The following is a 55,422-nucleotide window of genomic DNA, read 5'->3' as shown; positions in this document are numbered from 1 at the left end:
CCTGCGACCAATCGATTAACAGTCGATCGCTCTACCGCTGAGCTACCGAGGAATGCGGCCCTGACGGGTGCCCAGAGAACTTACCCCTCAGCCCTTCCCGCCCGCAAGGGGGGCGAGCTGTTGCTCCATCGATTGACCGCTGCGCCAGGGGCCAATGCTGCCTCGTTCCATCAGAGCGGCGCCATCGCACCAGCGCAGCTCCTCCAGGCGGTGGGTGATCCAGAGAGCCGTGATCGGCTGCTCCTGGCGATCGCATAGGGAGCGGATCAGCTGGAGGACCTCCGCCTGGCTGGTTTCATCCAGCAAGGCAGTCGGTTCATCCAGCAGCAGCAGCTGGGCTTCGCTGGCCAGGGCCGCGGCGATCGCGAGGCGTTGCTTCTGGCCGCCGCTGAGGCTGTGAATCGGTCGTTGCCGGAAACCGGCTAACCCCACCTGATTCAGGGCCTGCTCTACCCGGGAGAGGCGCTCGGCTGCAGCAACTGTGTCGGGGAGGGCCAGTTCGATCTCGCTGCCGCAACTGGGCAGCAGCAGCTGGTGATCAGGGTTCTGAAACACCAAGGCCGGCTTGAGAGGGCGCTGCAGGCGACCCCGGGCTGGGGTCAGCAGCCCGGCGATCAATCGCAGCAGGGTGCTTTTGCCGCTTCCGTTTCCGCCCACGAGCATCCACAGCCCTGGCCGGGGGATGGTGAGGCAGCAGTGATTGAGGGCACTGTGGCCATTGGGCCAGGCGAAGCCCAGCTGATCCACCACCAGGCTGGGGGCCTGATCAGCCATCGAAGCTGAAGCCCGGACGCTTGCTGCCGCCGCCCATCGCGGACTTCTCGTAGGTCTGCACGGCCACCACTTCGCTGGTGAGCAGACAGACGCGCTTGGTTTCCTCCTTCTCGCAGCTCAGCTCCAGCAGGCGGGGGTGGCCGCTTTCCATGGCCTGCTTCACCTGTTGATAAAGGGCCTCAGCGTCGGCCTGCTCCTTGCGCTGCACGGCAACGGGCATGGGGCTCAGCTTGATGGAGAGCTCAACGACGAACACAGCAGGGATTTCGGCCAGGCCCCACTTTGGCGAATCAAGACCGCTTCGATGGCTTGCTAGGAGCTTTTACCTATCAGGTTTGGGTGATCCGCCACAGACGCCCGGTTCCCCGTACAGTGCGCGTGTAACGCTTCATGAAGCCGCTCTCATGACGATCGCTGTAGGGCGCGCGCCGCAGCGGGGATGGTTTGACGTCCTCGATGACTGGCTCAAGCGCGACCGCTTCGTTTTTGTCGGGTGGTCGGGTCTGCTCCTGTTCCCCACCGCCTACCTGGCGCTGGGTGGCTGGCTGACCGGCACCACCTTTGTCACCTCCTGGTACACCCACGGCATTGCCAGCTCCTATCTGGAGGGCTGCAACTTCCTCACCGCTGCGGTGAGCAGCCCGGCTGATGCCATGGGCCATTCCCTTCTTCTGCTCTGGGGCCCTGAAGCCCAGGGCGACTTCGTGCGCTGGTGCCAGCTCGGCGGTCTGTGGACCTTCGTGGCCCTGCACGGTGCCTTCTCCCTGATCGGCTTCATGCTGCGTCAGTTCGAGATCGCCCGTCTGGTGGGCATCCGCCCCTACAACGCCATCGCCTTCTCCGGCCCGATTGCGGTGTTCGTCAGCGTCTTCCTGATGTACCCCCTCGGCCAAAGCAGCTGGTTCTTTGCACCCAGCTTTGGCGTGGCAGCGATCTTCCGCTTCCTCCTCTTCCTGCAGGGCTTCCACAACTGGACCCTGAACCCCTTCCACATGATGGGCGTGGCCGGCATCCTCGGCGGCGCGCTGCTGTGTGCCATTCACGGCGCCACCGTGGAGAACACCCTGTTCGAAGACTCCGATCAGGCGAACACCTTCAAGGCGTTCGAGCCCACCCAGGAAGAAGAGACCTATTCGATGGTGACCGCCAACCGCTTCTGGAGCCAGATCTTCGGGATCGCGTTCTCCAACAAGCGTTGGCTGCACTTCTTCATGCTGTTCGTGCCGGTGATGGGTCTGTGGACCAGCAGCATCGGCATCATCGGCCTGGCCCTCAACCTGCGTGCCTACGACTTCGTGTCGCAGGAAATCCGCGCTGCTGAGGATCCTGAATTCGAGACCTTCTACACGAAGAACATTCTTCTGAACGAAGGTCTGCGTGCCTGGATGGCACCGGCTGACCAGCCGCACGAAAACTTCGTCTTCCCTGAAGAGGTTCTGCCCCGCGGCAACGCTCTCTGATCGCACGCTCCATCAGACAGCAAAGGGGGTCCCGCAAGGGGCCCCTTTTTCATGCAGATTGAACCCTCTGTTTGCGCTTGTGCCGGATTGCTCGCTGATCATCAGCCCGGGGAGACAGCCGGGCCTCGGAACCAGCACTGGCCCCGCACGGTCTGGTTCCTGGCCGCGGGTTTCTGGCTCTTCGGGATGCTCGTGCAGATCTGGAGGCTGGAGAGCCTCACAGCCACCTACGACCAAGCCCTGTTCCTGCAGGAACTGTGGTCGACAGCCCAGGGTCGGCCTTTTGAAAGCAGTTTGTCGTCGGTTCTTTCCGGTGCGGTGGCGGTGCATGGAGATCTCCCTCGCATCGACTATCTGCATCTCGGTCAGCACGCCAATGCCCTGACCCTTCTGGCAGCTCCATTGGTGGTTTGGATCGGCCCGTGGGCCCTGCCCTTGCTGCAGGTCACGTTGCTCACGGCTGCTGGGCTGGTGTTTTGGCGAGTGGCCAGCCGCTATCTCAATCAGGCACTCGCCCTACGCCTCACCTGCGCCTACTACCTCAGTGGTGCGGTGATCGGGCCGATGCTCGAGAACTTTCACGACCTGATCTGGCTGCCACTGCTTGGTTTTCTGGTGATTGAAGGCCTGCTGGAACGGCGCTGGTGGCAGGTGGCCTGTGCGGCGCTGCCGTTGTTGTTGGTTCGAGAAGACAGCGGTTTGGTGCTGTTTTCCCTGGGGCTCTGGGCAGTTGTGCGTCGCCCGGGTGCGCGCTGGGTTGGTGCGGCATTGATGCTGCTCTCCCTGGTCTGGGTTGTGGTGATGACCACTGCCATCCAGCCCTCGTTTGATTCCTCGCTCTCGGATCGCTTTCTCCAGGAGAAGTTTGGCCACCTGGTCGATGACGTGTCGGGCGGCACTGTGCAGGTTGTGCTGGCCATGCTTCGGAGGCCCGGGGCTCTCCTGGCTGCTTTGGTCAGCCCACCAGGCACAACCCTGGGTTTCTTGCTCGCCCTCAGCCTGCCGCTGCTCTTGGTGCCCTTGGTTTCGATCGATGTGGCGCTGCTGGTCTCGGCGCCATTGCTCGTGGCATTGCTGTCACAGGGGCGCACCGCGCTTGCTGTGAACCTCCGCTATGTGCTGGCCCTAGTGCCCGGTCTTTACATGGGATCGCTGCTTTGGTGGAAAGCGCACCCCGGCTTCTGGCAGCAGCGCTGGGTGCGGCCGGCATGGACGGGGGCCCTCAGCCTGGCGCTAACGCTGGCCCTGGTTGGCAACCCACATCGCAGCCTCTCGGCGATTGTGCCCGACAGCTTTGTTCCTTGGGTGCATGTGTCACCCGCACAGATGCTCAGTCGCCGGGCTGCAGCGCTCAAGGCCGTGGCGCTGGTGCCCCCCCAGGCCAGCGTGGCTGCCGATACACCGCTATTGCCTTTGCTCGCTAGGCGTGAGGTGGCCATCCGCCTTCCGAATGGTGTGCAGTACCGCGATCGCGATGGAGCAACCTTTTCGGTGGATTGGGTGGTGGCTTACCCGGGGTATTACACGCCGATGGTTCCGGTGTTCAGGGAAGAAGCCGAGATGCAGCGGTTGCTGCTGGATCAGTTGGCCTCGCTGCAGGCCAGTGGTGAGTATCGCCAGGTGCATCAAGATCGTGGCCTGGTGGTGCTGCGCCGGGCTCAAGCTCAGCCCTGATCCTCTGGCTTGGAGGCATCGCCGCGCTGCTTCATCTGGGCAAGGGCACGTGCGAATTGCTCGCGCACGCAGGCCTCCCCCCCCTGGGGGCTGGGCTCATCGCTGGGGGAGACGGTCACGCTTTGGTGGCGCAGCACGATGCCCCGTTGATCGCACCGATGAACCCGGTAGCTGCCATCGGCCAGCAGCTCTTGAATCTTGGCCTGACTGCGGCGTACCCAGGCGCCATTGCGGCGGAAGGCTGGGGCGTAGTCGGCATTGAACCCAGGCTGGCTCACCACCCAGTCGGCCGGGCGGGTTTGCTGCTGTTCATCGGTGTAGGCATGGCTTTCGGGAAAGCGCAGCAGCACGCGCCGTTCCGCCAGCAGCGGCACAAGCTGGGTTTCCGCAGCCACGCTGGCTTGCGCTGGAATGGTGTGCAACAACGCTCGCGTTTCGAAGCCGCGCTGGACCTGCCGCCATGGCGACACGTAAACCCATGGCTGAACGCTGTCGGGAATCAGCGCTGAAAGGCTTCGGTGTGGATTGCCGGTGACGGTGAATAGCACCGAGAGCACGAGGGCGGTGCGCCAGAGCCGCTTGAGCCAGCGCTCGTGAAACAGGTTTGGATGGCGTTTCCACCAGAGGATTCCACCGGCGAACACCCCTGGAACCAAATACAGAACAAACCGCAGCGTCACCGCTAGGGCATTGCCCCCCTGGGAGCTGAGGGCCACAAACAGGGGGCCTGCCATCAACAGCCACCCATCCACGCCTGCGGCGGGAAGAAAGGCCAGAGGCAGCCACAACGTGATCAGAAACTTGAGCGTGGGCCCCAGCGGCTGCACCAGTTCTTGAAGCAGCAGCAGCGGCTGGCTGGCCATGGCCTTCAGCACATCAAGGGTGGTTCCTCGACCGTTTTGCATCGCCAGGAACTGGCCAAAGCGCTCCTCCATGAAGCGGTCTTTCACCTCGCTGCCGAAGAGCGGCATCCAGAGGTTTGTGATCATCACCACCATCAAGACCGAGTAGAGGCAGAGGCCCAGGCCCGCCCAGCGCCAACTCCCCTTACAGCGCACCAGCATCCAGAGGCCAAAGCTGAAGCTCAGTAGCCCCACGTCCTCGCGTACAAACGGAAGCAGCAGGGCACAAAGGGCATACAGCCAGATCCGGTTGCGCCGGATGCCGAGCAGCAGCCCAAAGCTCAGCAGCGGAATCGCGCAGAGATCGTGAAAGTTCTCCAGTGCAGGCCCGATCACGATGCCAGCGGCGAAATAGCTGCAGGTGATCCAGGCGGCGAGGCGAGGCGGTAGGTCTGCCCGCGCTAGTTGGTGCAACACCAAGCCACCTGCTGCGAGCAAACCCACCTGAATCAACGGCAGGCTCCAGACCCCCAGCAGCAGCACCAACGGCAGCCACAGCATCAACAGAGGGGTGAAATGTTGGCCCAGATGGAAGTAGCCCAGCTTCGGGAGGGCGCTGCCTTCGACCAACACCGGCGTGGAGAGCTGCGACGCCAAGGTGCTCTCGAAGGGACGCCCGAGGTGACCATTCCAGATCTCCTGTAGGAACAGGCCTTGGTCGTAGGTGGCGTTGAGACTCCAGATTCGCCAGACCTGCAGGCTCAGGCAGATCGCCGCAAACAGGCCGGCAGCTAACCACACCCCCCGGGCAGGATCCAGGCGATCGTTTCGGATCGGCATCCGAGAAAGGGTGAGAAGCCGGCTAACGGATTTGAACCGATGGCCTTCGCTTTACAAAAGCGCTGCTCTACCACTGAGCTAAGCCGGCATCGGAGGTTTCCCTCCGGCAGCGAGCTTATCGTTCGACCTGGGCCCAGAGCAGCAGCTGGGTGCGGCTTTGGCAGCCGGTTTTCGCCAGCAGCCGAGAGATGTGGTTCTCCACCGTGCGTGGGCTCAGCACCAGGGCTGATGCGATCGAACGGTTGTTCAGGCCTTGCAGCAGGTGATGCAGCACCTGATGTTCCGCAGGGGTAACCGTTGGCGATGAGGGGGAGGGCATGGCGGCGTCGTGCGCAATGCCCTGAGCATTCCCCTCAGGCCTGGCTGGCGGTCCAAACCGGATCGGTTTCTGCCTTCTCGTCGTGTGGCTCCTCGACAGGCAGCGGCTTGGTGCGCCGGATGGGGAGGTTGGCCACCAAGGCGGTGACGCGGTCTTCGGTTTCCAGGCTCACGTCGCCTTCCTCGATGTCGATCTCCACGTAGCGGCTCACCACTTCGAGGATTTCCCGGCGCATCTGCTCCAGCAGCTCGGGATTGAGGTCGCTGCGGTCGTGGGCAAGCACCAGCTGAAGCCGCTGCTTGGCGGTGGTGGCGCTGGCGGGCTGGCGACCGAGCAGCTTGTTGATGAAATCGCGCAGGGTCATCGGCTCAGAAGATCTTGGTTTGCATCAGGCGGCCGAGCTTGGCCCGTAGGCCGCGCCGCACCTTGGCTGGGTCGATGAGGGGCACGTCTTCCCCGCAGACGCGCCGGGCAATGTTGTTGTAGGCCTGCGCGGCGGGGGAGCTGCTGCCGTTGAGGGTGAGGGGCTCGCCGCGGTTGGTGCTCACGATCACCTGCTCGTCTTCCAGCACCAGACCAAGCAGCGGCAGGGCCAGGATGTCGGTCACGTCGTCAACGGCCAGCATTTCCTGGTTGGCCATCATCTTTGGCCGCACCCGGTTGAGCACAAGCTGGATCGGCTTGATGCCGCGGGTGTTGAGCAGGCCGATCACGCGGTCGGCGTCCCGCACGGCGGACACTTCCGGGGTGGTGATCACGATCGCTTCTTCCGCGGCGCCCGCGGCGTTTTTGAAGCCGTCTTCAATGCCAGCAGGGCAGTCGATCAGCACGATGTCGAAGCTCTCGCGCAGCATGCCCACAATCGTTTGCATGTCTTCGGGCTTGAGCCACTCGAGCATGCGGGGATTGCCCGCCGGAAGCAGCGCGAGGTTGGGCTCGAGCTTGTGCTTCACCAAGGCCTGATCCAGACGGCAGTTGCCGGCCAGCACTTCCTGGGCGGTGTACACGATCCGGTTCTCGAGCCCCAGCAGCAAGTCGAGGTTGCGCAGGCCGAAGTCGGCATCGAGCACAGCGGTGCGCATGCCTTGGCGGGCCAGGGCGATGCCCAGGTTTGCAGTGAGCGTGGTTTTTCCCACGCCCCCTTTGCCTGAGCAAATCAGGATGGAGCGGCTCCCCGAGGTGGTCACGGGCACGGTCTGGAATCGAGGCAGGTTAAGGCCATTTGATGACTTGGCTTGGTGTCGCTCGTACTGGGCAAAGGCTTAGGAGGCCCTTTAGAACTGGCCTACTTCCTGATCAGAGTCATGGTCGCCGCCTCCAGCGGTCAGCAGCGGTTGCTTGTGATGCCCGATGACGGGGGCGCCGCGGTGGTGGAGCTGATTGATCAGGCCCGCGAGGAACTGCTGCTGAAGCAGTTCAAGCTGCAGAGCGAGCAGATCGAGCAGGCCCTCTTCCGGGCCCGCGAGCGCGGCGTGCGGGTACGGGTGATGCTCAACCCCCATACCTCCGGTGGCGACCGCTGGAACGATGAAGCCTTTGCTCTGCTGCAGAGCCATGGCATCGAGGTGGTGTGGACGAGTGAGTGCTTCCCGGTCACCCACGAAAAATCAATCGTGATCGACGGCCATGCCGCCTTGATCGCCACGTTCAACCTCTCGGAGAAATACTTCACCGAAACCCGCGACTACGGCGTGATCAGCCATGACCCCGTGGTGATCGAACAGGTGCGTGCGGGCTTTGAGGCGGATTGGCATCGCAGCTTTTTCGAGCCGCGCCTGGATGTGGGGCTGGTGTGGAGCAACGCCCACAGCCGTGGTCAGATGGCCCGGGTAATCGATGCCGCCCGCAAGACCCTCTGGATTCAGCATCCGAAATTCGTGGATGCCGTGATCCTCGAGCGGATCGTGGCGGCGCGGGAACGTGGCGTGAAGGTGCGGGTGCTCTGCGGCGGCAAGCACGGCCTCAGCGATTGGGATGTGTACGACACCTTCAGCTCCCTGCGGGTGATGGAGCTGTTCGGCGTGAAGATCCGCCGCCAGAAACAACTCAAACTGCACGCCAAGTTGATCCTGGTGGATGGCAAGGCGGCGATGACCGGCTCGATGAACATTGATCGCAGCGCCTTTGATGTGCGCCGTGAGCTCGGCATCGAAATCGATTGCCCCGCGGTGATTCAGCGCTTGGCCGCCACCTTTGAAGCCGACTGGGATGCCGCGAAGAAATACAGCGCTCCTGATCCGCTTGATCCCACTTATCACGAACACGGTGAGCTGGCGCCCGACCCCCATTTCGTTCACAACTGATGGCTGAGGACGCGCCAGCACCCACCCATCTGCAGTTGTTCTTGGGAATGCAGCAGGTGGCGCTCTCCTCTTTTGGTGGGGGGCTCTCCGCCTGGAGTGAGCGGATTGTGGTGGAGGAGCGCCAGTGGATGGGCAAGGAAGAGTTCATCACCGGCCTCACGGTGGCGCGCCTCTTCCCTGGGCCTAATCAGATCAACATGGCGGTGTACATCGGTAGCCGCTTCCGCGGACTCACGGGTGCAATCGCAGCCCTGCTCGGCATCCTGCTGTTGCCGTTCAGCCTGTTGATGCTGCTTGGCCTTGGTTATTACTACCTCCACGCCACATTGGCGGTGGACCGGGTGCTGGCCGGTGTGATCACGGCCTCGGCCGGAATGGCCCTCTCGATGGGTTTCAAGATCGCCGGGGCTTACGCCCGCGATCCTGTGGCGATGGTGTTGGCCGGGGCCAGCTTTATCGCCATGACCGTCTTCCATGTGCGGCTGGTGCCCCTGGTGTTGGTGGCAGGGCCCTTAGCCATGGCCTGGTACTGGCCCCGCCAGGAGAAGCCATGAGTGCGAGTGTTGCTGCGAGTGCGGCGTGCCAGGCCGTGCAACTCGGGGATTGGCGTGAGTTGTTGGCCGTGATCGGCGACTTCCTTCGCCTGTCTCTGTTCTCGTTGGGGGGAGGTAACACCCTCCTGAATGAGTACCACCACATGGCGGTGGATCAGTACTGCTGGCTCAGCTCTCGCCAGTTCGCTGAGATCTATGCCATCGCTGAGGCAGCGCCGGGCCCCAGCTCGATGATCGTGGGGCTGCTGGGCATGGGAGCGGCCGTGAAGGAGGGCCCCCTTTGGGGGGTGCTGAGCGGTGTGATGGCGGAGATCTCCATCCTTCTGCCCTCCACCCTGCTGATGGTGGTCGCGGCTCTCAGCTGGAATCGCTTGCGCCACAGTCCCTGGCGGGTGGCGTTTGAGCGTGGGCTGGGGCCCATCACCCTGGGCATCCTGTTTGCGGTGGGCTTGAAGATCCTGCGCATTTCCGACCACGACACCCCGGCCTATGCGGTGTCGCTGGTGGTGTGTGTGCTGATGCTGCGCACCAAGATTTCACCGCTCTGGTTCATGTCCATTGCCGGTCTGATGGGCGCGTTGGGGCTGGTTAACCGCTGAGATCGGCCAGCTGCGTTGGCCACTGCGGTTCTGCCGGTTCGATCGCGATCGCCCCACCGCGGAGCACGGCCTGTTCACAGAAGCCTGGAGGCGGTTGATCCTCGGGGCCGCGAGCCACAGCAGCCGCGATCCGCAGCTGCAGCGGCCGCAACTGCAGCGCCACGATGCGGGCAGCGCCATTGCCACCTGCGCCCGCATGGGCGACCCCGCGCAGGCGACCCCAGACGCGCACATCCCCACCGGCACTGACCCGCGCACCGGGATTGACATCCCCCAGCACCAGCAGGGATCCCTCCACCTCGAGATGGTCGCCGGATCGCAGGGTGCCGCGATGGATCGTCAGCGCTGGGGGTTCGCTGGGGGATGCCTCCGCAGTTGGTCTGGAAGTTGTTAGTGCTGTCTCCAGCCCCAGGGAAGCTGCGGCCACCAGCCCAAGGGCCGTAGTCGCCTCGACGCGCACCAGCGTGATGTCAGCTGTGCTGAGCCGTTCCTGAATGCTCCGCACATCCGGAAGCGTGAGCACCCGGTCGTTGCAATGGAGCCCAAGGCTGCCGGGGGCGCTCTGGCGGTTCAGCCAGGCGGCAACCTCCTCCAGAGGAGAGGCGGTGCTGCGGGCCTGGGGCATCAGCTCCAGGTGGTGGTGGCCGGCTTGCATGGCGTGCAACTTAAGAAGCTTCATCGCCCGCTTCCAGGGCCAGCTGTTGTCGCAGGGGTGCGGCCACTTCGGCGGGGTGAATCAGCCAGGCGCTTTCGGTTGGGGTGCTGAGACTGCTCACCAGGCCTGAGCGCTGCTCCAGGGCGCTGAGCTGCTGGCCATCCCAGAGTCGGAGCCCCCCTCGATAGGGGTGATAGCCCCGGTTCTTTTGGCTTTGCAGGCCGCAGCACAGATCACCCTGCAGCCCGGCTTGCTCACTGAGCCGCTGCGCCAGCGCCAGCAGCTCCAGCCGCCGCTCGCGGCTCAGTCGGCTCACATCACTGGCTTTGAGCAGCCGCCGATCCAGCACCCGTTGGCAGAGCTGCTGAAGCTCATTGGGTCCGTCCTCTTTCCAGCGCTGCAGGTGGTAACCGGTGCGGTGGTCGTCATTGCCCAGAAAGTCGTCGAGGTTGAGGCTGTTGGCATGCCAGAGCCAGCGCTGCATCACCGAATCCGCCCACACCCGCTGCGGGCCGAGTTGGCGGGCCACGGCGATGCAGCGGCTCAGCAGCCAGTTGCACACCACATTCAGCCGGTGGTTGTAAACGCTCCGATACATGAGGTTGCGCACCACGAGGTAGTGCTCCACCGCCATCAATCCCTTGGGGTGCAGCGCCAGGCTGCCGTCGGGCGCGAGGGTGAGGCTGGAGAGGATCCGCTCAAGATCCAGCTGGCCGTAACGGGTTCCCGTGCTGTAGCTGTCGCGCAACAGGTAATCGAGTCGGTCGCAATCCAGCTGACTGCTCACGAGCGCCTTGATGGCCGGGCAGGGGGAGCGGCCGTGCTCCAGCAGATCGGCCACGGCTTCGGCGGTGCCGGGGGCGTAGCGCTCCAGCGGCTCCCGCAGGCTCGGGTGTTCGCGGATCAGCCGTGCCGACCAGGTCTCGTGATGCAGCCCGTACATCTCCTCGCCGGAGTGGCTGAGGGGCCCGTGGCCGACGTCATGCAGGAGGGCTGCAGCCAAGAGCAGCCCGGCGTGTTGTTCGAGTTCAGGCCGAAACCGGCTCAGTTCCCGCAGGGCCCGCCGCGCCAGATCCAGCACCCCAAGCGAATGGGTGAAGCGGCTGGATTCGGCTCCATGAAAGGTGAGATACGCCGGCCCCAGCTGCCGGATCCGGCGCAGGCGCTGAAATGGCGCGGTATCGATCAGAGCAATGGCCAGGGCTTCGGCCGGCTGTTCCTGATCGAGACGGATCGCCCCATGCAGGGGGTCGTGATACGTGCGTGATCCCATCAGAGTGTTGGCTCCAGCTGAACGCGCAGTTGATCGAGCGCCTGGCTGAGCCAGGGGTCGCCCGGACCGCCTGGGTCGAGCGGCTCAGGCTCGGGTAACCGCTGATCGGGCTCGATGCCCAGGTTCTGGATGTCTCGGCCGCTGGGGGTCACGTAGCGGGCCACGGTGACCGCCAGGCCGCTGCCGTCGCCACCCAGGCCGATCAAGGTCTGGATCAAGCCTTTGCCAAAGGTGCGGTTGCCGAGCAGCGGTGAGCGTTCATCGTCCTGCAGGGCTCCGGCCAGGATTTCGCTGGCGCTGGCGGTGCCCCCGTTCACCAGGGTGAGCATTGCGCCGCTGTACAGCAGGCCGCGGTTGGCTTGCTGTGGATCGCTGAATCCTTCGCGGTTGCGGGTCTCCACAATGGGAGCGCCATCAAGCAGTTGATCCGCCACGGCAAGCCCGGCGCTCACCAGCCCGCCGGAGTTGTTGCGTAGATCCAGCACCAGGCCTTCGATGCCCTGCTCCTGCAGCTCGTTCAGCGCTGCGGCGACCTGCTGCGGCACCGGTTCGGCGAACTGGGTGATGCGCAGATAGCCGAGCCGGTGGCCGTCCTGTTCGATCAGGCGCTGGCGCACCGGCAGCAGATCCACCTTCCGGCGCTGCAGCTCCACCTCCCGCGAGCGCCCTTCCGGTGGCTTGATCTCCAGCAGAACCGCTGTTCCCTCAACCCCACGCAGCCGGGCTGCGGTGCTTTCCAGTCCCAGATCTGCTGTGGGGGTGCCATCCACCCGCACCAGTTCGGTGCCGCTCACGATCCCGGCTTCGGCGGCGGGAGATCCCTCCAGTGGTGCGATCACCACCACAGCGGTGTCGTCTTGGCGGATGCCCAGTTGCAGGCCCACGCCGCTCACGCTGCCCTGGGTGCTGGCCTTGAGCGCTGTGAAATCACTCGGCCTGAGCAGCCGGGTGTAGGGGTCGCCGATGGGGGCGAGCATCCAATCAATGGCGTCGTAGGCGTCAGCGCTGCTTTGGATGGGACGCTCCAGCGCCTTCTGACGCAGGCGTTTCCAATGGATCGTGTCGAAGCGATCGGGATCCACGTAGCTCTGGTTCACGAGGCGCCAGCTCTCCACCACCAGCTGTTGGCCGTCGTTGAGAGCGCTTGCGGGGGAAGGGTTCCCGCCCAGCAGGAACAGGCCGCAGAGCAGGGCCAGCGCCAGGCGTCGGATGCGCTGAGCCATCGGTGTCACAGGCTGTGCAGCGCTCACGGGTCCCCGGAGGTGATCGGTAGACTCTGCCAACCAAACCCTCTCGCTGCATGGCGAATTCCTCGCCCGCCTCCGGCGGAAAGTCATCGCCCGTCTACGACTGGTTCAACGAGCGCCTGGACATCCAGGAGATCGTTGACGACGTCGCGTCGAAGTACGTGCCGCCCCACGTCAACATCTTCTATTGCCTGGGCGGCATCACCCTGGTCTGCTTCCTGGTTCAGTTCGCGACCGGCTTCGCGATGACCTTCTATTACAAGCCGACCGTGGCTGAGGCGTATGCCTCCGTGCAGTACTTGATGACCGATGTCAGCTTCGGCTGGCTGATCCGCTCCGTGCACCGCTGGAGCGCTTCGATGATGGTGCTGATGCTGATCCTGCACGTGTTCCGCGTGTATCTCACCGGTGGCTTCAAACGCCCCCGTGAGCTCACGTGGATCACTGGCGTCACCATGGCTGTGATCACCGTGTCCTTCGGTGTGACCGGCTACTCCCTTCCCTGGGACCAGGTTGGTTACTGGGCTGTGAAGATTGTGTCCGGCGTTCCGGCTGCTGTGCCCGTGGTGGGCGACTTCATGGTTGAACTGCTCCGCGGTGGCGAGAGCGTTGGCCAGGCCACCCTCACACGCTTCTACAGCCTGCACACCTTCGTGATGCCCTGGCTGCTGGCCGTGTTCATGCTCATCCACTTCCTGATGATCCGGAAGCAGGGCATCTCCGGTCCCCTCTGAACGTTGTTGAGCCCTCGGGTTTCGCATTGTTGCGATCCTGAGGGTTCTATCAGCCTGGTGGCTGCGCCAGGCCTCCCAAGGTTTCTAGCCTCACCTCAATACGACCCTTCCACCGGTCACTCTCATGCACGTCCTCAAGAAGCCTGATCTGAGCGATCCCAAGCTGCGGGCCAAGCTCGCCAAGGGCATGGGTCACAACTATTACGGCGAGCCCGCCTGGCCCAACGATCTCCTCTACATCTTCCCGGTGGTGATCCTGGGCACCCTCGCCTGCCTCGTGGGTCTGGCTGTGCTTGATCCCGCCATGCTGGGCGACAAGGCTGATCCCTTCGCCACTCCGCTGGAGATCCTCCCCGAGTGGTACCTCTACCCGGTGTTCCAGATCCTGCGGGTTGTTCCCAACAAACTGCTGGGTATCGCCCTTCAGACCATGATCCCCCTCGGTCTGATGCTGATCCCCTTCATCGAGAGCTTCAACAAGTTCCAGAACCCCTTCCGTCGTCCGGTGGCCATGGCCGCCTTCCTGTTCGGAACCGTGTTCACCATCTACCTGGGTATTGGCGCTGCTCTGCCCATCGACAAGTCCCTCACCCTGGGCCTGTTCTGATCTGCCTTCACGGCATTTCGTTCAGTGATCCCCTCAACCCCAGCCTCGGCTGGGGTTTTTTTGTGCCCATGCGGCGGGGGTCAGTCCCGGTTGATGTCCAGCAAGCCCGCGTCGCTGGGGTTCACCCGCAGCAAATGGTGCAGTAGCAGGAAGCCCACGATGGTCCAGGTCTGGTAGGTGCGGGCCTGCTGCCCCACCCAGGTGCCGGTGGGGCCATCAAAGTATTCAGCCCATTGCTGGCGGGGCAGTTGGTTGAGCTGCATCCAGTAGCACTCCTCCAACATCGCCCGCATCTGGCCCATCAGCAGCACATCGGCCTGGGGATAGCGCTGCTCATGGAGCAACAGAGCCCCGCCCAGATACCAGAGCAGGCTGGGCCAGTGCCCACCGTTGTGGTAGCTCCAGGGCCAGTTCTTGGGATCGGACCCGGTTTTTTCACTCCACTCGTCCCCTTCCAGGGGTGGATGGCAGATCCGCATCGGCATCTGTGCCATCAGGTGTTCCCGGTTGTGCAACACCAGCCGGAAGAGGGCCCGCTGCTGGGGGGCGGTGATCAGTTCAAACAGGCAGGCCAGGCAGTTGCCCAGGCTGTAGAAGCGAAAGTCGGGTCGGCCGGTGCGCATGTTGCCGATCAGATAGCCGCCTCGGTTCTCCAGCCAGTCCTGCAGCCAGGGGGGGATCACCTGCGGCTGCACGTTGAATTCATTGAGGGCCTGGGTTTCGCCGTATTGCTCCGTGGGGCGCCGCCGCAGCACTTGCATGGTTTTGCTTGTCACCCAGTAGTGCTTGAGCAGATAGCGGCGCAGGTCATGCTTCCACTCACGGGTGAGCACCAGGCGTTGTTCCAGCAGTCGGCTGTTGTGGCTCTTCTGGGCCAGGGCCATCAGCTGGCAGCAACTGCCCAGGCAGCCGTAGAGCAACACCTCGATCTCAAGAGGGGCACCCCACACATCCATGGGGCGATCAATCATGAAGGCGCAATCCGGTACAAACAGCACCGGCGTGCCTTCGAAGGTGGGGTGCAGCACCAGATCCAACAACAGCTGCACGCCCCGTTGCACCCGTTGACTGGAGCCGAATTCCCAGTCGCGGCTACGCCGCACGTAGAGCCAGCACAACACGGGCCACCACAGGCTGGCGTCCACTGAGGTGATGCGCCCGATGGAGCGTTGGCCGTAATCGGCCACCAGCTCACCGTCCTGCTCCACAAAGCTGGTGGGGAACACGCCGCGGGTCTGATACGCGCTGCTCTGCAGTTCCAGGCAGGTTTCCAGGAAGTTGCGCACGATGGCGAAACGTCCCTGCACCAGAAGGAGCAGCATCACGGGCACGTTGTCCCGCAGGAACACCTCGTCGTAGTTGAGGGCGTGATCCTTTCCGCCTGGGTGGCTGAGGGCTGCCATCGATCCCACCAGCTCACCACGGATGCGGATCAGGGTGCGCTCAAAGTGCTCGTGGGCAGCGCTCACCACCGCTTCCTCGCGGGAGCTGGGGCGTACTCGTAGGCGTTCTTGGCTGAACTGCCTGGCCATTCGACCTCCAGCCCCTCGGCCTTGCTTGCTCAAACCCTAGAAATGGCAAGCGGTCTCGTCATCCCCTGCTGTATGGGTTGACACCATCCGGGTAGCCGGTGTTATGGTTATGGACTGCGCGGGAGCCGAGAGGCGAGCGTCGCAGGAACCGAAAGCGCCGAGAGATCGGTGTTGTAGGTTCATCAAGCGGCTGAGAGGCCGCGTCGAACCGAGAGCCGAGCAGTCGGTGATGTAGGTTCAACAAGCGGTCGAGAAGCCGCTGATCCGAGAGCGAAGCCGAGCCGCGAGGCAGGTTTTGTTTTCTGGAGCACCTGGACAACTGAAACGTTTAGGAACTGACGCTTTCACTGCGTCAGCCGCCTGCAGGATCCACTCGAGAGGGTGTTGAGGCTGCGGGAGGTTGGCCGCAAAGAGCAGTGAAGGTGTGAGGTCCCGTCAAAAATTTTAAGTTGCAGAAACCTACTGCTTTACACGATCGATGACTCTCACGGTTGTTGGTTGTGTCGGTGTGCAGGAGGTGGAGCAACGACCGGATCTGAGATCCTGGAAAGTCGAGACGAAAGAAATTTTGTTTTGCACTCTTTGAACGCTTCTGTCAGAGGGAGTGGCTCCAACTGTGAGATCTGCGCCAGTGGATCGAGTGGGTGATGAGCAATTCAAGTTGAGGTTATTTCGGTAACCAACAGGACTTGAACTACAACGGAGAGTTTGATCCTGGCTCAGGATGAACGCTGGCGGCGTGCTTAACACATGCAAGTCGAACGAACCTTCGGGTTAGTGGCGGACGGGTGAGTAACGCGTGAGAATCTGCCCTCAGGAGGGGGATAACGGCTGGAAACGGCCGCTAATACCCCATATGCCGCGAGGTGAAATGAATTTCGCCTGAGGATGAGCTCGCGTCTGATTAGCTAGTTGGTGGGGTAAGAGCCTACCAAGGCATCGATCAGTAGCTGGTCTGAGAGGATGATCAGCCACACTGGGACTGAGACACGGCCCAGACTCCTACGGGAGGCAGCAGTGGGGAATTTTCCGCAATGGGCGAAAGCCTGACGGAGCAACGCCGCGTGAGGGATGAAGGCCTCTGGGCTGTAAACCTCTTTTATCAAGGAAGAAGATCTGACGGTACTTGATGAATAAGCCACGGCTAATTCCGTGCCAGCAGCCGCGGTAATACGGGAGTGGCAAGCGTTATCCGGAATTATTGGGCGTAAAGCGTCCGCAGGCGGTCTTGTAAGTCTGTTGTTAAAGCGTGGAGCTTAACTCCATTTCAGCAATGGAAACTGTAAGACTAGAGTGTGGTAGGGGCAGAGGGAATTCCCGGTGTAGCGGTGAAATGCGTAGATATCGGGAAGAACACCAGTGGCGAAGGCGCTCTGCTGGGCCATAACTGACGCTCATGGACGAAAGCCAGGGGAGCGAAAGGGATTAGATACCCCTGTAGTCCTGGCCGTAAACGATGAACACTAGGTGTCGGGGGAATCGACCCCCTCGGTGTCGTAGCCAACGCGTTAAGTGTTCCGCCTGGGGAGTACGCACGCAAGTGTGAAACTCAAAGGAATTGACGGGGGCCCGCACAAGCGGTGGAGTATGTGGTTTAATTCGATGCAACGCGAAGAACCTTACCAGGGTTTGACATCCTGCGAATCTTTTGGAAACAGAAGAGTGCCTTCGGGAACGCAGTGACAGGTGGTGCATGGCTGTCGTCAGCTCGTGTCGTGAGATGTTGGGTTAAGTCCCGCAACGAGCGCAACCCACGTCGTTAGTTGCCAGCATTTAGTTGGGCACTCTAGCGAGACCGCCGGTGATAAACCGGAGGAAGGTGTGGATGACGTCAAGTCATCATGCCCCTTACATCCTGGGCTACACACGTACTACAATGCTACGGACAAAGGGCAGCAAACTCGCGAGAGCTAGCAAATCCCATAAACCGTGGCTCAGTTCAGATCGTAGGCTGCAACTCGCCTACGTGAAGGAGGAATCGCTAGTAATCGCAGGTCAGCATACTGCGGTGAATACGTTCCCGGGCCTTGTACACACCGCCCGTCACACCATGGAAGTTGGCCACGCCCGAAGCCGTTACTCCAACCCTTGTGGAGGAGGATGTCGAAGGTGGGGCTGATGACTGGGGTGAAGTCGTAACAAGGTAGCCGTACCGGAAGGTGCGGCTGGATCACCTCCTAACAGGGAGACAACAACTGATCGTGATGTCTGAGTACTTTATTCTCAGGCCATGATCCTGTCATCTCGAAGGTCGATCGGTACCTCAACTTCAAGGTTGGGATGAATGGGATACCTCGGTAAGTCATTCATGCTCAAGTCTTGATTTTTAGTTCCTAAACGTTGTCTAGGTCACCCCATAGAGGGTTCACTTCCTGGGCCATTAGCTCAGGTGGTTAGAGCGCACCCCTGATAAGGGTGAGGTCCCTGGTTCAAGTCCAGGATGGCCCATGCCAAGGTCCAGTAATGGATCAATTGGGGGTTTAGCTCAGTTGGTAGAGCGCCTGCTTTGCAAGCAGGATGTCAGCGGTTCGAGTCCGCTAACCTCCACTAACATCTGAACTCCTGAAGCAGGAAGCAATTCTTGTGTGGTGACGTAGACGTTGTTCGCTGATCAAGAGCACTCGAGAGATCGAGTGGAGTTCAGCCTCAGATCATTCCCCAAGCTTTGATCGACCGATCAAGGTTGAGATGGTTGATCTGATGCTGGATTCAGCGAAGGAGCCTCGCGAGGGGCTTTTTCAATGAGATTCAGCAGAACCTTGACAACTGCATAGGTGAGTCTGGAAAGACAAAGCATCTCATAGAGGCGAGATGATGACGTCTGATGTTCCATCATTGATGGATGATCAGGTTGAGTCAACTCGTGATTCTATTTTTGAGAGCCGAGACCTTCTAGCGTTCTTCCAACGGCGCCGAGCCGACGGGAGTCTGATCCTTATTTGGCTTAAGTCAGCAATGACTTGAGAGAAATTCGAGAGAATAGGCCTCAACAGCCTGAAGCGTTAGGAGGATTAATTTGGTCAAGCTACAAAGGGCTCACGGTGGATACCTTGGCACACAGAGGCGATGAAGGACGTGTTTACCTGCGATAAGTCTCGGGGAGCTGGAAAAAACGCTTTGATCCGGGAATTTCCGAATGGGGCAACCCCTAGAACGGCCGCCTGAATCCATAGGGCGGTGCGAGCCAACCCAGCGAACTGAAACATCTTAGTAGCTGGAGGAAAGGAAAGTAAAAACGACTCCCTCAGTAGCGGCGAGCGAACGGGGAAGAGCCTAAACCGATGGTTTCGACCATCGGGGTTGTGGGACAGCAACGTGTATCAGGGAGATTAGAAGAAGCGTTTGAATGGCGCACCACAGAGGGTGAAAGTCCCGTATTCGAAAATTGAACTGAGCTAGCTGTATCCCGAGTAGCACGGAGCACGTGAAATTCCGTGTGAATCCGCGAGGACCACCTCGTAAGGCTAAGTACTCCTGTGTGACCGATAGCGCAACAGTACCGCGAGGGAAAGGTGAAAAGAACCCCGGGAGGGGAGTGAAATAGAACATGAAACCGTGAGCTTACAAGCAATGGGAGCCCTACTCATAGGGTGACCGTGTGCCTGTTGAAGAATGAGCCGGCGACTTATAGGCACTGGCAGGTTAAACCGGGAATGGTGGAGCCATAGCGAAAGCGAGTCTGAATAGGGCGATTGTCAGTGTTTATAGACCCGAACCCGGGTGATCTAACCATGGCCAGGATGAAGCTTGGGTGATACCAAGTGGAGGTCCGAACCGACTGATGTTGAAAAATCAGCGGATGAGCTGTGGTTAGGGGTGAAATGCCAATCGAACCCGGAGCTAGCTGGTTCTCCCCGAAATACGTTGAGGCGTAGCGTCTAGTGCTCCAGCAGGGGGGTAAAGCCACTGTTTCGGTGCGGGCTGCGAGAGCGGTACCAAATCGAGACAAACTCTGAATACCCTGTGTGTAACTAGGCAGTCAGACTGTGGGGGATAAGCTCCATGGTCGAAAGGGAAACAGCCCAGACCGCCAGCTAAGGTCCCCAAATCAACGCTAAGTGATAAAGGAGGTGGGATTGCCCAGACAACCAGGAGGTTTGCCTAGAAGCAGCCATCCTCAAAGGAGTGCGTAATAGCTCACTGGTCGAGCGATCCTGCGCCGAAAATGAACGGGGCTAAGCGTTGTACCGAAGCTGCGGATTAAACTTGTTTAATGGTAGGGGAGCGTTCCATGTGGGGTGAAGCGTTAGCGTAAGCGGGCGTGGACTGCATGGAAGTGAGAATGTCGGCTTGAGTAGCGAAAAAATGGGTGAGAATCCCATTCCCCGAAACCCTAAGGGTTCCTCCGGCAGGCTCGTCCGCGGAGGGTTAGTCAGGACCTAAGGCGAGGCCGAAAGGCGTAGTCGATGGACAACAGGTCAACATTCCTGTACTGATCATGTTTTGGGAAGGGGACGGAGAAGGCTAGCCAATCCGGATGTTGGTTACCGGTCCAAGCGTTCGAGGCGTTGAGAGCTGGCGAAAACAGCTTGAGCTGAGGCGTGAGTGCGAGCTTCTACGGAAGCGAAGTTGGTGACGTCAAGCTTCCAAGAAAAGCCCTATACCCGTTAAGGCATGATTACCTGTACCCGAAACCGACACAGGTGGGGTGGTAGAGAATACCGAGGGGCGCGAGGTAACTCTCTCTAAGGAACTCGGCAAAATGACCCCGTAACTTCGGGAGAAGGGGTGCCAGCGCGAGCTGGTCGCAGTGAATAGGCCCAGGCGACTGTTTACCAAAAACACAGGTCTCCGCTAAGTCGCAAGACGATGTATGGGGGCTGACGCCTGCCCAGTGCCGGAAGGTTAAAGAAGTTGGTCAGCGCAAGCGAAGCTAACGACTGAAGCCCCGGTGAACGGCGGCCGTAACTATAACGGTCCTAAGGTAGCGAAATTCCTTGTCGGGTAAGTTCCGACCCGCACGAAAGGCGTAACGATCTGGGCGCTGTCTCGGAGAGAGGCTCGGCGAAATAGAATTGTCTGTGAAGATGCGGACTACGTGCACCCGGACAGAAAGACCCTATGAAGCTTTACTGTAGCTTGGTATTGTGCTCGGGCTCGCAATGCGCAGGATAGGTGGGAGGCTTTGATCCATTGCTTGTGGGTGATGGTGAGCCACTGGTGAGATACCACTCTTTGCGAGCTAGGGTTCTAACGGTCACCCGTTATCCGGGGACCGGACAGTATCTGGTGGGCAGTTTGACTGGGGCGGTCGCCTCCTAAAAGGTAACGGAGGCGCGCAAAGGTTCCCTCAGGCTGGTTGGAAATCAGCCGACGAGTGTAAAGGCAGAAGGGAGCTTGACTGTGAGACCTACAAGTCGAACAGGTACGAAAGTAGGCCTTAGTGATCCGACGGTTCTGCGTGGAAGGGCCGTCGCTCAACGGATAAAAGTTACTCTAGGGATAACAGGCTGATCTCCCCAAGAGTTCACATCGACGGGGAGGTTTGGCACCTCGATGTCGGCTCATCGCAACCTGGGGCTGAAGTCGGTCCCAAGGGTTGGGCTGTTCGCCCATTAAAGCGGTACGCGAGCTGGGTTCAGAACGTCGTGAGACAGTTCGGTCCATATCCGGTGCATGCGCAGGAATATTGAGAGGATTTCTCCCTAGTACGAGAGGACCGGGAGGAACGCACCTCTGGTGTACCAGTTATCGTGCCAACGGTAAACGCTGGGTAGCCATGTGCGGAGTGGATAACCGCTGAAAGCATCTAAGTGGGAAGCCCACCTCAAGATGAGTATTCCCATGGCTTAAGCCAGTAAGGTCACGGGCAGAACACCCGTTGATAGGCTCTATGTGGAAGCGCAGTAATGCGTGAAGCAGAGGAGTACTAATAGACCGAGGGCTTGACCAAACCTCAGCTCTCAAACCTCATTCGAGGTGAGCCTCGCAAGAGGCGAGATCTTTGTCTTCTAGAGCGGACCTCCAACACCTGCGTCAGCAGGCAGACGGACAGGTCTGTAACCTATGCAGTTCTCAGGGTTCACCTGAGAGCGAAGAATCTGAAAGCTTGTCACTCAAGTTTTCTATCCTGGTGTCCATGGCGCATTGGAACCACTCCGATCCATCTCGAACTCGGCTGTGAAACGATGCAGCGCCGACGATATTTGGGGGTAGCCCCCTGAGAAAATAGGTCGATGCCAGGTAAAACTTTCTTTGCTCTAACCATCTCCCGCTCCCGTTGCTGCTGTTGATCAGCCGACTGGAGTGATGAGGCAGAGAAGCCACCCGAACGGGTGGCTTTTTTGTTGGCTGTGGGGAGGTGAGGCTGTAGCGTCAGGTCAGGATCACGGCACCACGGCATTGATGCGGCGTTCGGGTTGGTGGCGTTCTGTTGTGCGCTTGTGCTGGCGTTCCTATCGGCTCTGGGACCGTGAGGACTGTGTGGATCTCAGCGCTGCGTTTGCCTATCACACACTGCAGTCTATTTTCCCGATCCTGTTGATTGCTTTGGGCGTCGCCAGCCGAGTGCTGGGGAGTGCGGATAATGTGTCCGACCAGCTTTTGGAATTAGCAGATCAGGTGTTGCCTGCCTCGGTGATTCCGGTGATCCGAAGCACCCTCAATCAGCTCATTCGTCAGGGGACCGGTGCTGGCTTGGTGGGTGCTGGCTTTCTGTTGGTGTCGTCGACTAACGCTTATTTGAGCTTGCAGCGTGGTGCAGATCGGTTGTGGGGATTTCGTCCCTGTCTGCTCCCCATTGACCATTGGACCAGGCCTGTCTGGCGTTTCATTCGGGCGCGACTTGAGGCGATTGCCTTGGTGACATTGATTGGTTTCTTTGTGGTGCTGGATCAACTCACCACTAATTTGCGTTTGCTCAGTCCGGGTAGTTGGCGACTGATGTTGCAGAGCTGGTTGCCGTCCTGGCTGCATCTGTGGGCGCCGGTTCCCATGGCTGTTGATTTTGGTCTTTCGTTGTTGATCGCTTGCAGTTTGGCGTTTGCCTTGCTCGCTATTCTTCCGACGCGTCACGTTCCGGTCCGCTCCCTCATTCCTGGATCGATGTTGATCGGTCTGGTGTTAACCATCTTCAATGTGGTGCTCGGCCGAAGTTTGTTGTCGCTCGGATCGCGCTTTCAGGCTTATGGCGTGATTGGTGGTGTGCTGTTGCTGAGTTTGTGGGTCTGGCTCGTGGGCTTGGTGGTCTACTTCGGTACCGCTGTGAGCGTGGTTGTGAGCCGCCGACGTGAGGGTGAGGCATCCGCACAGTGGAACGCTTCCGCTGCGGCTGATCTGCCATGAGGATGGGTGCAACCGTGCCAGAGGCCTGCTGATGCAACGCCCGATTCCGTGGTTGTGGATCCTGGTGATTGGCGTCCTGTTGTTGGCCCCGGGCTTTACGGCGCGCCTATTCGTGGACGTGCTTGAAGGGTTTGCTCTCTTGTTGGTGTTTGGCCCCTTGGTGCTGGCCGGTGCGGGCTTTCTGGCTTGGCAGTGGTTTCGCCGCCGTTTGGTCACCTGTCCCGCATGCGGGACGCCCAGTTTGGGTGCCACAATCTGTCCCGCCTGTGGGACAAGCCTCGCTGAGGCAGGCACGCGCAGCACCGTTGACGCCGATCAGCCCGCCAGTTCAGCCGTGATTGATGTGGAGGTTCGCGACGTCTCAGGCGAGCGCTGAGCCTGCCGCATCCGCCTCGGCTTGCCGGGCCAGTTCGGCCAAGCGTCGTTCCCTCAGAAACAAGAAGAACGGAGCGGCAAACGCAAATGCCACTGTCACGGAGCTCAACAGGACGAGCCAGAGATGCCGCATCTGCAGACGGCGGCTTTCCACCACGATCCAAATGGTGATGGCTGAGGCCCCCACCAGCAGATCACGGGAGAGTGATTGGGCAGCCGGGTTGGCATTGGCCAACGCGATGAACAGACCGATATCAAAGCTGGAGCCGTACTCGCGCATGTAGGCCAGGTTGGCCATCCATGGCAAAACGCCTCCGGCGATCGCCAGCGCCAGATAGAGCCAGGCCAACCAGGGTTGCGGCGAGGTGCGGGACTCCATGGCGGTGTTTAAGGGCTTGTTGTGTCCCATTGGATCACTTCTTGTTCCACGCCTTCGAGAACCGTGCTGCAACGGTTGGCATAGGCCTCGGCACGGCGATACAGGGTTGCCATCTCCTCCACCTCCAGCTCGCTGGATTGCAGTTTGGCCATCGCCAGCTCCAGAGCTGTGCGGGCTTCGTTGAAGCTCAGTTGCTCCACCTCGTCTTGCCATGCATTGGCGGGATCTGGGGCGCTGCGCTTGCGCTTGGGTTTCGGCTCAGCCATCAGCGCCTGGTTCCGTGGTCTGCACAACAGTGTTGATCCTGCCGTCTGCCAGCACCACCTGGAGGGCATCGCCGGGACTGACTTGCCGCACCGAACGCACCAGTTGCCCATCGGCACCATGCAGCAGAGTGAACCCCCGCTCCAACAGACGACGCGGAGAGAGCGCGTGCAGTAGCTCGATGCGTTGCTGCAGCTGTTGACGGGCGTTCGCCAGCAGTTGGCGTGGATGCAGTGCCACCAAGCGCTCCTGGCTCGCCGCCAGCCGAAGGCGCTCCTGTTGCAGGCGGTTGTTCACGGCTTGGCGGAGCAGGATCCGTTGCTGCTGCAGCGCTAGCCCCAGGTGTTGGCGATCTGGCAGCAGGGCCACCACGGCTGCGGTTGGGGTCGCGGCTCGGTAATCGGCCACCAGATCCGCAATGGTGGTGTCGTCTTCGTGGCCCAGCCCCGTGACCACTGGCAGTGGGCAGGCAGCGAGGTCGCGGGCCAAGGCTTCGCTATCGAACACCGCCAGGTCTTCACGGCTTCCGCCGCCTCGGGCCAGCACGAGCGCTTCGATCCCGAGCTCGCCGGCACGGGCCAGTACCTCCGCCAGTCGGCTGCGGATCTGCTCTTCCACAGGCCCCTGCACGGGGATGGGCACCACATGGATGCGCGTGGCGGGCCAGCGCTCTTGGGCTGTGCGCAGCATGTCGGCCAGAGCAGAACTGGGCACGCTGGTGAGCAAGGCAATCGCCGCAGGCATGGCCGGTAGCGGCTGCTTGCGGGCGGGATCGAGCAGGCCTTCGGGTTCCAGCAGGCAGCGGACCCGCTCGAATTGGCGCAGCACGGCACTGAGGCTCGGCCGCAGATCGAGGATCTGGACGCAGAGACTCGCGCGGCTCGCCCAGAAATTGAGCTTGCCCACCACCAGCACGCCATCGCCTTCGCTGGGCTGAACGCTGAGCTTGCTGAGTTGTGACGCCCAGACCACGCCTGAGATCGAGGCCTGCTCATCCACCAGGGTGAGCCAGAGGTGCCCTTTTTTGAGCTGCGGCCGCGACACCGTTGCTTCCAGCAGAAAACGTGGCGCAAAGCCCCGTTCCAAGAGCGATGCAATCGCCTGGTTCAGTTCAGCAACGCTGTAACGCGGCAGCCCCGGATCGCCGTTCACCGCTCCAGGCGGCGGTAGCAACTCCACCAATAGAGGCAAACCAGGCTGCCGAGCACGGCCACGATCTGGCCAGCCGGATGGTCGATGCGAATCCAGCCGACGCTGGTAATCACAACGCCGCTGCTGAGCATCCGGGCGCCATCGCGGCGGTTCTTGGCGAAAAGCTGTGCCAGGGGATCTGCGGGTGGTGTGCTGACAGTTTGAACCATGAAAAAGCGCCTCCTCGTTTGAGAAGGCGCCCAACAAAAAACTTGTGTTTCGGGGTGAAGGTTCAGCCCAGACCGATCTGGCCCAGGATGCCCTGGCCGGTGAGCAGCTCGGTGGCCAGGCCGATGGTGAAGCCCAGCATCGCCAGACGGCCATTCCAGGTTTCAGCGAAATTCACAAAACCGAAGCGAGCAGATGTGGAGGTGGAGTCAGGCATCGGAATGACGCGAACAGAACGACTGTAACGAAACGTGTGGGTCGCTTGACGGTGTTCGGCGATACGGTTGTCGCCGCTTGATCGCTATCGGCCGTGTCGCGTCAGTTGTTGCAGAGCCAGCTATCAGCCCCCCTGCCGGAGGCGCCTGAGCTGGTGCTGGTGACTGACCTCGATGGCACCTTGCTGGGAGGCGCTACCGCTGAACGCCGCAGCTTTTACCGATGGCTGGCGGAGCAGCGAGACCGGGTGCTGCATGTGTTCTCCACCGGGCGGGACCTCAGCTCCATTGCCAGGGTGCTGGCGGAGGATGAGCCGATCGGCTTGGCGGCGCCCCATCTCGTAATAGGTGATGTGGGCTGCACGGTGGCCTGCGGTCAGTCGTTGCTACCGGTGCCGTTGGCGGTGGATCCGATTGAGGCCCTCTGGCAGGGCAAGGAGCAGGCGTTGTTGCCGCTTCTGGAGGGCCAGCCTGGTCTTGCCCCGCAACCGCTCCATTCCGAGCGGCGTTTGGCGTATTACGTCGACCCGGAAGCGTTTGATCACAGCCTGATCCCGCAGCTGGAGGCCCACGGTGTGGATTGCCTCCTCTCCGACAACCGTTACCTCGATCTGCTGCCGACCGGCGTGAACAAGGGCTCGACCCTGTTGGCCCTGCTGCAATGGCTGGATGTTGATCCGGCCTGCGTGGTGACGGCCGGCGACACGCTCAACGATCTGGCGATGTTTGAAACCGGGCTCAAAGGTGTGATGGTGGCTAACGCCGAATCGGCGCTGCAGGAGCATCTGCCCCGTTTGCCCTCGGTGTACCTGGCCTCCGCGGTGGGCTGTGCCGGCATCGCCGAAGGGCTGCGCCATTTCGGTTTCGATCACCTCTGGGACTGACGGCGTTCCAGGGCGCGCTTGGTGAGTGCTGTGGCCGGTGTGTTGGCGGGATCATCCGGCCAGGGGTGACGGGGGTAGCGGCCCCTCAGCTCCTTGCGCACCTCCAGATAGGCGCCATTCCAGAACCCAGCTAGATCCTGGGTGATGGCCGCTGGCCGGCCGGCTGGGGAGAGCAGATGCACCGTGACTGGCAGCCGCCCGCCGAGCACCGTTGGGGTGCTGGCCGCTCCGAAGAGCTCCTGCAATTTCACGGCTAGCACCGGTTCGCCGTTGCTGTAATCGAGCCGCGCCTCGCGACCTGAGGGGATGGCTAGCGCCTGGGGGAGCAGGGCATTGAGCTCACGGCGAGCCTCCCAGGGCAGGCCGCTCCATAGGGCTTCCTCCAGGTTGATGCCCTGGAGGTCGGTGCGGCTGCGGATGCCGTCGAGCTGATCGGCCAGCCAGCTGGCGGGATCAGCGGCCAGGGTGGTGAGGCTGCGGTCGGGCCAGGGATCTCCCAGCTCCCGGTGGGCCAGGGCAAGGCGTTGCTGCAATTGACGGCTGCTGGCATCCCAGGGGAGCGCTTCGATCCCCAGTTCGACCAGGCCGCTGAGCAGGGCGTCCCGCAGCACAGCAGCAGGCGCCTCGGGCCAGGGACGCCGCTCGAGCACCAGCGCCCCCAGCCGCAGCTCTCGCTCGGCCCGGATGCGTTGTTGCTGGTGATCCCAGCTCACCTGGGCGCACTCCTCGCCCGCAGCCTCGGCGAGGCTGAGCAGGCTGCTGGTGGCAAGAGGCAGGGCCAGCTGGATGCGGGCATCGCTGCTGCCGCCATCGGCGGCGGCGATCGCCAGGGCTGGAGCGCCCACCAGGGGATCGCTCGGATGCAATACGGCTCCGCGCCCGCTGCGGGTGAGGTAGCGGCCGGAGCCGGGCGTGCGCTCCAGCGCTACCCGCTCTGGGTAGGCATGGGCCAGCAGTTCGGCGGCCAGCACCGTTTCGGGTTCTCCTGGGTGGCTCTGAACCGTGCTGGGCGGGAGTTGGCGGCGCAGCTGCTGCTCCAGTTGTTGAAGCTGTTGGCGCCGTGGATCGCGGCCCGGGCGTCGCAGCCAATCGAGCCGCTGCATCAGATCGCAGCCAGCCTCTTGCTGCGAGAGGGGATCGCGCTCGCTCAGCAGCACCGCCAGGCTGCAGCCCAGCGCCTCGGCTCCCAGGTCGCGGGCGCGCAGTAGCAGTTGGGCCAGCCGTGGATGCACGCCCAGGCTGGCCAGCTGCCGGCCGTGGGCATTCAGGGTGCCGTTCGCATCGAGGGCGCCCAGTTGATGCAGCAGCCCTTGGCCTTCCAGCAGGTGGGCCTGGGGCGGTGGCTCAAGCCAGGGGAGCGTCTCGCCCAGGCCGGCACCCCATTCGGCGAGCTGAAGCACCAGCGGAGCCGGATCGGCCTCCATCACCGCTGGAGGGTCGAAGGCGGGCCGGCGTTGCTGCTCCGCCGGGCTCCAGAGCCGCAGGGCGCGACCGGGGCCCAAGCGGCCGGCTCGGCCGGCGCGTTGCTCGGCACTCGCCAGGCTGGCGGGCACTGTGACCAGGCTCTCCATGCCGCTCACCGGATCGAAGCGGCTGCGGCGGCTGAGCCCGCTGTCGATCACCAGGCTCACGCCTTCGATGGTGAGCGAGCTTTCGGCAATGGCCGTGGCCAGCACCACCTTGCCGGCGGAGCCAGTGGCGCGGCGGATGGCCTGGCTCTGTTCGGCCAAAGGCAGATTGCCGTGCAGCAAGCAGAGCTCCACGTCGTGCGCCCAGCCGGTGATGGCGATGGCCTCCTGGCAGAGCCGCAGCTCCCGTTGGCCGGGCAGGAACACCAGCACGGTTTCATTCGGCTCTCTTCGATCGAGCCAGTGGGCTTCCAAGGCGCGCACCACCTGGGCCTGGAGCGACTCCCGCTCCCTTGGCGGTTGGTGGCTGATGCTCACCGGGTGGCTGCGGCCTTCGCTGGTGAGCAGCGCGGCTTCCGGCAGCTGCTCCACCAGGGGTTGCAGGTTGAGCGTGGCTGACATCACCAGCAGCCGCAGCTCCGGCATCAGCAGCTCGCGGGCTTCACGCAACAGGGCCAGAGCGAGATCCGCTTCGCAGCGGCGTTCGTGAAATTCATCGAAGATCACGCAACCCACCCCCTCCAGGGCCGGATCGGCCTGCAGCTGCCGCAGGAAGAGGCCGTCGGTGAGCACCTCCAGCCGAGTGGCGGCGGACACGCGGCTTTCCAGGCGCACCCGGTAGCCGACGCGTTGGCCCACCCGCTCACCGAGTTCGGAGGCCAGTCGCTCAGCGGCCGCCTTGGCGGCCAGCCGCCGGGGCTCCAGCATCAGGATGCGGCCGCTGCAGCTCTCCAGCAGGGCCAGCGGAACGCGCGTGGTTTTACCGGCCCCCGGAGGTGCCTGCAGCAAGACGGTGCCCCCGGCGGGGAGCCGCTGCACCAGCTCAGGCAGCAGCGGCTCGATCGGCAGGGGCACGGGCTGATTGGAGGGGAGCGGGCTCAGCGCACGTGGCGGGCGCCGTCCACCGGGTGATACACCTCGCCGGTGGTTTCCTCGTACACGATCGCCGGCAGGCCGGTTTCAAACATGGTCTGAAGCGCTTCCTTCAGATAGGGGTTCCAGCCACCGGTGTTCACCTTGCCGTGGCGCACGGTCCAATCCCAGGTGCCTTGAAGATCCCTGGGCACGCGCCCTTCACGGTCGCGGCGGGCCACCAGATCCTGGGATTCCACGAGGCCCACGAGGATCGGTTGCTTGCCGTAGGCCGGAGTGAGGATCAGCTCCAGACGGACGGGATCCTCTTTCACCAGCTTCAGCTGAAAGCGGGGGGGCAGCTTGATGGCCTTGAGCACCGCAGCCACGATCCGGGTTCTTTGCTCCACTCAGCCTCCGCTGTGTCCACAAGCACTCAACGGTTGTACCAGCTGGAGGGCCCGTGCGGGCTCAGCTGGGGTCGTTCGGTGAGGCGGGCTGCTCCTGATCACCGCCAAAGCGAACGGTGAGCAGGTCGTCGCGGGTGAGCTGGCCATCGGCATCCAGCAGCTCCGGATGGATGGTGAGCCGGCCGGTGCGATCGCCGCGGGGAACGCGGTTCTGGTCGCCCGGGCGGGGGACAGCGGCAAACCCGCGGCCCATGATCCGGAAGGCCTGCCACAGCAATCCGAGGAAGCAGGCCGCGTAGATCAGCGGCAACAGCCTGGCGAAAAACTCGGAGATCATGGCGAGGGTCCCGGCAAGGGAAAGCGGTGGGGCTGCGTTCGATGCGTTGACGCCATCATCGCGCGGCTCGGCCAGCTGCGGTGGGGAAATCCACCAGTGCTTCCCCTTTGCCCCCACAGCAAACCTGCGTACGGTCGAAGCCCACCGGTTTCCCTGTGATGGCTGCTGTGCATTCCCGGGTGTTGCCTCTGGCCCTCGTTGCGGCTCTAGGGGGCGTGGCCTTGCCGCCGGCCTTGGCCCAATCCTCAGCAGCAAATGCGGTGCTCTCGCGCCAATCGTTTGTGGCGGAGGCCGTGCGCCGCACGGGGCCAGCGGTGGTCACGATCGATACCGAGCGCACGGTGGTGGTGCCAGGGCGTCAGAGCCTGCCGCCCTTTCCGTTTATGGATCCGATGCTGCGGCAGTTCTTTGGGCTGCCGCAAGGTGGTGGTGTGATCCCACCCTCCCAGCGCACCGAGCGCGGCCAGGGCAGTGGCTTCATCTATGACAGCAGCGGTCTGCTGCTCACCAACGCCCACGTGGTGGAGGGCAGCACCCGGGTGATGGTGGGGCTCAGCGATGGCCGCCGGGTGGAGGGCAAGGTGGTGGGGGCCGATCGCGTGACCGATCTGGCGGTGGTGCAGCTGGCGGGTGGCGGATCGTGGCCCGTGGCGCCGTTGGGCAATTCCGACAGCCTGCAGGTGGGTGAGTGGGTGATTGCTGTGGGTAATCCCTTTGGCCTCGATCAGACCGTGACCCTCGGGATTGTGAGCAGCCTGAACCGCAATGCCGCCTCCCTCGGGATCACCGACAAGAGGCTGGAGTTGATTCAGACCGATGCTGCGATCAATCCGGGAAATTCCGGTGGGCCGCTGCTGGATGCGGATGGAGCCGTGGTGGGGATCAACACCCTGGTGCGCTCCGGGCCAGGCGCCGGCTTGGGCTTCGCGATCCCGATCAACCGCGCCCGCACCGTGGCCGAGCAGCTGGTGAGCAAGGGCAGCGTGAGCCACGCGATGATTGGTGTGGGCCTGGATGCTGTGCGCAACGCCAGTGGCACCCCCGTGCCCGGTGCGGTGGTGCGCAGTGTGATGCCCGGGGGGCCTGCGGCACGGGCGGGGCTGCGGCCTGGTGATCGCATCACGGCGGTGGATGGCCAGCCCGTGACCAATCCCGCTCAACTCACCCAGCTGGTGGAACGCAATGGCGTGGGTCGCCCGATGGAGCTCACGCTGCAGCGGCAGGGGCAGACCCTGCAGCTGCAGGTGACACCGGTGGAACTCTCCACCTTGATGCGCTCGCGTTGAACCGGTTCAGGTGTCGGCTTCGCGCAGCACTTCCACGCACTGGGTCACGCATTCCCCATCGTCGATGGAGCAGGCGGTGATGCACTCGAAATAGGTCTCCACCGGATCCAGTCCGGTCACGCCGGAGGGTGTGAGACCCATGGCGAGCAGCTCAGCCCCGGTGGTGGTGCTGGCAGAGGTGCTGGCAGTGGCATTGGAGGGATGCGGAACGATGCCCATGGCCAGACCTCTAGGGGGGGAAGTCATCAGCGTATGAACACCTTGCGTCCAAGCCAAGAACAATGAGTTCTCTTGCCTAGGGAAGTGTGAAGTTGTTTTGAGCGGTGGCCGGCATCCGCGGCTGGATCAGGCCGCTTTCTGTTTGCGCGCTTCGGCTTTGGCTTTCTGTTTGTCGCGGTTGGCCTTGCGCTTGGCGTCCTGTTCGGCGGCCTGGCGTGTGGCCTCAGCGGCAGCGGCCTCTTCGGCTTTCTTCTCGCGGTAGTAGGCGTAATCGCCGCGGTAGACCACCAGTTCGCCATCGCGGATTTCCACGATTTTGTTGGCCACCCGCGAGATGAAGTAGCGGTCGTGGCTCACCACGAGCACCGCGCCTTCGTATTCGATCAGCGCATCCTCGAGCATCTGCTTGGCCGGGATGTCGAGGTGGTTGGTGGGCTCATCCAGCACCACAAGGTTGCAGGGCATCAGCAACATCAGCGCCAGGGCCAGGCGCGCCTTTTCGCCGCCTGAGAGTTTGCCCACCTCCTTGAACACGGCGTCGTTGCTGAAGCAGAAGCTGCCCAGCAGCGAGCGCACCTGGGTCTGGGTCCAATCCGGCACCGCTTCAAACAGGGTGTCGATCACCGTTTTGGAGAGATCGAGGGCTTCGGCCTGGTTCTGCTCGAAGTAGCCGGCGATCACGTTGTGCTCCCCAAGGCCAGCGAAACCCTCATCGGGGGTCTCGATGCCCATCACCAGGCGCAGCAGCGTGGATTTGCCGGCGCCGTTGGGGCCCACGAAGGCGATGCGATCGCCCCGCTCCACCTCGAGGTTGGTGCCCAGGAACAGGATCTGCTCGCCGTAGCTGTGGCTGAGGTCTTTGATCTCGGCGATCAGGCGGCCGCTGCGCGGGGCCGGCGGGAACTGAAAGCGCGGCCCGCTGACGCTCTCGATCGGCGCCTCGATGCGCTCCACCTTGTCGAGCAGCTTCTCGCGGCTCTTGGCCTGGGTGGAGCGGGTGGCGCTGGCGCGGAAACGATCGATGTAGGCCTGCTGCGTGGCGAGCTCCTTTTGCTGGCGCTCAAAGGCGGCTTGGCCGGCTTCGCGCTCCAGGGCCTTTTGCTCGAGGTGCTGGCTGTAGTTGCCCAGGTAGCTGCGGGAAACGCCCCGCTCGGTTTCCACGATCTGGTTGCAGACCCGATCGAGGAAGGCCCGGTCGTGGCTGATCACCACCAGTGGGCAGGTCTGGCCCACCAGGTAGTCCTCCAGCCACTGGATCGTTTCCACGTCCAGGTGGTTCGTGGGTTCGTCGAGCAGCAGCAGATCCGGCTCCTGCAGCAGCACCTTGCCCAGGGCGATGCGCATCTGCCAGCCGCCGGAGTAGTCGCCCACCAGCTGCTCAGCCCCTTCCGGGGTGAAGCCGATGGTGGGCAGCAGCTTGTCGATGCGGGCATCGAGCTCATAGCCGTGCAGGCTCTCGAAGCGGCTTTGCAGGCTGCCCAGCTCGTGGATCAGTTCGTCGAGGTGATCCGGGTCTTCGGCGGCTTTTTCGCTGCCCATCTCCTCTTCCACCTCGCGCTGGCGGTTGAGCACTTCAGCGGCTTCACCGAAGGCCTGAAACAGCTCTTGCCGCACCGTGCGGCGCACATCCACGTCAAATTCCTGCTGCAGGTACACGATCCGCGGATCGCCCTGCTTCACCACCTGGCCGCTGCTGGGCTCCTCCATCCCGGCGATGATCCGCATCTGGGTGGATTTGCCGGCGCCGTTCACGCCCACCAGGCCGATGCGATCGCCCGCCTTCACCTCCCAGGTGACATCCCGCAGCACCTCACCGGTGGGATAGATCTTCGATACGCGTTCGAGACGGAGCAAGGCGTGTGCAGTGGAGGGCGCCTGGGGCCCGGTCCTGCTTGCATCATCTCCCCTGGGAGGTCCGGCCCTGCAGACTGTTTTCAGTACTCGCACAGCCCGGCGCCATGGTGAAGCGACTCGAACAGGTGGCGGCCCTGGTGGTGGCAGCCGGCCTGGCGATCGTGAGCTATTGGCTGTTCTTCAGCTGGATGGGAGCCGATCGTCGGCCCCGCCGCAGCGCCTTAGAGGCCGCCCCGGGCCTTGAGCAGCCACTGCTTGGTTTCAGGGTCGTCGATGCTGCCCAGGTGGGTTTTCACCTCGTCTCTGCTCACGGGCAGCCCCCAGCTGTCGCCCAGCTCACAGATGCGGCTGAGGGCGCCTGAGGGGTCCTGCAGGGCCTGGCGGAACAGCTCCTGGGTGAGCTGCTGATCGCTGCGGATGCGCTCGTAGAGGGCGGGGGCGTTGCCGGCGCTCATGGGCTTGCTGGCCGATCGCCACACCCTATGAACGGCTGCGGCTTCTGCCTGCGCTTCGTGGTGGATCGTGATCTGCCGGTTTAAAGGCTCGGGCGGGCGCACACCCCTAGAACGGCCGGCTGCGCGGCGCCTGTCACCGAGGGAAGCGAGCCGCTGACCCCTCGGTGATGCCACCAGGCCAGGAGGGCGAAGGCCAGAGCCTCGCGGTCGCTCTCGCCGATGCCCAGCTCCGCCAGCGGCCGCACCTGCAGGCCGCGGCAGCGGCGGCGCAGCTCCGTCATCAAGGTGGCGTTGCGGGCCCCGCCACCGGCCACCAGCAGTTCCAGAACGGCTGGCCCGCGGGCCAGGTCTTGGGCCACCACAGCAGCTGTAAAGCCGGTGAGTGTGGCGAGGGCGTTGGCGGGCGCCAGCCGTTGATTCCGCCGTTCGGCAGCGGCCGCTAGCTCCCGCAAACGCCGTTCCAGATCCGGCTGCCCGAACAATTCCCGGCCGGTGGATTTAGGCGGCGCTTGCTGCAGATAGGGCTCTTGCAACCACCGCTGCACCAGCGCCTCATCCACCTGGCCCTGGGCTGCCCAGGCGCCATCGGCATCGAAGCGCCGCTCCCCTGCGGAGAACTGGGCTGCCGCTAGGTCCAGCAGGGTGTTGGCGGGGCCGCAATCCCAGCCCTGCACGGCCGCAGTGCGATCCGGGCCGGCCTGCGGTGGCAGCAGGGTGAGGTTGGCGATGCCGCCCAAGTTGAGCAGGGCTCGCCAGCCGCCGATCGCCGGCAATAGGGCGGCATCGGCAGCGGGCACCAGTGGTGCCCCCTGGCCCCCGAGGGCCAGATCAGCGGCGCGGAAGTCAAACACCACGGGCCGCTGCAACAGCTGGGCCAGGAGTGGTCCTTGCAGGAGCTGCCAGCTGCTGCCGCGGCGCTGGTGTTGGGGCGGGCGGTGCCAGAGGGTCTGGCCGTGGCACCCCACCAGCTGCGTGCTCCCGGCTGGATCGCAGGCGCGGGCCGCGGCGGCTTGCACCTCCGTGAGCGCTTCGCCCAGCTCGATCACATCCGCGGCCTGGATTGGCTGACCTTGGCCGGCGGCGATCAGCCGCTGGCGCAGATCGTCCGGGTACGGCACGGCAGCCCGGCTGAGCAGCCGCCAGCGGGGCCGGCGCGGCGGGCCACTGAAGGCCGCCAGCACGGCATCCACGCCATCGGCGCTGGTGCCGCTCATCAGACCCAACACCCGCATGACAACAAAAAAGCCCCCGGGCATTGTCCCGGGGCTGATGCATCGTGCCGCCTAGGCGATCACTTGTTGGGCTGGGGGTCATGCGCAGGTAGGGCTTGATCTCGGTCACGCCCTTGGGGAACTTGGTGCGGGCTTCATCGGTGGGGATGGAGGGCACCACCACGCAGTCTTCGCCGTCTTTCCAGTTCACCGGGGTGGCCACCTGGTGGTGGTCGGTGAGCTGCAGGGAGTCGATCACCCGCAGGATCTCCTGGAAATTCCGGCCGGTGCTGGCGGGGTAGGTGATCTGCAGACGCAGCTTTTTGTTGGGGTCGATGATGAACACCGAACGCACCGTGAGGTTGTTGAGCGAGTTGGGGTGGATCATCCCGTAGAGATCGCTCACCTTCTTGTCCTCATCGGCGAGGATCGGGTAGTCGACCGTGGTGTTCTGCGTCTCGTTGATGTCGCAGATCCAGCCGCCATGGCTCTCGGCGGAGTCCACGCTCAGGGCAATCGTTTTCACATTGCGCTTCTCCCACTCGGAGCGCAGGCGCGACACCTCACCCAGCTCGGTGGTGCACACCGGGGTGTAGTCGGCGGGGTGGGAGAACAGCACCACCCAGCTATCGCCGGCGAAGTCGTAGAGGTTGATCGGTCCCAGCTGGGAGTTCTGGGTGAAATCGGGGACGGTGTCGCCCAGTTGGAGCGCCATGAGCCGGCATGGGAAGAGGCCAGATGCTGACATAGCCAGGGTGTGAACTGACGTCAAGCCAACGGCGGCTGTTCGCTGAACAGCCAATCGCGCAGCCCCTCCAGACCCAGCCCCCCGGTGGCGGAGACAAACAGTGCCTGGCCATCGAGGGCACGCGCCTGCTGCAGCGCTTCGGCGGGGCAGCGATCGATCTGGTTGCCGATCAGCCGCCTTGGGGTGTCTCTGCCCAGCTCATCAAGGATGGTGTGCACTGTGTTGAGCTGCTCCACCCAGCCCGGATCAGAGAGGTCCACCACCAGCAGCAACTGATCAGCTTCCAGGGTTTCTTCCAGGGTGGAGCGGAAGGCTTCGACCAGCGGCGGCGGTAGGGCGCGGATGAAGCCCACCGTGTCGGTGAGCAGCAGGTTTTGCGGCGGGCCTCCGGCCGGATCGGGCCGGCTGATGCGGCGGGTGGTGGGATCGAGGGTGGCAAATAATTTGTTTTCGGCCAGCACCGCATCACCTGCCGCTGGCTTGCTCAAGGCATTGAGCAGGGAGCTTTTGCCGGCATTGGTGTAACCCACCAGGGCAAAGCGCTGCAGCCCGTGGCGCCCGCTGCGGATGCGGGCCCGGTGTTCCCGCAGCTTTTGCACATCGCGCTGCAGCTTGTCGATGCGGCGGGCAATGGCGCGGCGATCTTTCTCCAGCTGGGTTTCGCCGGGGCCGCGGGTGCCGATGCCGCCGCCCTGGCGCGAGAGGCTCAGGCCCCGCCCCACCAGCCGCGGCAGCCGGTAGCGCAGCTGCGCCAGTTCCACCTGCAGCCGGCCGGCGCCGCTGGCGGCCCGCTGGGCAAAGATGTCGAGAATCAATTCGCTGCGATCGCTTACGGGCAGATCCAGCAGGCGCTCCAGGTTGCGGGCCTGTGCGGGGGTGAGTTCGCGGTCGGTCACCACCAGTGAGGCCCCCAGCCGCCGGGCTTCCAGCGCCGCTTCGCGCAGCTTGCCTTCGCCCCAGAGGGTTTGCGGGGAGCCGGAGGCTTTGCGTTGCACCACCAGCCCCACCGGCTTGGAGCCGGCGCTGCGCACCAAACCCTCCAGCTCAGCGATTTCACGCCGCGCCGTTTCGGGATCGGAGGGGCTGAGCACCAGCAGCAGCACCTGCTCGATGCCGCTCGGCTGGATGGCCTGGGGCTGCAGCGTGGGCCGCTCCGGCGGGATCCACTGGCAGAGCTCGCTGAGGTCGGCTTCGTGTTGCTGCTGCCAGGGATGGGCGGGATCGCCGCCGGGCAGATAGGCCGCGGCGGCCCAGAGGCCGCCTGCTCCGGGCTGTTGCCCGTAGCGCAGCCAGAGCTGGGGATCGAGATCGAGGCCCACCACCGCTTCGCTGCCATGGGGTTCGAGCTGCTTCGCCCGCCCCACGCAGGTGATCAGGCGCAGGTCGCTGCCTTGCCGGCGTGGTCCGCCGGGCAGGCGCTCCAGCAGCCGGCCGGATTGCTCCAGCGGCCCCACCCACAGCAGCCGGCAGAGACCGCGGCCATCGATCACCAGGCTCAGGGGCAGTTCGAGTTCGCAGCTTTCGGCGGCCAGCCGCTGCAGGCTGAGTAGATCCGCGCCGAACGCTTCGGGATGGCGCCGGTGGCTGAGGCGCTCCAGGCGGCGGGTTTGGGCGGGGCGTAGGCCGGCGGTGCGGCCCAGAAGGGCGGTTTGCTTCAAGAGCGTGTTCCGCCTGGGGTGCCCGCGGGCTGCTTCCGCTGGATCAACACGCAGTGCAGGCCGGCTGCCCGGGCACCGGCTTCATCCTCGGGGCTGTCGCCGATGTGCCAGGCCGCCGCAGCCGGCAGCTCCAGTAGCTCCAGCGCCCGCTCAAACGGCCGCGGATCGGGTTTGGCCGCCCCCACTGCTGACGACACCACCACCGTGTCGATCAGTGGTGCCAGCTCGAGTTGCTCCAGCAATCCGTGCAGCCGCTGATCGAAGTTGCTCACCACGGCCAGCTTGAGGCCTGCGCTGCGCCACTGCTGCAGATGCTCGGCCACATCGCCATACACCTGCCAGGGCTCGGCGGTGGCGTAGTGCCGAAACAGGGCGGGCCCCAACCCCTCCGGCAGCGGATCGTCATGGCCGCAGGCCTTGAGGCAGCCATCGATCAAGGCCACCCACCAGGCCTGTTCTGCCTCGAGCAGCGCCTTGCCTTCCAATCCTGGGAAGGCAAGGGGCGGTGCGGCGCGAAACAGCTGCGGGAACACGGCGTTGATCGCCTCCGCCTCCACGTTCACCCCGTGCTCCGCGGCGAATGCCGCGTAGGTGCTGCCCACGGAGCGGCGCAGGCCGATCAGGGTGCCCATCGCATCGAGCAGCAGGCCTTCGGGGCGGCGCGCGTCGGTCATCGAAGCAGTGGTGGTGCGGTGCGTCAGAACCAATCGGCCAGCCAGCCACCGGCCACCCGCAGCTGGTGCTGCAGCCCCGGCATGCGGGCCAGATAGGCCAGGCGCCGCAGTTGAAAGGCCGCGGCTCCCGCCAGGGTGATCCCCATGCCGGTCAGGCTGGCGTGGCCGATGCCCAACCCCAGCATTTCGCCTAAATCGTTCCAGATGAAGGGCTGGAGCTCCTCCCCGCGGCGCTGGCGCAGCAGATTCGCCGCCACGCAGGTGGCCTGCTGGTAGGCCACCTGGGCCGTGGCCGGATGGGCATCGCCGCTGGCATCGGGGCAGAGCGCCGCATCACCCATGGCAAAAACGTGCTCAGCGCCGATCACCCGAAGATCGCTCTGACAGGGCAACCGACCGCGGCGATCGAGCTCGAGGGCAGGGGTGATCTCAGGAACGCTGCCCACCACACCGCCGGTCCAGATCACCCCGTCACAGCTGAGGGTTTCGCTGCTGTTGCCCCGTTGCAGGCTCACGGCTGTTGCGCTCACCGCCATCACGCGCGTGCCGGTGCGCAGCCGGATATCGCGCTTCAGCAGGGCCTGCTGTGCCTGCTCCCGGTTGAACGACCGAGAAGCCGGCAGCAGCTCCTCCCCCTGCTCGATCAGCTCCAGCACGGCGGCCCCTTGCAGCAGATCGGCGAGCTTGCAGGCCAGCTCCACACCACTGGCGCCGGCTCCCACGATGGCGAGGCGTTGCAGGGGCCGCTGCTGTTGCTTGAGCTGTTGCACGAGCTGCTGCAGCCGATCCACATCCGCCAGGCTGCGGAAGCCCAGGCAGTGTTCGGCAACGCCGGGGATGCCGTAGGTGGTGGGTTTGCCGCCGGTGGCCAGCACCAGTTGGCTGTAGGCGATCTGTTGACCGCCCTCGGTGCGCAGCTGTTGTGCGGCTGTATCGATCTGGCTGACCCGATCGCGTAGCCACACCACCCCTTTGCCGGCCAGGAGTTCGCTGTAGCTCGGGGCGACTTCCCAGCGCCGCAACTCCTGGCTGAGCAGCTCATAGAGCAGGGGCAGAAACAGAAAACGCTCCTGCGGCTCAATCAGGATCACCGGCACGTCGGCAGCGGAAGCCGCCAGCTGCAAGGCTGCGCTCAGCCCGCCGAAACCGCCTCCCACCACCACAACAGGTTGCTGTTCGGCCTCGGCTGAGGGCACGGCTGCGATCGGGCAGATGGTGTTGCGCGAACCCTAACCAGCAGCTGTGGCAACGGAAGCGATTCCCCTGGCATTGGAGGATGGACCGATGACGAGCCCCCCGGTCACTCCCCCAGCGGCGTTGGATGAGCAGCAGTGCTGCCAGGCGCTGGAGTCCCTTGATGCGCTGGGGCGGCTGCGCTGGGGCCTTGAGCAGTTCGGCGATGGCTTTGCCCTCACCACCAGCTTCGGCATTCAGGCGTCGGTGTCGCTGCATCTGATCAGCCAGCTGGATCGCCCAGTGCCGGTGATCTGGGTGGATACGGGCTATCTGCCTCCAGAGACCTACCGCTACGCCGAAACCTTGATCGAGCGCCTGGGGCTCCAGGTGCATGTGGCCCAGGCCGAGCTCAGCCCGGCGCGGATGGAAGCGCTCCACGGCCGCCTCTGGGAAACCGGCCGGGTGGAAGACATGGAGACCTACCACCGCATTCGCAAGGTGGAGCCCCTGGATCGCGCCATGGACGCGCTCGCTGTGCGCTGCTGGGCCAGTGGGGTTCGCGGCCGGCAGACCGATCACCGCAGCACCATGCAGCCCCTGGCGCAAATGCGTGGCCGTTGGGCCCTGCGGCCCCTGCTCGCCTGGACCAATAAAGACGTCTTCTATTACATGCAGGAGCACGATCTACCCCAGCATCCCCTGTTCGAGCAGGGCTACTCCACGGTGGGCGATTGGCACTCCAGCGGTCCTGATGACGGTGGCCTCAGCGGCCGTGCCACCCGCTTCGGTGGGCTCAAGCAGGAATGCGGCATCCATCTGCCCGGGATGGCAGGCGAGGGCATCTGAGTGGGGCGGCTGTTGCTGATCGGCAACAGCCGCTGGCATTGGGCCGAGCGCAGCGCCGATGGCTTGCGCTGCTGGCACAGCGCGGCTGGGGAGGTTGGCGAACTAGCTGATCTGCAGGCCTGGGCCGCCGTGGGGCCAGTCCAGAGCCATGAGCGTTTCGCCTTGGGGCGCCAGCTTCAACTGGCGGATGTGCCGTTGCACGGTGTGCCCCCTTGGCTGGGAATCGATCGCGCTCTGGTGGGTTGGAGGGCCTGGCGCCAGCAGCGCCAGTCTGTGTTGGTGGCTGATGCCGGCACCGCCTTGAGCCTCACGCGGGTGGATGCCGATGGCGGTTTTGTGGGGGGATTGATCAGCGCTGGGGTGGCGCTGCAGCTCAGGGCCCTGGCAGGTGCCACGGCCCAGTTGCCCGCGGTCAAGGCTGATGGGGTTGACCCCACGCAATCGGTATCGGCGTGGCCTTCCCCCACGGTCGATGCCATGGCGGAAGGATGCCGCCGGGCGGTGGCGGCCGCGATTGCATCGGCCGCGGCGACCGCCGAGGGAGCTCAGCTGTGGCTCACCGGCGGCGATGCCGAGCTGCTGCGGCCACTCCTGCTGGAGCAACGCATCCACGCCGTGCATGCGCCGAACCTGGCGTTGGAGGCGATGGCGGCGCTGCCGGTGGTGGATTGGTGCTCCTGAGTTCAGGCCAGGCCCAGATCGCGCAGGATGTCGTCGGCCATGGTTTCAGCCTTCACCTTCGTGTAGGCCTTTTCGATCTTGCCGTCGGCATCCACCACGAAGGTGTGGCGCATCATCCCCATGTATTCACGCCCCATGAATTTCTTGAGGCCATAGCTGCCGAAGCTCTCCGCCACCGGGCAGGGCTCGGCGTCGGTGAGCAGGGTGAAGGGCAGGTCGTATTTGCTGATGAATTTGCCGTGGCTGGCTGCACCGTCTTTGCTGATGCCGAGCACAGCGATGTTGTGTTGCTCAAAGGCCGACCACTGATCGCGGAAGTTGCAGGCTTCTTTGGTGCAGCCCGGGGTGTCGTCCTTGGGATAGAAGTAGATCACCACGCGCTGGCCTTTGAAGCTGGCCAGGCTCACCGGCTCGCCGTTCTGGTTTGGGAGGGTGAACTCAGGGGCGGCATCACCGATCTGCAGAGCCATGGCGGGGCTTGAACACAATGGCGGGAGCCTAAGGGGAGCTCTGAGTGCGGCGCCGCCGCGGGTGTGGCTGCAGTCGCTGGAGCTCGATGAGGCAGGGCCTTGGGCGATCAGCGAGGCAGAGCGGGCCTGGAGTGCTGAGTTGCCGCTGCCGGTTCAGCGGCGTTACCGCGCCAGCCGCCATCAGTTGCGCAGTCGCCTGGCCGAGCTGCTGCAACTGAACCCTGAGGCCGTTCCGCTGCACAGTCCCCCGGGTCAGGCCCCCTCCCTCGCAGAGGGGTTGGGCTGCGTGAGCCTGAGCCACAGCCGTGATCAGCTGCTGCTGGCTTGGTCGCCATGGCCCATCGGTGTGGATCTGGAGTGGCAGCAGAGGCGGATTCAGGCGGAGTTGTTGGCGCGTCGGTTTTTCCCGCCGCAGGAGTGGTTTGAGCTGCAACGTCTCGCTCCGCCGCAACGCGCGCCGCAGGTGCTGGAGAGTTGGGTGCGCAAGGAGGCCGCGATCAAATGGCAACGCAGCAGCCTGGCCACGGATCTGCGCCATTGGCAGTGGTGCGCTGAGCACCAGCGCCTGGAACACCTACTGGAGGGTTGGCAACCGCGCAGCGTGTGTGAGCGCCGTAACGGCTGGTTGTGCGCTGTGGTGGGACAGGCAGCCGAACAGGCGATCTGGGATTAACGTCCGCCCGTTCCCAGATCTGAGCAGGCCCCCTTCATGCCGATGGCCCTGCGCTTCAGCGTGCTGGCTCTGTTGAGCCTGTTGGGGGTGGCCGGGCTGGCTCAGTGGCGCCTGTTGCCGCCTCCGGCCATGCGCACTGGCGCGTCCACCGATCGGGTGTTGGCGGATCTGGCTTCCCAGGAGGCCCTGCAGGATGGCCGCGCCAGAGCCAGCGAAGCGTTGGGGCAGTTTGTGGGCGGCCAGATCACCCGTTACTTCTGGGGCAGTTTCACCGGCTATCTCGACGTTCTTGGCCTGGAGACTCCGGAAGGGATGGAGGCGCGGATCAGCGAAGCCCCCGACCGGGTGCAACTGTTGTTGATTCCCAGGGGCGGTGACGAGCGCTATGTGGCTCAGGTGCAGGCTGAAGACAACGTGCCCCGTGGCGTGGCCTGCAGCGGTCGCGGTGAACCCGCTGCCTTCCGCTTTGAGCGCGATGCCTTGCATTGCCCGCCCGGCTGGACAGCACTGGAGCTCCCCGCACGCCGTGGAACGGGGCCGCGCAGTTGAGCTCCAGCGTTAACCGATCCCCTGTTTTTCGATAACCGATTCTTAAATCAACCTGCAGAAGGTCCATGGTGGACGTTCCTGCTCGCCATACCGGGAGAGTCATCCTCTGCACAACCATGCGCAAGGTTCTCCTCCCCTTGGCTGGCGCTGGTGTCCTGCTCGCAGGCCTCTCGGCCCAGGCCATTCCTCAAGGGCCCACCACCATCAATTCCGATCAGGCTGGCGTTCGTTACGGCGCTCCCACCTTCATTCAGTCAGGTCTGCCCACCCAGACCGCCCGTGCTGTGAGCCAGGGTTTTGTTCGTTCGAACACCCTGCTGCCCCTGGGTGGCACCGAGGTGATCGATAACCCGGTTCCCAAGGATCTGAAAGATCTCTCCGGCTGGTCCCCCGATGAGCTGCAGGCTGGCCTGCAAAAGGAATACGCCGTCGACGTGGCTGCCGTAGCCCGTTTCCTCTATTCCGAGAAGGGCGAACAGTTCCTGTCTGAAAGCATTCAGCAGAACAATTACACCCCCTACTACAGCCAGAGCCACAGCCTTCAGGCTGTGCGTAGCGCCATCATCCTCGATTCGGCAGACGGCAAGTTGTCGAGCTACGGCATGATGTCGAACCTGCCCACCGATCAGCGTCTGCAGGGCGCGATGAAGGTGTGCGATGTGAGTGATGCATCCAATAGCCAGCGGGCTACCTCCCTGCTCAGCTGGTACATGAACACCCCGGCTTGCATCGCGGCTTACACCGCTGAGGCTCCCGAGGCTCCCAAGCCCGCTCCTGCCGTACGCGGCCTCTGGTGATCAGGCAGAAGCCGGTTTCCAGCTCATCGACCATCCGGCTTCCGCTCCAAGAGCGGGGGCCGGTTTTTTGTGAAAAGATTCTGAAAGCTTGGCGACCGGTCTTGATCCAAGCGTCATACCGAGGAAGCCCCATGCAGCAGAGGTGATCTCTGCATCATCCCAATGTTGAAGGTTCTCCTTCCCCTGGCCAGTGTTGGTGTTGTGCTGGCTGTTGGTACGGCTGAGGCGATTCCGCTTACGGCGCGTACGGTTTGCGTGAATTGTCTTGGGCCTCGATCGAACACGCTTGCGCCCATTGGCGGCACTCCCAAAATTGACAATCCTGTTCCGCAGAATCTCTCTGATCTCTCTGGCTGGACTGAGCAGCAGTTGGAGGCGGGATTGCAGAAGCAGTACGAGGTTGATGTCGTCGCTGTTGCAGACTTCCTCTACTCCTCTAAGGGTGAACAGTTCCTCCTGAATAGCATCCAGCAGAAAAACTACACGCCTTATTACAGCCAGCAGAAGAGTCTGCAGGCTGTGCGCAGCGCTATCATTCTTGACTCGGCGGATGGCAAGCTGTCCAGCTACGGCATGATGGCGAAGCTGCCAACTGATCAGCGTCTACAGGGTGCAATGAAAGTTTGCGATGTCAATGACATCAATAACAGCCAGCGATCTACCTCATTGCTGAGTTGGTATATGAATACCCCCGCCTGCATCTCGGCTTACACCGCTCAGCAGGCAGAGGCACCCGCTAGTGCTGCACCTGCGGTGCGCGGTCTCTGGTGAGATCAGCGGCTATGGCGTCCGATCAGTCGTCGGTGCTGCAGCCGCTGCGGTAAGCGGCATCCCACACGCTGCTGGAGTTCGCGCTCCAGCAGCTTCAATGGGTCGGGTTGGAGCACGCGGCTCAATCGGAGCCGGTAGGCCGCCTTGGCGCCGAGCCAGCGCTCGATGACCCCGGCCGTGAGATTGAGCTCGAGCGCTTCGTCCCAGCTGTGCCAGCTCAGGCTCCAACCGCGTTGTTCGAGGCCTGCCTGCAGCGCGGCGAGATCTGGTGGTGTGTTGAGCCAGGCCTGCTCCAGCTCCGGGAGTGGTTCCAGAACGCTGCGCAAGCCAGCCGGTAGATCCGGAAGGGCCAGCAGGGATCCAGCGGGCCCGAGAACCGGCTGGCTAAACAGCAGCCGCATCTGGGCCTCAGGCGCGGCGAGTTGGCTCAGTTGATCAAGCGCGGCGGGGAGTTGGTCGGCGCTGAGGTCCCGGAACGGGTGGCGCGCCGCGATCCACTCAAACCGGGTGCCGGGTTCTAGGGCCCCACCTAGATCATTGGTGCAGCAACCGATCACACGGGGTTGTTGCAGGGCATCGAGCACCCGCAGTTGGCTGTGCAATCGCTCCGCATCGGCGCCTTGGTTGCTCTGGATCACCACCCCGCCCTCGGGTGTGTGTTGTAGGGGGTCGAGCGCCCAGAGCAAAGAGCGCGCTTCGAGGATCAGCACGCGATCGTGGCGTTGCCAGTTGGCGTTCTCCCAAAGCTGGCGGCGCAGCTGATCGAGCCGTTCGCCTTCACTGCCCAACTGGCGTTGCAACCAGCGTTCGAGGGCTGGATCGTCGGGACTGCTGCTCAGCACTTCACCCAGTTCCGCCTCATGTTCGGCGGCTGCGGCGAGCTGTGCGGCCCGGCGCTGCTGCAGCCGTTGGCGGCGTTGCCCCTCCCAGCCCAGCGCTCCGGGTTGCCAAAACACCTGCCCCTGTAGGGCGGTGGGTAGGTATTGCTGAGCCACCCAGTGTTCGGCGTAGGCATGGGGGTAGCGGTAGCCCACCCCATCGCCGAAGGCCTTGCCATCGCGGTTCGCATCGCGCAGATGGGCGGGCACCTCCTGACGGCTGCTGGCCTTCACGCTTTTGAGGGCATCGAAGAAGCCGAGCAGGCTGTTGCTCTTGTCAGCACCGGCCAGATAAAGCGCTGCCTGCGCCAGGGGATAAAGCCCTTCCGGCAGCCCAACCCGTTCAAAGGCCGCGGCGCAGGCTTCCACCACCACCATGGCCTGGGGGTCCGCCAGGCCGATGTCTTCTCCGGCGGAGATCAACATGCGCCGGAAGATGAAGCGGGGGTTCTCGCCGGCCTCCACCATGCGCGCCAGCCAGAACAGGGCGGCATCGGGGTCGCTGCCCCGCAGCGACTTGATGAAGGCGCTGATCGTGTCGAAGTGAGCATCGCCCTGCTTGTCGTAGAGCACGGCGCGTTGCTGGATCGAGTCTTCGGCGATGGCTAGATCGATGTGGATCACGCCGTCAGGCCCAGGCGGTGTGGTCTCTACCGCTAGTTCAAGGGCATTGAGCAAGCTGCGGGCATCCCCTCCCGCCACGTCAACGAGATGGGCCGCCGCCTCGTTGCTGATGACGACCTGCCGGTCGCCGTATCCGCGCTCGCTGTCGCTGAGGGCCCGCTGCAACAGCTGATGCAGGTGTTGGGGCTGCAGAGGCTGGAGCCGAAACAGGCGCGAGCGGCTCACCAGAGCCTTGTTCACCTCAAAAAACGGGTTTTCGGTGGTGGCGCCGATCAGCGTCACCGTGCCGTTCTCCACCCAGGGCAACAGCGCATCCTGCTGAGCGCTATTGAACCGGTGCACCTCGTCGATAAACAGGAAGCTGCGCAGGCCGTGTTGCTCGAGACGCCGGCGCGCTTCGTCCACTTCAGAGCGAAGATCCTTCACCCCAGCCAGCACGGCGTTGAGACTGCTGAAGTGAGCGCGGGTGCTGGCGGCAATGATCCGCGCCAGGGTGGTTTTGCCCACACCCGGGGGGCCGTAAAGGATCAAGTTGCCAACCCGATCGGCGTGGATCGCGCGCCGCAGCAGCCGACCAGGGCCAAGGATCTCCTCCTGCCCTTGAAAGTCGTCAAGGCTGCGCGGTCGCAGCCGATCGGCGAGGGGGGCCAGATTTTGGCGCAGCTGCTCGCCGCGGTGGCTGAACAGGTCGCTCACGCCGTGTGTGGTGCTGCCGTCATCATCCGATGCCGGCAACATGGGGGTTGCGGCAAAACCGGCTAGTTTGCGCAGCACTGACTGACTAGTTGTGCGGCGCGGCCTACTCGCTCTTCCTTTGCCACTCCTTCTGTTGGCAGCTTGTGGCAGCAAGCCACCGGCTCCCAAGATGCTGTCGGTGCAGGTGGCCACCATCGCTGAAGCGGAGTTCAATCCGTCGATCGATGTGGTGAGTCAGCTGAGTTCCACGACGGATGTAGCCCTGCGACCAGAAACCGATGGCCGTGTGGTGAAGATCCTGGCCACCCAGGGGCAGCGCGTGAAGGCTGGTGACCCGATCATCGTGCTCGACAATGTGCAGCAGACGGCGAGCCTCGATGCCAGCAAGGCAGAAGCGCGCAAAGACTTTCTTAACGCCGAGCGATTCGTTTTTCTGAATCAGCAGGGTGCTGTCTCCACCCGCGATCGTGACTTTTATGTGACGAAGGCGATTCAGAGCCGCGACCAGGTGAAGGCCAATGCAGCAACGCTCGGCTACAAGTACGTTTCGGCACCGATTGATGGTGTTATTGGTGACCTTGATTCGGTGAAGTTGGGCGATTACGTCCGCCAGGGTCAAGCCATCACTGGAATTGTCGATAACTCCACCCTTTGGACGCTGATGGATGTGCCGGCGACCCAGGTCACCCGCGTTGCCTTGGGCCAAACGGTGCAGCTCACGACCCAGACCAATCCACCGGTGACCGGTCAAGGGAAGGTGGTGTTTATCTCTCCCTATTTTGGATTCAGTGGTACGGATAAATCACCCAACACAGTACTGGTGAAGGCAACCTTCCCCAACCTCACTGGTCGATTGAAAACAGGTCAATACGTCAAAAATAAGATCATCACGAACTCAACTCGTGAGCTCTCTGTGCCGGTGTCCGCGGTGCTGATGCAAGCCCAGCAACCGTTTGTGTATCGCCTGGTCACACTCTCCCGGGCTCTGCCTCAGATCAAAGCATCCACTCAGATCCCGGATGCACAGAAACAGAAACTCGAAAAGTTGCCTCCTTCGACACCCATCGTGGTGCAAACGCCCGTGAAGCTGGGTCCACTGCAAGGTAATAACTATCCAGTCTTGTCCGGGCTTCAAAGTGGCGATCGCGTGGTCACCAGCAATACGGCTCTGCTGAGGTCTGGGATGCCGGTGAAGCCGGTTTCATCGTCTAGCGCCGCTGCGAACTGAGGTCTGTCATGTCGTTTTCCGATAATTTCATCAAGCGGCCTGTTCTCACGACCGTTTGCAGCATCCTCATCGTTTTGGTGGGCATCATCGCCATCCCCACCCTGCCGATTGCCAATCTCCCAAATATTGCTCCGCCTTTGATTCAGGTCACTGCTAATTACAGCGGTGCTAATTCACTGGTTACTGAGCAGGCTGTGACCAATCCCCTGGAGCAGCAGATTAATGGCGTGCCAGGTGCTTCTTATATCTCCTCCACGAGCAACATGGAGGGGCAGAGCATTATTCAGGTCTACTTCGATGAGACAACCGACATCGATATTGACCAGGTTAATGTTCAGAACCGTGTTTCTCTGGCCATGCCTCAGTTGCCGGCTCAGGTGTCGGCAACGGGTGTGTCTGTTCAGCAGAGCACTCCGTCAATTCTTCTCGCTTACCAGGTTTCGTCGAGTGAGGGGCAGTTTGATGCGGCTTACTTGAACGGCTTGGTTTACGAACAGCTCTACTACCCACTCGAGCGTGTGCCCGGTGTTGCCAATGTCAACATCCTGGGCGGTACAAACCCCGCCTACTGGCTCAATGTTGATCCGGTGAAGCTCGCCGCCAACAAGATCACGGCAACGGATGTGATCAATGCGGTGAAATCGCAAAACAGCACTGCGATTGGTGGTCTGGTGGGTGGACCTCCAGCTGCTGGTGATCAGATGTACACCTACCCGCTGCTGGTTGAAGACAACGGCAATTTGATGTCGATTGATGCTTTCAATAAGCTGATTGTTGGCCGTAGCCCTTCGGGCAACGTGTTGTTGCTGAAGGATGTGGGTGAAGTCTCGTATGGCTTCAATAACTACACCACCTCCGCGGTGAATACGGATAACCATCCTGCGATCACGGTTGCGGTTTTCCAGACACCTGACAGCAACGCTCTTGACGTTGCTGATGCTGTGGTTCAGGAGATGACGTCGTTTGCGTCGCAGGTGCCGCCTGGTGTGACGGTGAATCAGGTCTACAACATCGGCCAATTTATTGAGTCTTCTGTAGAGGGTGTGGTGGATGCCCTCGGCCTGGCGATCGTGCTGGTGCTGCTGATTCTGTTTCTGTTCCTGCAGAACTGGCGAGCAACGGTGGTGCCCAGCCTGGCGATTCCCATTTCGTTGGTCGGTACCTTTGCTTTTATTAAGGTCTTCGGGTTCTCGATCAACCAACTCACACTCTTGGGTTTGGTGCTGGCCACAGGTCTTGTGGTCGACGACGCAATTGTGGTGATCGAAGCGGTTTCGAAAAATATTGAAGCCGGAATGAAGCCTCGCCAGGCGGCATTGGCTTGTATGGGTGAGCTGTTTGGTGCCCTTGTGGCGACAGCTTTAGTGCTGATGGCTGTGTTTGTTCCCGTCGCATTTTATCCGGGAAGCATCGGCATTATTTATCAGCAGTTTGCGCTCACGATTGCTTTCTCGATTGCGATTTCAGCCTTTAATGCCCTCACGTTCTCGCCCATGCTCTCGGGCTTGATTCTGCGCAGCGGCACACCACCGCAACCGCGTGGCTGGGCTTGGCCTGTGGCTGGTGTGGTGGTGGGTTTGGCCTTTGGGCGATTCAGCTCCGCATCCTTTGGTAATTGGACCTACGTGCTGGGAGTTGTGTTGGGTGGCTTGGCGGGTGCCAACCTGCCGCTGATCTTTGATCGCTTCAACAGCTTCTTTGCCAAGCTGCAGGCTGGCTATGCGCGTTTGGTGCAGGCGCTGATTGCCAAGCGCCGCTATGTGATGGCTGGCCTTGGTGGGGGGATCGTGCTGACAGCTTTGGCCTTCACGGCCTTGCCGCAAGCCTTTATTCCAGATGAAGACCAGGGCTACATCTTGGGCATCTATCAGCTTCAGAACGGCGCTTCGCTCAGCCAAACCCAGAAGATGGGTGAGCAGATTGCAGGGATCCTCAAGGAAGAGGACGACGTTCTTTCGGCGGCTGTGATCAGTGGCTATGGATTCAATGGATCCAGTCCCGATCAAGGGACGATCATGGTGGGCTTGAAGCCCCTAGATGAGCGCTCAGGCCAGAAGAACAGCTCCTTTGCCATTGCCGACCGGCTCAACGCGAAGCTCTCCAAGCTGGATGCAGGCATGGCTGTGATTGGTCAGCCACCTGCCGTTCCAGGATTCTCCGCACAAGGTGGCTTCTACTTCCAGTTCAACGATCTCAGTGGCAATTATTCCTTTAATCAGCTCAACGATCAGGCGAAATCACTGATCGGTGCGGGCCAGGCGAGCGGTGAGTTTTCATCGCTCTATACCCAGTTCATTCCCAGTGCCCCTGCTTTTGATCTCAAGGTCGATCGATCCTTGATGGGCGCGCTCAATGTGGATTACGCCGAGGCGATGAGCACGATTGCGGCCCTGGCGGGGGGCAGTTATACCGGCCTCACCTATGAGAATGGCCAGGTTCGCAACGTCTATGTTCAGTCGACCGACGAACAACGCGCCGAGATTGACGATATCCTCAGCTACTACGTGAACAACCGCGATGGGAAACTGGTGCAGGTTTCTCAATTCGCTGAAGCTAACCTCAGTAGTGCACCGCCCATCATTAGCCACTACAACCTGTATCGCACGGTCTTGATTCAAGGGGCTCAGGCTGTTGGTAAGAGTTCGGGGCAGGCGCTCACCGCGATTCAGAACCTCTTCAAGCAGCAGGATTTCACCAACATTGGCTATGCCTTTACAGGCCTGGCAGCGCTGCAACTCTCTGCAGGTAGCGCGAGCGTTTTGGTGTTTGGCCTCGGTATTTTGATTGTGTATTTGGTGCTTTCCGCTCAGTACGAAAGCTATGTGACACCGGTGATCATTCTGATGACCGTGCCGCTTGCGATGTTGGGTGCCCTGGCGTTCCTCGCCATTCGCTCCATCGACCTCAACATCTATGCCCAAGTTGGACTGGTCACCTTGATCGGCCTGGCTGCCAAGAACGGCATCTTGATTGTGGAAGTGGCTGAGCAGCATCTGGAGGCCGGGATGTCCGCGGTGGAAGCTGTGGTGGCATCCGCAGAGTCCAGGCTGCGGCCGATCTTGATGACGGCGATTGCAGCACTGGCTGGCTTCCTGCCTCTGGTGGTCGCGAATGGAGCCGGTGCACAAAGTCAGCAGTCGCTCGGCACCGTGATCTTTGGAGGTCTTGTCGTGGCTACGGTTCTCTCATTGGGTGTCGTGCCCCCCTTCTATGTGGTGATCAAGCACCTTGAGGAGCGGTGGTTCGGCCCTGAGCAACCTGAGGAGGCTTGATCATCCAGCGCACCCTGCTCTGCCGCCATCAGGGCAACGCCCTCTTGAGCCTGGGGAGCTTGTTGCTCCTCGTGGGCTGTGGCCTACGGCCTGCTCCACCTGAGCCATTAGCCGTCACGTTGGCACCTGTTGCGTCGGCTCGCTTCAGCGATGCGATCGATACGGTGAGCACCTTGGAGGCCTACGAGCTTGTCCAGCTGGCGGCCCAGGCATCGGGACGCATTCAGCAGTTGCCGATCTCCCAGGGCGATGTGGTGAAGCAGGGGCAGTTGTTGCTGGTGCTTGATCAGGCGCAGATCCGGGCTGAATTGGCTGATCTCAAGGCTCAGGAGCAGAAGGCAAAGCTCAACTGGCAGCGCTACGAGTTTCTTGTGCCACAAGGTGCTGCGACTGCTCAGCAGCGCGATGAATTCAAGGCTCAATACATCTCAGCCCGAGAGGCGGTGATCGCCAAGCAAGCGGATCTGGCCTACAGCAATCTGCTGTCACCGTTGCCCGGGGTGGTGGCGGATGTTCAGGTGAAGATCGGGGATGTGCTGAGAGCGGGTGATCCCTTCACCAAGCTGATTAAAAACAACACCTTGTTGGCCCGTGTTGAAGTGCCCTCCACCTATGCCGAGCGCATTCGGGTGGGGTTGCCGGTGCAGCTGAGTCTGCCGGGAACGACCAAGGTGTTGGCTGAAACCCGCGTCAGCTCGGTGGATCCCACGGTGACCGCCGGCAATCAGGCCCTCTTGGTGAAAGCCCTGCTCCCAAATCCAGGAGGTGTCTTGCGCAACGGCCAGCGCTTGCGCACCCGTTTGTTGCTGGATAGCCGCGAGCAGCCAGCGGTTCCCTTTGTTGCGGTGCGACAGACCTCCGGTCAGAGTTTTGTGTGGCGGGTGGGCACCTTGAAGGATCTGGAGGCGCAACCGGGGCAGGCTCCGGTTGAGAAGTTGCGCCGTCTGCCGGCGGGCACCCGTTTTGCCTTGCAGACACCCGTGACGCTGGGTGCCATCCAGGAGAACCGCTACCCAGTGCTCTCGGGACTGCGTGCTGGGCAGATGGTGATCACGAGCAACTTGTTGAAGCTGCGCCATGGCATGCCTGTTGCCGTGACGAATTGAGGTTGCTGCATGTCTGCTTCTAATCAATTCATCACCCGGCCGGTGCTGACGACGGTCTGCAGCCTGTTGATCGTGATCGCAGGGCTGATTGCTATCCCGATTCTGCCGATCGAAAACCTTCCGGATATTGCCCCGCCCACCGTGAAGGTGCGAGCGACGTACACCGGTGCTGATGCTGTGTCTGTGGAGCAGGGTGTGACCAGCGTGCTCGAGCAGCAGATTAATGGTGTGGAAAATATGGATTTCATCACATCATCGAGCTCCGCTGATGGTGTGAGTTCTATCAGTGTTGCGTTCAACAGTGGAACTGACGGCGATATCAACCAGGTGAATGTGCAAAATCGGGTTGCCCTTGCTGAGCCGCAGCTGCCTGAGGAAGTGCGGAAGGCTGGCGTCTCTGTGAATAAAGCCTCCAACTCCATTCTGTTGGTTTACAACTTTGGAAGCGAAGACCCTGAACAGGTCGTTTATAGCCCTGAAACCATCAGTGGCCTGCTGGATCTCAACCTGACTGACGCGATCAAGCGTGTGAAGGGTGTTGGCGATCTCACCTATTTCGGCAACCGCAAACTGGCCTTCCGCTTGTGGCTCGATCCTGAAAAGCTCACCGCTTACAGCCTCACATCGACTGATGTGGTGAGTCAACTGACGAGCCAAAATCGTCTGGTTCCCGCCGGTCAGGTTGGCGGTGAGCCCTCGCCCGAGGGGCAGGAATACACCTTTACGGTGCAGCTTCAGGGGCGGCTGCGCAGCGTTGAAGAATTCGAAAACTTGATTGTTCGGTCCACCGAAGATGGTGGCCTGGTGCGGTTGCGCGATGTCGGTCGCGTGGAGCTGGGTGGAGAAACCTATGCAGTGAGTGCCACCGACAAGCAGGGTGTCCCCTCGGTTGGACTCGCGGTGTATCAGCTCAGCGGCAGTAATGCCCTGGATGTATCGAGTGGTGTGAAGAAAGTGCTGGCTGACTTCGCCGCGACGATGCCGGTGGGTATGAAGATGGAGAAGATCTACGACAACACTGATTTCATCTCGGCTTCCATTCAGGGAGTGGTGAATTCCCTGCGGGATGCGGTGGTGCTGGTGGTGTTGATCCTGTTTCTGTTTCTGCAGAATTGGAAAGCCACCTTGGTTCCGGGTATTGCCATTCCCGTGGCGTTGGTGGGCACGTTTGCCCTGGTGCTGGGGTTTGGTTTCTCGCTCAATCAGCTAACGCTGTTTGGCTTGGTGTTGGCCACCGGTTTGGTGGTGGACGATGCCATCACGGTGATTGAAGACACGTCGGCCAAGAAGGCGCAGGGGATGAGTGCGCTTCAGGCGGCGAAATCCACGATGGACGAGCTGTTTTCCGCGGTGATTGCCACCTCTCTGGTGAAGTTTGCGGTATTTCTGCCGGTGCTGTTCTTCCCCGGCGCCACCGGCACGATCTACAAGCAGTTTGCGGCCACCGTGATCTTCTCGATCGCGATTTCCACCTTCAACGCGCTCACGTTCTCGCCCATGCTGTCAGCGCTGCTGCTGGGCCGGGAGTCGGAGCCGCCCAGTCGGCGTGGCTACGCGGTGGCCGGCACCGTGATCGGATTCATCTACGGATTGCTGGTGATCGGCGGTGGGGCTGCGCTGGTGCTTCTGCCCTTTGCTGCTGCTGCTGCCTTGGGACTTGTGCTCAGCCGGATCAGCTCCCGGGCACTCACCTTGCCGATGGCTGCTGGTGGCGCGATCAGCGGCTTGGTGTTGGTGGGGGTCACCAATCTGCTCCCTGTGTTGCTCTACCCGGCCCTCGGTTTGGCACTGGGCTGGAGCACGCCGCTGATCTTCACGCGTTTCAACCGTTTTTATGCCCTGGTTGAACAGCGCTACGCCGCTGCCCTGGCGTGGGCCCTCGATCAGAGGCGCTTGGTGATGGCCGGACTCGCGGGTGGTGTTCTGCTCACCGCCATCGCGTTCCAGCTCATTCCTGGCGGCTTTGTGCCGATCGAAGATCAGGGTTACGCGATTGGGTTTGTTCAGGCTCCCGAGGGGGTGTCATCCCAGGTGACCGAACGGATCAATCGCCAGGTGGCAGAGGTGCTGCGTAGTGAGCCGGATATCACTGCTGCATCGGTGTTCAGCGGTGCCAGCCTCGATGGCAATAGCCCCAACAAGGGCCTCTTTTTCTTCGGCACCCGCAACTGGGCCGAGCGACGCGGGGCCGACCAGAGCATGACGGCGATCGTGGAGCGCTTAAACCAGAAGTTGGCGGCGGATGTGGTTGGCGCCCGCACGTTTGTGGTGGAACCCCCGGCCATCCCCGGCTATGGCACCGGCGGCGGTTTTGAATTCCAGTTGCTTGATCAAAGTGGCGGGGCTTACGACCTGCCAGCGTTCAATGCCAACGCCCTGCAGATCATTCAGGCCGCCAGTGCTGATCCTGACTTGAAGCGCGTTTACACCCTCTTCTCTCCAGAATCGCCGCAGATTGAGATCAAGGTGGATCGTGATCGCATGGCTGCGCTTAACGTTGATTTTGGTGCGGCGATGCAGTCGTTCAGCGTTAACTTTGGTGGTCTGTATGTGAATGACACCTTCCAAGAGGGCAAAGTGCGACGCGTGTATGTGCAGGCTCAGCCTGATAGTCGTGCTACTCCCGAGCAACTCGCTGCCTTGTATGTGAAGGATCGCAGCGGCGAGCAGCAGATTCCTCTGGCTGAATTCTTTACGGTGAAGCAGGTTGTAGGCCCCAGTGTGGTGCCTCATTTCAATCTCTACCGCTCGATCAAAATCGAGGGGACACCGGCACCCGGCAAGAGCTCTGGACAGGCGATTCAAGCGATGAAGCGCCTCTTTGCTCGCCAGGATGCTCAGGGGCTTGGCTTCGATTGGACGGGTATCTCCCGCGAAGAAGTGAAGGCTGGTGCTCTGGCAGTGGTGATTTTTGCCCTCGGCATCCTCGCGGTTTATCTGGTGCTGGCTGCTCAATATGAGAGCTATAGCGACCCGCTGATTATTCTGATGACAGTGCCAACCGCGATGCTCGGGGCTCTGATCTTCCTGGCTTTGCGTGGCGAGGTGCTGAATGTTTATGCCCAGGTGGGCCTTGTGATGTTGATTGGCCTTGCCGCTGGTAACGGCATCTTGATCGTTGATCTCGCTAATCAGCGCATGGCCGCTGGTGATCCTGCCCTCGATGCAGCACGCTTCGCGGCCAGTTCAAGGCTGCGGCCGATCTTGATGACGGCCATCTCCTCGCTGTTTGGCTTTATTCCTCTGGTGTTTGCCAGTGGTGCTGGTGCCCGCAGCCAGGCCTCTCTGGGTGCTGTGGTGTTTGGTGGGCTCTTGATCGCCACCGTGTTGTCGTTGTTTGTGGTGCCTGTGTTTTATGTGGTGATGAAGAGCCTGGTCTCTCGTTTTAATGATGATCCCGATGGCACACCCAGCCTGAGTTGATCTGATGCGCTCTGAACCGCGTTCAAAACCTGCTCGTGGCAGCTTTGATCCCTTGAAGGTGCTTATTGCCATGGGCTGCGGAGCGGCCCTCGGTGTGTTGGTGGCGGCTTTGATGCACAGCATCATGCGCCATACTCCCGCTGACCTGCCCTTAACGAGGCTCCAGGCTTTCTACGGAATTCTGGTGGCATCCGGATCGCTGGCGGCGTTTGCGATTGAGTCGATCCGTCAGCTCCAAGCCGGTAGCCCTGAAGCTGAGTACCACCGTCGTCGTGGCATCCGCTGATTACAGCCGTTTTGTTGTTGCTGATGCTTGTTGTTCGCAGCCTGCGTTCAACCCGTTGCGTGCTGTTCGAGTTCTAGCGATCAAGCGCCATTCATGGTTTCACTTGGTCTGAGTGATCGTTGGGAAGTTGTTGTTTTGGTGATGGATCGGCGGTTGGCCAATTAGATGGTTCAAGTCTGGAAAAGCCAACGTTTAAAGCAACGCGTTAGGAAGGGCATTACCCAATAGGTGAGTAGGGCTACGGTGATCCCTGTATTCACCAGGATGCGAAGAAGGAATGGCCAGGAGGCCAGTACAGCGTTGACCTGCGGGGCCACCAGTAGTGAAATGATGGCCACGCCCAGCCAAACCAACAGGGCCTGTTTGTATCGCATCGGGGCAGGGCGAGCCGATGCTTCGGGGAGCTGGAACCAAGGTTCCAGCCCCGTGTGAACCTTGATG

50 protein-coding genes, 4 tRNA genes, 3 rRNA genes and 1 pseudogene (2 of these 58 only partly in view) are annotated in these 55,422 nt (G+C 62.3%); 27 read left to right on the top strand and 31 right to left on the bottom strand.

Annotated elements, in window-relative coordinates; all coding sequences use genetic code 11:
• From CB0101_RS14605 to CB0101_RS14595, 3 genes are all read right to left on the bottom strand, one after another.
• Nucleotides 1-52 (bottom strand) — tRNA-Asn (locus CB0101_RS14605); it reaches 20 nt to the left of the window's first position.
• A gap of 35 nt (nt 53-87) precedes the next feature.
• Entirely contained in the window at nt 88-774 is a 687-nt protein-coding gene (locus tag CB0101_RS14600; protein WP_010304989.1) for an ABC transporter ATP-binding protein, read from the bottom strand.
• Nucleotides 767-994, bottom strand: coding sequence for a hypothetical protein (locus CB0101_RS14595; protein ID WP_010304987.1), 228 nt, complete (start codon nt 992-994; stop codon nt 767-769). Before CB0101_RS14595 ends, CB0101_RS14600 begins: the two co-directional genes overlap by 8 nt.
• A 184-nt stretch (nt 995-1,178) precedes the next feature.
• On the opposite strand from CB0101_RS14595, the gene psbD reads away from it, so the two are divergent.
• Together psbD and CB0101_RS14585 are read left to right on the top strand one after the other, a co-directional pair.
• The gene (gene psbD, locus CB0101_RS14590; RefSeq protein ID WP_136644189.1) at nt 1,179-2,234 is read left to right on the top strand and encodes a photosystem II D2 protein (photosystem q(a) protein); all 1,056 of its coding nucleotides are present in this window, start codon (nt 1,179-1,181) and stop codon (nt 2,232-2,234) included.
• A gap of 186 nt (nt 2,235-2,420) precedes the next feature.
• On the top strand, nt 2,421-3,908 hold the full coding sequence (locus CB0101_RS14585) for a DUF2079 domain-containing protein (RefSeq protein WP_246833784.1): 1,488 nt from the start codon (nt 2,421-2,423) through the stop codon (nt 3,906-3,908).
• Here the strand turns inward: CB0101_RS14585 and CB0101_RS14580 are convergent.
• The 5 genes from CB0101_RS14580 to minD all read right to left on the bottom strand — a co-directional run bounded on the left by CB0101_RS14580 (nt 3,899) and on the right by minD (nt 7,096).
• On the bottom strand, nt 3,899-5,590 hold the full coding sequence (locus CB0101_RS14580; protein WP_010304836.1) for a DUF2079 domain-containing protein: 1,692 nt from the start codon (nt 5,588-5,590) through the stop codon (nt 3,899-3,901). The two genes, CB0101_RS14585 and CB0101_RS14580, sit on opposite strands and share 10 nt — an antisense overlap.
• Before the next feature lie 16 nt (nt 5,591-5,606).
• A tRNA-Thr gene (locus CB0101_RS14575) sits at nt 5,607-5,678 on the bottom strand.
• Between the two features lie 27 nt (nt 5,679-5,705).
• Nucleotides 5,706-5,909, bottom strand: a complete 204-nt coding sequence (locus CB0101_RS14570) for a response regulator transcription factor (protein WP_029552785.1) — start codon at nt 5,907-5,909, stop codon at nt 5,706-5,708.
• A 34-nt stretch (nt 5,910-5,943) separates the two neighbouring features.
• Complete coding sequence (gene minE, locus CB0101_RS14565) at nt 5,944-6,273, bottom strand: cell division topological specificity factor MinE (RefSeq protein WP_010304829.1); 330 nt, start codon at nt 6,271-6,273, stop codon at nt 5,944-5,946.
• A gap of 4 nt (nt 6,274-6,277) precedes the next feature.
• Nucleotides 6,278-7,096, bottom strand: coding sequence for a septum site-determining protein MinD (gene minD, locus CB0101_RS14560; RefSeq protein ID WP_010304826.1), 819 nt, complete (start codon nt 7,094-7,096; stop codon nt 6,278-6,280).
• Between the two features lie 117 nt (nt 7,097-7,213).
• On the opposite strand from minD, the gene CB0101_RS14555 reads away from it, so the two are divergent.
• The 3 genes from CB0101_RS14555 to CB0101_RS14545 are packed head-to-tail and all read left to right on the top strand — an operon-like array spanning nt 7,214 to nt 9,365.
• On the top strand, nt 7,214-8,212 hold the full coding sequence (locus CB0101_RS14555; RefSeq protein ID WP_010304823.1) for a phosphatidylserine/phosphatidylglycerophosphate/cardiolipin synthase family protein: 999 nt from the start codon (nt 7,214-7,216) through the stop codon (nt 8,210-8,212).
• On the top strand, nt 8,212-8,766 hold the full coding sequence (locus CB0101_RS14550) for a chromate transporter (protein WP_010304821.1): 555 nt from the start codon (nt 8,212-8,214) through the stop codon (nt 8,764-8,766). The genes CB0101_RS14555 and CB0101_RS14550 overlap by 1 nt, the downstream gene beginning before the upstream one ends.
• Nucleotides 8,763-9,365, top strand: a complete 603-nt coding sequence (locus CB0101_RS14545) for a chromate transporter (RefSeq protein ID WP_010304819.1) — start codon at nt 8,763-8,765, stop codon at nt 9,363-9,365. The genes CB0101_RS14550 and CB0101_RS14545 overlap by 4 nt, the downstream gene beginning before the upstream one ends.
• On the opposite strand, the gene CB0101_RS14540 is transcribed toward CB0101_RS14545, so the two are convergent.
• The 3 genes from CB0101_RS14540 to ctpZ are packed head-to-tail and all read right to left on the bottom strand — an operon-like array spanning nt 9,355 to nt 12,516.
• Nucleotides 9,355-10,020: a septum site-determining protein MinC gene (locus tag CB0101_RS14540; protein WP_010304816.1), complete on the bottom strand. Its 666-nt coding sequence runs from the start codon at nt 10,018-10,020 to the stop codon at nt 9,355-9,357. The genes CB0101_RS14545 and CB0101_RS14540 overlap by 11 nt on opposite strands.
• A gap of 10 nt (nt 10,021-10,030) precedes the next feature.
• The gene (locus tag CB0101_RS14535; protein ID WP_010304813.1) at nt 10,031-11,293 is read right to left on the bottom strand and encodes an HD domain-containing protein; all 1,263 of its coding nucleotides are present in this window, start codon (nt 11,291-11,293) and stop codon (nt 10,031-10,033) included.
• Entirely contained in the window at nt 11,293-12,516 is a 1,224-nt protein-coding gene (gene ctpZ, locus CB0101_RS14530; RefSeq protein WP_010304811.1) for a carboxyl-terminal processing protease CtpZ, read from the bottom strand. The genes CB0101_RS14535 and ctpZ overlap by 1 nt, the downstream gene beginning before the upstream one ends.
• A gap of 77 nt (nt 12,517-12,593) precedes the next feature.
• Between ctpZ and petB the strand changes: the two genes are divergently transcribed.
• A complete protein-coding gene (petB, locus tag CB0101_RS14525) occupies nt 12,594-13,274 on the top strand; it encodes a cytochrome b6 (protein WP_010304807.1) in 681 nt (226 codons plus the stop codon).
• A 124-nt stretch (nt 13,275-13,398) separates the two neighbouring features.
• Nucleotides 13,399-13,881 carry a cytochrome b6-f complex subunit IV gene (gene petD, locus CB0101_RS14520; RefSeq protein WP_010304803.1) on the top strand — a complete coding sequence of 161 codons (483 nt, stop codon included), beginning with the start codon at nt 13,399-13,401 and terminating at the stop codon, nt 13,879-13,881.
• Nucleotides 13,882-13,961: 80 nt separating this feature from the next.
• Here petD and CB0101_RS14515 read toward each other — a convergent pair whose 3' ends face one another.
• Nucleotides 13,962-15,413, bottom strand: coding sequence for a glycoside hydrolase 100 family protein (locus CB0101_RS14515; RefSeq protein ID WP_010304800.1), 1,452 nt, complete (start codon nt 15,411-15,413; stop codon nt 13,962-13,964).
• Nucleotides 15,414-16,109: 696 nt separating this feature from the next.
• On the opposite strand from CB0101_RS14515, the gene CB0101_RS14510 reads away from it, so the two are divergent.
• The 7 genes from CB0101_RS14510 (at nt 16,110) to CB0101_RS14480 (ending at nt 23,073) form a co-directional block, all read left to right on the top strand.
• Nucleotides 16,110-17,594: ribosomal RNA gene (locus CB0101_RS14510) — 16S ribosomal RNA — on the top strand.
• 193 nt (nt 17,595-17,787) lie between these two features.
• Nucleotides 17,788-17,861: transfer RNA gene (locus CB0101_RS14505), tRNA-Ile, on the top strand.
• A gap of 26 nt (nt 17,862-17,887) precedes the next feature.
• Nucleotides 17,888-17,960, top strand: a tRNA-Ala gene (locus tag CB0101_RS14500).
• A 471-nt stretch (nt 17,961-18,431) separates the two neighbouring features.
• Nucleotides 18,432-21,306 (top strand): 23S ribosomal RNA (locus CB0101_RS14495).
• A 176-nt stretch (nt 21,307-21,482) separates the two neighbouring features.
• Nucleotides 21,483-21,598, top strand: a 5S ribosomal RNA gene (gene rrf / locus CB0101_RS14490).
• Together the 16S, 23S and 5S rRNA genes with 2 tRNA genes alongside form the textbook arrangement of a ribosomal RNA operon.
• Before the next feature lie 238 nt (nt 21,599-21,836).
• Entirely contained in the window at nt 21,837-22,697 is an 861-nt protein-coding gene (locus CB0101_RS14485) for a YihY/virulence factor BrkB family protein (RefSeq protein ID WP_246833783.1), read from the top strand.
• Between the two features lie 31 nt (nt 22,698-22,728).
• Entirely contained in the window at nt 22,729-23,073 is a 345-nt protein-coding gene (locus CB0101_RS14480) for a zinc ribbon domain-containing protein (RefSeq protein WP_043717093.1), read from the top strand.
• Here CB0101_RS14480 and CB0101_RS14475 read toward each other — a convergent pair.
• The 5 genes from CB0101_RS14475 to CB0101_RS14455 all read right to left on the bottom strand — a co-directional run bounded on the left by CB0101_RS14475 (nt 23,059) and on the right by CB0101_RS14455 (nt 25,291).
• On the bottom strand, nt 23,059-23,481 hold the full coding sequence (locus tag CB0101_RS14475) for a DUF2834 domain-containing protein (RefSeq protein WP_029552782.1): 423 nt from the start codon (nt 23,479-23,481) through the stop codon (nt 23,059-23,061). The genes CB0101_RS14480 and CB0101_RS14475 overlap by 15 nt on opposite strands.
• Complete coding sequence (xseB, locus tag CB0101_RS14470; RefSeq protein ID WP_010304762.1) at nt 23,460-23,717, bottom strand: exodeoxyribonuclease VII small subunit; 258 nt, start codon at nt 23,715-23,717, stop codon at nt 23,460-23,462. Before xseB ends, CB0101_RS14475 begins: the two co-directional genes overlap by 22 nt.
• The gene (xseA, locus tag CB0101_RS14465; protein ID WP_371413601.1) at nt 23,710-24,894 is read right to left on the bottom strand and encodes an exodeoxyribonuclease VII large subunit; all 1,185 of its coding nucleotides are present in this window, start codon (nt 24,892-24,894) and stop codon (nt 23,710-23,712) included. The genes xseB and xseA overlap by 8 nt, the downstream gene beginning before the upstream one ends.
• Nucleotides 24,864-25,076 (bottom strand): hypothetical protein, encoded by a 213-nt coding sequence (locus tag CB0101_RS14460; protein WP_010304754.1) that lies wholly within the window; start codon nt 25,074-25,076, stop codon nt 24,864-24,866. Before CB0101_RS14460 ends, xseA begins: the two co-directional genes overlap by 31 nt.
• Before the next feature lie 62 nt (nt 25,077-25,138).
• Entirely contained in the window at nt 25,139-25,291 is a 153-nt protein-coding gene (locus CB0101_RS14455) for a chlorophyll a/b-binding protein (protein ID WP_010304750.1), read from the bottom strand.
• Nucleotides 25,292-25,384: 93 nt separating this feature from the next.
• On the opposite strand from CB0101_RS14455, the gene CB0101_RS14450 reads away from it, so the two are divergent.
• Nucleotides 25,385-26,173: an HAD family hydrolase gene (locus CB0101_RS14450; protein ID WP_246833782.1), complete on the top strand. Its 789-nt coding sequence runs from the start codon at nt 25,385-25,387 to the stop codon at nt 26,171-26,173.
• Here CB0101_RS14450 and hrpB read toward each other — a convergent pair.
• The 3 genes from hrpB to CB0101_RS14435 form a co-directional block, all read right to left on the bottom strand.
• Nucleotides 26,158-28,656 (bottom strand): ATP-dependent helicase HrpB, encoded by a 2,499-nt coding sequence (hrpB, locus tag CB0101_RS14445; RefSeq protein WP_010304741.1) that lies wholly within the window; start codon nt 28,654-28,656, stop codon nt 26,158-26,160. The two genes, CB0101_RS14450 and hrpB, sit on opposite strands and share 16 nt — an antisense overlap.
• A gap of 23 nt (nt 28,657-28,679) precedes the next feature.
• Entirely contained in the window at nt 28,680-29,063 is a 384-nt protein-coding gene (locus tag CB0101_RS14440; protein ID WP_010304737.1) for a hypothetical protein, read from the bottom strand.
• Nucleotides 29,064-29,124: 61 nt separating this feature from the next.
• Nucleotides 29,125-29,400 carry a DUF2973 domain-containing protein gene (locus CB0101_RS14435; protein WP_010304733.1) on the bottom strand — a complete coding sequence of 92 codons (276 nt, stop codon included), beginning with the start codon at nt 29,398-29,400 and terminating at the stop codon, nt 29,125-29,127.
• A 158-nt stretch (nt 29,401-29,558) separates the two neighbouring features.
• On the opposite strand from CB0101_RS14435, the gene CB0101_RS14430 reads away from it, so the two are divergent.
• Nucleotides 29,559-30,686, top strand: a complete 1,128-nt coding sequence (locus CB0101_RS14430; RefSeq protein ID WP_010304729.1) for a trypsin-like peptidase domain-containing protein — start codon at nt 29,559-29,561, stop codon at nt 30,684-30,686.
• A gap of 6 nt (nt 30,687-30,692) precedes the next feature.
• Here CB0101_RS14430 and CB0101_RS14425 read toward each other — a convergent pair whose 3' ends face one another.
• The 8 genes and pseudogenes from CB0101_RS14425 to CB0101_RS14390 form a co-directional block, all read right to left on the bottom strand.
• A complete protein-coding gene (locus CB0101_RS14425; RefSeq protein WP_010304725.1) occupies nt 30,693-30,905 on the bottom strand; it encodes a hypothetical protein in 213 nt (70 codons plus the stop codon).
• Between the two features lie 126 nt (nt 30,906-31,031).
• Nucleotides 31,032-32,759 carry an ABC-F family ATP-binding cassette domain-containing protein gene (locus tag CB0101_RS14420; RefSeq protein WP_010304722.1) on the bottom strand — a complete coding sequence of 576 codons (1,728 nt, stop codon included), beginning with the start codon at nt 32,757-32,759 and terminating at the stop codon, nt 31,032-31,034.
• 221 nt (nt 32,760-32,980) lie between these two features.
• On the bottom strand, nt 32,981-33,214 hold the full coding sequence (locus CB0101_RS14415; protein ID WP_029552778.1) for a hypothetical protein: 234 nt from the start codon (nt 33,212-33,214) through the stop codon (nt 32,981-32,983).
• Nucleotides 33,215-33,294: 80 nt separating this feature from the next.
• Complete coding sequence (locus CB0101_RS14410; protein WP_136644188.1) at nt 33,295-34,446, bottom strand: anhydro-N-acetylmuramic acid kinase; 1,152 nt, start codon at nt 34,444-34,446, stop codon at nt 33,295-33,297.
• 67 nt (nt 34,447-34,513) lie between these two features.
• Nucleotides 34,514-35,140 (bottom strand): annotated as a pseudogene (locus tag CB0101_RS14405) (peroxiredoxin); the annotation flags it as partial.
• Between the two features lie 53 nt (nt 35,141-35,193).
• Complete coding sequence (gene hflX, locus CB0101_RS14400) at nt 35,194-36,831, bottom strand: GTPase HflX (protein ID WP_136644187.1); 1,638 nt, start codon at nt 36,829-36,831, stop codon at nt 35,194-35,196.
• Complete coding sequence (locus CB0101_RS14395) at nt 36,828-37,505, bottom strand: HAD-IA family hydrolase (protein ID WP_010304702.1); 678 nt, start codon at nt 37,503-37,505, stop codon at nt 36,828-36,830. Before CB0101_RS14395 ends, hflX begins: the two co-directional genes overlap by 4 nt.
• 23 nt (nt 37,506-37,528) lie before the next feature.
• Nucleotides 37,529-38,701: an NAD(P)/FAD-dependent oxidoreductase gene (locus CB0101_RS14390; RefSeq protein WP_010304699.1), complete on the bottom strand. Its 1,173-nt coding sequence runs from the start codon at nt 38,699-38,701 to the stop codon at nt 37,529-37,531.
• Nucleotides 38,702-38,789: 88 nt separating this feature from the next.
• Here CB0101_RS14390 and CB0101_RS14385 point away from each other — a divergent pair, with 88 nt between their 5' ends.
• Together CB0101_RS14385 and CB0101_RS14380 are read left to right on the top strand one after the other, a co-directional pair.
• Nucleotides 38,790-39,527 carry a phosphoadenylyl-sulfate reductase gene (locus CB0101_RS14385; RefSeq protein ID WP_029552776.1) on the top strand — a complete coding sequence of 246 codons (738 nt, stop codon included), beginning with the start codon at nt 38,790-38,792 and terminating at the stop codon, nt 39,525-39,527.
• Between the two features lie 12 nt (nt 39,528-39,539).
• Complete coding sequence (locus tag CB0101_RS14380; RefSeq protein WP_246833781.1) at nt 39,540-40,208, top strand: type III pantothenate kinase; 669 nt, start codon at nt 39,540-39,542, stop codon at nt 40,206-40,208.
• A gap of 2 nt (nt 40,209-40,210) precedes the next feature.
• On the opposite strand, the gene bcp is transcribed toward CB0101_RS14380, so the two are convergent.
• Entirely contained in the window at nt 40,211-40,678 is a 468-nt protein-coding gene (bcp, locus tag CB0101_RS14375; RefSeq protein WP_010304694.1) for a thioredoxin-dependent thiol peroxidase, read from the bottom strand.
• Between the two features lie 61 nt (nt 40,679-40,739).
• Between bcp and CB0101_RS14370 the strand changes: the two genes are divergently transcribed.
• The 4 genes from CB0101_RS14370 to CB0101_RS14355 all read left to right on the top strand — a co-directional run bounded on the left by CB0101_RS14370 (nt 40,740) and on the right by CB0101_RS14355 (nt 43,468).
• Nucleotides 40,740-41,351: a 4'-phosphopantetheinyl transferase superfamily protein gene (locus CB0101_RS14370; RefSeq protein WP_010304692.1), complete on the top strand. Its 612-nt coding sequence runs from the start codon at nt 40,740-40,742 to the stop codon at nt 41,349-41,351.
• 36 nt (nt 41,352-41,387) lie between these two features.
• A complete protein-coding gene (locus CB0101_RS14365) occupies nt 41,388-41,900 on the top strand; it encodes a hypothetical protein (RefSeq protein ID WP_043717083.1) in 513 nt (170 codons plus the stop codon).
• 116 nt (nt 41,901-42,016) lie between these two features.
• Nucleotides 42,017-42,697: an alpha/beta hydrolase gene (locus tag CB0101_RS14360; RefSeq protein WP_010304688.1), complete on the top strand. Its 681-nt coding sequence runs from the start codon at nt 42,017-42,019 to the stop codon at nt 42,695-42,697.
• A 162-nt stretch (nt 42,698-42,859) separates the two neighbouring features.
• Nucleotides 42,860-43,468, top strand: a complete 609-nt coding sequence (locus tag CB0101_RS14355) for an alpha/beta hydrolase (protein ID WP_010304686.1) — start codon at nt 42,860-42,862, stop codon at nt 43,466-43,468.
• Between the two features lie 2 nt (nt 43,469-43,470).
• Here the strand turns inward: CB0101_RS14355 and CB0101_RS14350 are convergent, their stop codons facing one another.
• Nucleotides 43,471-45,666 carry an AAA family ATPase gene (locus CB0101_RS14350; RefSeq protein WP_029552775.1) on the bottom strand — a complete coding sequence of 732 codons (2,196 nt, stop codon included), beginning with the start codon at nt 45,664-45,666 and terminating at the stop codon, nt 43,471-43,473.
• 169 nt (nt 45,667-45,835) lie between these two features.
• Here CB0101_RS14350 and CB0101_RS14345 point away from each other — a divergent pair, with 169 nt between their 5' ends.
• The 5 genes from CB0101_RS14345 to CB0101_RS14325 are packed head-to-tail and all read left to right on the top strand — an operon-like array spanning nt 45,836 to nt 54,981.
• Nucleotides 45,836-46,894: an efflux RND transporter periplasmic adaptor subunit gene (locus CB0101_RS14345; protein WP_136644186.1), complete on the top strand. Its 1,059-nt coding sequence runs from the start codon at nt 45,836-45,838 to the stop codon at nt 46,892-46,894.
• A gap of 8 nt (nt 46,895-46,902) precedes the next feature.
• Complete coding sequence (locus CB0101_RS14340; RefSeq protein WP_029552772.1) at nt 46,903-50,166, top strand: efflux RND transporter permease subunit; 3,264 nt, start codon at nt 46,903-46,905, stop codon at nt 50,164-50,166.
• Nucleotides 50,163-51,272: an efflux RND transporter periplasmic adaptor subunit gene (locus tag CB0101_RS14335; RefSeq protein WP_010304644.1), complete on the top strand. Its 1,110-nt coding sequence runs from the start codon at nt 50,163-50,165 to the stop codon at nt 51,270-51,272. The genes CB0101_RS14340 and CB0101_RS14335 overlap by 4 nt, the downstream gene beginning before the upstream one ends.
• Before the next feature lie 9 nt (nt 51,273-51,281).
• Nucleotides 51,282-54,695: an efflux RND transporter permease subunit gene (locus CB0101_RS14330; RefSeq protein WP_010304643.1), complete on the top strand. Its 3,414-nt coding sequence runs from the start codon at nt 51,282-51,284 to the stop codon at nt 54,693-54,695.
• Between the two features lie 58 nt (nt 54,696-54,753).
• On the top strand, nt 54,754-54,981 hold the full coding sequence (locus CB0101_RS14325) for a hypothetical protein (RefSeq protein ID WP_246833885.1): 228 nt from the start codon (nt 54,754-54,756) through the stop codon (nt 54,979-54,981).
• A 170-nt stretch (nt 54,982-55,151) separates the two neighbouring features.
• Here the strand turns inward: CB0101_RS14325 and CB0101_RS14320 are convergent, their stop codons facing one another.
• Nucleotides 55,152-55,422: the end of an antibiotic biosynthesis monooxygenase gene (locus tag CB0101_RS14320; protein WP_029552771.1), read on the bottom strand. 281 nt of this gene lie beyond the right edge of the window; the window shows 271 of its 552 coding nt (coding positions 282-552); its start codon lies beyond the right edge, outside the window — the gene reads right to left on this strand; its stop codon occupies nt 55,152-55,154.

The organism is Synechococcus sp. CB0101 (genome assembly GCF_000179235.2).
Classification (GTDB): domain Bacteria; phylum Cyanobacteriota; class Cyanobacteriia; order PCC-6307; family Cyanobiaceae; genus Vulcanococcus.
The sequence above is the reverse complement of the archived record's forward strand: the minus strand, read 5'-3'. Positions and strand labels throughout refer to the sequence as shown.

Excerpts from the sequence above, each read along its gene's own strand:
- CB0101_RS14455 (WP_010304750.1), bottom strand. The coding sequence starts at position 25,291 with ATGCCTGACTCCACCTCCACATCTGCTCGCTTCGGTTTTGTGAATTTC.
- CB0101_RS14330 (WP_010304643.1), top strand. The coding sequence starts at position 51,282 with ATGTCTGCTTCTAATCAATTCATCACCCGGCCGGTGCTGACGACGGTC.
- psbD (WP_136644189.1), top strand. The coding sequence starts at position 1,179 with ATGACGATCGCTGTAGGGCGCGCGCCGCAGCGGGGATGGTTTGACGTC.
- CB0101_RS14360 (WP_010304688.1), top strand. The coding sequence starts at position 42,017 with ATGCGCAAGGTTCTCCTCCCCTTGGCTGGCGCTGGTGTCCTGCTCGCA.
- CB0101_RS14480 (WP_043717093.1), top strand. The coding sequence starts at position 22,729 with ATGCAACGCCCGATTCCGTGGTTGTGGATCCTGGTGATTGGCGTCCTG.
- CB0101_RS14425 (WP_010304725.1), bottom strand. The coding sequence starts at position 30,905 with ATGGGCATCGTTCCGCATCCCTCCAATGCCACTGCCAGCACCTCTGCC.
- CB0101_RS14550 (WP_010304821.1), top strand. The coding sequence starts at position 8,212 with ATGGCTGAGGACGCGCCAGCACCCACCCATCTGCAGTTGTTCTTGGGA.
- ctpZ (WP_010304811.1), bottom strand. The coding sequence starts at position 12,516 with ATGGCTCAGCGCATCCGACGCCTGGCGCTGGCCCTGCTCTGCGGCCTG.
- CB0101_RS14415 (WP_029552778.1), bottom strand. The coding sequence starts at position 33,214 with ATGAGCGCCGGCAACGCCCCCGCCCTCTACGAGCGCATCCGCAGCGAT.
- CB0101_RS14475 (WP_029552782.1), bottom strand. The coding sequence starts at position 23,481 with ATGGGACACAACAAGCCCTTAAACACCGCCATGGAGTCCCGCACCTCG.
- CB0101_RS14540 (WP_010304816.1), bottom strand. The coding sequence starts at position 10,020 with ATGCAAGCCGGCCACCACCACCTGGAGCTGATGCCCCAGGCCCGCAGC.
- bcp (WP_010304694.1), bottom strand. The coding sequence starts at position 40,678 with ATGGCTCTGCAGATCGGTGATGCCGCCCCTGAGTTCACCCTCCCAAAC.
- xseB (WP_010304762.1), bottom strand. The coding sequence starts at position 23,717 with ATGGCTGAGCCGAAACCCAAGCGCAAGCGCAGCGCCCCAGATCCCGCC.
- CB0101_RS14355 (WP_010304686.1), top strand. The coding sequence starts at position 42,860 with ATGTTGAAGGTTCTCCTTCCCCTGGCCAGTGTTGGTGTTGTGCTGGCT.
- CB0101_RS14535 (WP_010304813.1), bottom strand. The coding sequence starts at position 11,293 with ATGGGATCACGCACGTATCACGACCCCCTGCATGGGGCGATCCGTCTC.
- CB0101_RS14600 (WP_010304989.1), bottom strand. The coding sequence starts at position 774 with ATGGCTGATCAGGCCCCCAGCCTGGTGGTGGATCAGCTGGGCTTCGCC.
- CB0101_RS14570 (WP_029552785.1), bottom strand. The coding sequence starts at position 5,909 with ATGCCCTCCCCCTCATCGCCAACGGTTACCCCTGCGGAACATCAGGTG.
- CB0101_RS14515 (WP_010304800.1), bottom strand. The coding sequence starts at position 15,413 with ATGGCCAGGCAGTTCAGCCAAGAACGCCTACGAGTACGCCCCAGCTCC.
- CB0101_RS14545 (WP_010304819.1), top strand. The coding sequence starts at position 8,763 with ATGAGTGCGAGTGTTGCTGCGAGTGCGGCGTGCCAGGCCGTGCAACTC.
- CB0101_RS14395 (WP_010304702.1), bottom strand. The coding sequence starts at position 37,505 with ATGACCGACGCGCGCCGCCCCGAAGGCCTGCTGCTCGATGCGATGGGC.
- petD (WP_010304803.1), top strand. The coding sequence starts at position 13,399 with ATGCACGTCCTCAAGAAGCCTGATCTGAGCGATCCCAAGCTGCGGGCC.
- CB0101_RS14555 (WP_010304823.1), top strand. The coding sequence starts at position 7,214 with ATGGTCGCCGCCTCCAGCGGTCAGCAGCGGTTGCTTGTGATGCCCGAT.
- CB0101_RS14595 (WP_010304987.1), bottom strand. The coding sequence starts at position 994 with ATGCCCGTTGCCGTGCAGCGCAAGGAGCAGGCCGACGCTGAGGCCCTT.
- CB0101_RS14385 (WP_029552776.1), top strand. The coding sequence starts at position 38,790 with ATGACGAGCCCCCCGGTCACTCCCCCAGCGGCGTTGGATGAGCAGCAG.
- CB0101_RS14340 (WP_029552772.1), top strand. The coding sequence starts at position 46,903 with ATGTCGTTTTCCGATAATTTCATCAAGCGGCCTGTTCTCACGACCGTT.
- CB0101_RS14430 (WP_010304729.1), top strand. The coding sequence starts at position 29,559 with ATGGCTGCTGTGCATTCCCGGGTGTTGCCTCTGGCCCTCGTTGCGGCT.
- petB (WP_010304807.1), top strand. The coding sequence starts at position 12,594 with ATGGCGAATTCCTCGCCCGCCTCCGGCGGAAAGTCATCGCCCGTCTAC.
- CB0101_RS14435 (WP_010304733.1), bottom strand. The coding sequence starts at position 29,400 with ATGATCTCCGAGTTTTTCGCCAGGCTGTTGCCGCTGATCTACGCGGCC.
- CB0101_RS14410 (WP_136644188.1), bottom strand. The coding sequence starts at position 34,446 with ATGCGGGTGTTGGGTCTGATGAGCGGCACCAGCGCCGATGGCGTGGAT.
- CB0101_RS14365 (WP_043717083.1), top strand. The coding sequence starts at position 41,388 with ATGCCGATGGCCCTGCGCTTCAGCGTGCTGGCTCTGTTGAGCCTGTTG.
- CB0101_RS14345 (WP_136644186.1), top strand. The coding sequence starts at position 45,836 with ATGCTGTCGGTGCAGGTGGCCACCATCGCTGAAGCGGAGTTCAATCCG.
- CB0101_RS14580 (WP_010304836.1), bottom strand. The coding sequence starts at position 5,590 with ATGCCGATCCGAAACGATCGCCTGGATCCTGCCCGGGGGGTGTGGTTA.
- CB0101_RS14585 (WP_246833784.1), top strand. The coding sequence starts at position 2,421 with ATGCTCGTGCAGATCTGGAGGCTGGAGAGCCTCACAGCCACCTACGAC.
- minE (WP_010304829.1), bottom strand. The coding sequence starts at position 6,273 with ATGACCCTGCGCGATTTCATCAACAAGCTGCTCGGTCGCCAGCCCGCC.
- CB0101_RS14460 (WP_010304754.1), bottom strand. The coding sequence starts at position 25,076 with ATGGTTCAAACTGTCAGCACACCACCCGCAGATCCCCTGGCACAGCTT.